At 67.6% G+C, this 55,037-nt stretch carries 58 protein-coding genes and 2 pseudogenes (1 of these 60 running past the window's edge); 33 read left to right on the forward strand and 27 right to left on the reverse strand.

The window, feature by feature from the left end:
- A pseudogene (locus tag CDO46_RS28165) lies at positions 1–202 on the reverse strand (hypothetical protein); the annotation flags it as partial.
- An 86-nt stretch (positions 203–288) separates the two neighbouring features.
- Here CDO46_RS28165 and CDO46_RS23250 point away from each other — a divergent pair.
- The 4 genes from CDO46_RS23250 to CDO46_RS23265 all read left to right on the forward strand — a co-directional run bounded on the left by CDO46_RS23250 (position 289) and on the right by CDO46_RS23265 (position 4,959).
- Positions 289–1,209, forward strand: a complete 921-nt coding sequence (locus tag CDO46_RS23250) for a histone deacetylase family protein (protein ID WP_087841048.1) — start codon at positions 289–291, stop codon at positions 1,207–1,209.
- Between the two features lie 164 nt (positions 1,210–1,373).
- The gene (locus CDO46_RS23255) at positions 1,374–2,123 is read left to right on the forward strand and encodes an electron transfer flavoprotein subunit beta/FixA family protein (protein WP_087840980.1); all 750 of its coding nucleotides are present in this window, start codon (positions 1,374–1,376) and stop codon (positions 2,121–2,123) included.
- Positions 2,124–2,125: 2 nt separating this feature from the next.
- Positions 2,126–3,055: an electron transfer flavoprotein subunit alpha/FixB family protein gene (locus CDO46_RS23260; RefSeq protein ID WP_087840981.1), complete on the forward strand. Its 930-nt coding sequence runs from the start codon at positions 2,126–2,128 to the stop codon at positions 3,053–3,055.
- A gap of 107 nt (positions 3,056–3,162) precedes the next feature.
- Positions 3,163–4,959: an acyl-CoA dehydrogenase gene (locus CDO46_RS23265; RefSeq protein WP_087840982.1), complete on the forward strand. Its 1,797-nt coding sequence runs from the start codon at positions 3,163–3,165 to the stop codon at positions 4,957–4,959.
- 21 nt (positions 4,960–4,980) lie between these two features.
- On the opposite strand, the gene CDO46_RS23270 is transcribed toward CDO46_RS23265, so the two are convergent.
- Positions 4,981–5,598, reverse strand: coding sequence for an alpha/beta hydrolase (locus tag CDO46_RS23270; protein WP_087840983.1), 618 nt, complete (start codon positions 5,596–5,598; stop codon positions 4,981–4,983).
- A 226-nt stretch (positions 5,599–5,824) separates the two neighbouring features.
- On the opposite strand from CDO46_RS23270, the gene CDO46_RS23275 reads away from it, so the two are divergent.
- A complete protein-coding gene (locus CDO46_RS23275) occupies positions 5,825–6,469 on the forward strand; it encodes a peroxiredoxin (protein ID WP_087840984.1) in 645 nt (214 codons plus the stop codon).
- Between the two features lie 77 nt (positions 6,470–6,546).
- Complete coding sequence (locus CDO46_RS23280; protein WP_087840985.1) at positions 6,547–6,954, forward strand: DoxX family protein; 408 nt, start codon at positions 6,547–6,549, stop codon at positions 6,952–6,954.
- Here the strand turns inward: CDO46_RS23280 and CDO46_RS23285 are convergent, their stop codons facing one another.
- Positions 6,955–7,914: a CysB family HTH-type transcriptional regulator gene (locus CDO46_RS23285; RefSeq protein WP_087840986.1), complete on the reverse strand. Its 960-nt coding sequence runs from the start codon at positions 7,912–7,914 to the stop codon at positions 6,955–6,957. It abuts the gene before it with no gap.
- A 292-nt stretch (positions 7,915–8,206) separates the two neighbouring features.
- On the opposite strand from CDO46_RS23285, the gene CDO46_RS23290 reads away from it, so the two are divergent.
- From CDO46_RS23290 to CDO46_RS23320, 7 genes are read left to right on the forward strand one after another with little or no spacing between them, the layout of a single operon-like run.
- Entirely contained in the window at positions 8,207–9,184 is a 978-nt protein-coding gene (locus CDO46_RS23290; protein WP_243724631.1) for a sulfate ABC transporter substrate-binding protein, read from the forward strand.
- Between the two features lie 23 nt (positions 9,185–9,207).
- Positions 9,208–10,071: a sulfate ABC transporter permease subunit CysT gene (cysT, locus tag CDO46_RS23295; protein ID WP_243724632.1), complete on the forward strand. Its 864-nt coding sequence runs from the start codon at positions 9,208–9,210 to the stop codon at positions 10,069–10,071.
- Entirely contained in the window at positions 10,068–10,967 is a 900-nt protein-coding gene (cysW, locus tag CDO46_RS23300; RefSeq protein ID WP_087840988.1) for a sulfate ABC transporter permease subunit CysW, read from the forward strand. Before cysT ends, cysW begins: the two co-directional genes overlap by 4 nt.
- Positions 10,968–10,989: 22 nt before the next feature.
- Entirely contained in the window at positions 10,990–12,048 is a 1,059-nt protein-coding gene (locus CDO46_RS23305) for a sulfate/molybdate ABC transporter ATP-binding protein (protein WP_087840989.1), read from the forward strand.
- Between the two features lie 12 nt (positions 12,049–12,060).
- The gene (locus tag CDO46_RS23310; RefSeq protein ID WP_243724623.1) at positions 12,061–12,798 is read left to right on the forward strand and encodes a phosphoadenylyl-sulfate reductase; all 738 of its coding nucleotides are present in this window, start codon (positions 12,061–12,063) and stop codon (positions 12,796–12,798) included.
- A 3-nt stretch (positions 12,799–12,801) separates the two neighbouring features.
- Complete coding sequence (gene cysD, locus CDO46_RS23315; RefSeq protein WP_087840991.1) at positions 12,802–13,716, forward strand: sulfate adenylyltransferase subunit CysD; 915 nt, start codon at positions 12,802–12,804, stop codon at positions 13,714–13,716.
- The gene (locus CDO46_RS23320) at positions 13,716–15,038 is read left to right on the forward strand and encodes a sulfate adenylyltransferase subunit 1 (RefSeq protein WP_087840992.1); all 1,323 of its coding nucleotides are present in this window, start codon (positions 13,716–13,718) and stop codon (positions 15,036–15,038) included. Before cysD ends, CDO46_RS23320 begins: the two co-directional genes overlap by 1 nt.
- A gap of 92 nt (positions 15,039–15,130) precedes the next feature.
- Here the strand turns inward: CDO46_RS23320 and CDO46_RS23325 are convergent, their stop codons facing one another.
- The 5 genes and pseudogenes from CDO46_RS23325 to CDO46_RS23340 all read right to left on the reverse strand — a co-directional run bounded on the left by CDO46_RS23325 (position 15,131) and on the right by CDO46_RS23340 (position 19,384).
- Complete coding sequence (locus CDO46_RS23325) at positions 15,131–15,520, reverse strand: YbaN family protein (protein WP_369597225.1); 390 nt, start codon at positions 15,518–15,520, stop codon at positions 15,131–15,133.
- Positions 15,517–17,661 (reverse strand): ATP-dependent helicase, encoded by a 2,145-nt coding sequence (locus CDO46_RS23330; protein ID WP_087840994.1) that lies wholly within the window; start codon positions 17,659–17,661, stop codon positions 15,517–15,519. Before CDO46_RS23330 ends, CDO46_RS23325 begins: the two co-directional genes overlap by 4 nt.
- A 30-nt stretch (positions 17,662–17,691) precedes the next feature.
- A complete protein-coding gene (locus CDO46_RS28840) occupies positions 17,692–17,796 on the reverse strand; it encodes a hypothetical protein (protein WP_132980422.1) in 105 nt (34 codons plus the stop codon).
- 53 nt (positions 17,797–17,849) lie between these two features.
- Positions 17,850–18,416 (reverse strand): annotated as a pseudogene (locus tag CDO46_RS23335) (SDR family NAD(P)-dependent oxidoreductase); the annotation flags it as partial.
- The gene (locus CDO46_RS23340) at positions 18,395–19,384 is read right to left on the reverse strand and encodes a tripartite tricarboxylate transporter substrate binding protein (protein WP_087840995.1); all 990 of its coding nucleotides are present in this window, start codon (positions 19,382–19,384) and stop codon (positions 18,395–18,397) included. The gene CDO46_RS23340 and the pseudogene CDO46_RS23335, both read right to left, overlap by 22 nt.
- Positions 19,385–19,585: 201 nt before the next feature.
- Here CDO46_RS23340 and CDO46_RS23345 point away from each other — a divergent pair, with 201 nt between their 5' ends.
- Positions 19,586–20,287: a GntR family transcriptional regulator gene (locus CDO46_RS23345; RefSeq protein ID WP_087840996.1), complete on the forward strand. Its 702-nt coding sequence runs from the start codon at positions 19,586–19,588 to the stop codon at positions 20,285–20,287.
- A gap of 39 nt (positions 20,288–20,326) precedes the next feature.
- On the opposite strand, the gene CDO46_RS23350 is transcribed toward CDO46_RS23345, so the two are convergent.
- Positions 20,327–21,193, reverse strand: coding sequence for an alpha/beta hydrolase (locus CDO46_RS23350; RefSeq protein WP_087840997.1), 867 nt, complete (start codon positions 21,191–21,193; stop codon positions 20,327–20,329).
- A gap of 121 nt (positions 21,194–21,314) precedes the next feature.
- Between CDO46_RS23350 and CDO46_RS23355 the strand changes: the two genes are divergently transcribed.
- Entirely contained in the window at positions 21,315–22,451 is a 1,137-nt protein-coding gene (locus tag CDO46_RS23355; protein ID WP_243724624.1) for a PA0069 family radical SAM protein, read from the forward strand.
- A 7-nt stretch (positions 22,452–22,458) separates the two neighbouring features.
- Here CDO46_RS23355 and CDO46_RS23360 read toward each other — a convergent pair whose 3' ends face one another.
- Entirely contained in the window at positions 22,459–22,905 is a 447-nt protein-coding gene (locus tag CDO46_RS23360) for a TM2 domain-containing protein (protein ID WP_243724625.1), read from the reverse strand.
- Positions 22,906–23,031: 126 nt separating this feature from the next.
- Here CDO46_RS23360 and rpsP point away from each other — a divergent pair, with 126 nt between their 5' ends.
- The 8 genes from rpsP to CDO46_RS23400 all read left to right on the forward strand — a co-directional run bounded on the left by rpsP (position 23,032) and on the right by CDO46_RS23400 (position 28,073).
- A complete protein-coding gene (gene rpsP / locus CDO46_RS23365; protein ID WP_087840999.1) occupies positions 23,032–23,292 on the forward strand; it encodes a 30S ribosomal protein S16 in 261 nt (86 codons plus the stop codon).
- A gap of 7 nt (positions 23,293–23,299) precedes the next feature.
- Positions 23,300–23,908 carry a ribosome maturation factor RimM gene (gene rimM, locus CDO46_RS23370; RefSeq protein WP_087841052.1) on the forward strand — a complete coding sequence of 203 codons (609 nt, stop codon included), beginning with the start codon at positions 23,300–23,302 and terminating at the stop codon, positions 23,906–23,908.
- Between the two features lie 48 nt (positions 23,909–23,956).
- Positions 23,957–24,730 (forward strand): tRNA (guanosine(37)-N1)-methyltransferase TrmD, encoded by a 774-nt coding sequence (trmD, locus tag CDO46_RS23375; protein WP_087841053.1) that lies wholly within the window; start codon positions 23,957–23,959, stop codon positions 24,728–24,730.
- Positions 24,731–24,852: 122 nt separating this feature from the next.
- Positions 24,853–25,236 carry a 50S ribosomal protein L19 gene (gene rplS, locus CDO46_RS23380; RefSeq protein ID WP_087841000.1) on the forward strand — a complete coding sequence of 128 codons (384 nt, stop codon included), beginning with the start codon at positions 24,853–24,855 and terminating at the stop codon, positions 25,234–25,236.
- A gap of 142 nt (positions 25,237–25,378) precedes the next feature.
- Complete coding sequence (locus tag CDO46_RS23385; protein ID WP_087841001.1) at positions 25,379–26,161, forward strand: CoA pyrophosphatase; 783 nt, start codon at positions 25,379–25,381, stop codon at positions 26,159–26,161.
- Between the two features lie 68 nt (positions 26,162–26,229).
- Complete coding sequence (locus CDO46_RS23390) at positions 26,230–27,225, forward strand: CobD/CbiB family protein (RefSeq protein ID WP_087841002.1); 996 nt, start codon at positions 26,230–26,232, stop codon at positions 27,223–27,225.
- A gap of 106 nt (positions 27,226–27,331) precedes the next feature.
- A complete protein-coding gene (locus tag CDO46_RS23395) occupies positions 27,332–27,583 on the forward strand; it encodes a hypothetical protein (protein ID WP_130359865.1) in 252 nt (83 codons plus the stop codon).
- A 109-nt stretch (positions 27,584–27,692) separates the two neighbouring features.
- Positions 27,693–28,073: a DUF3597 domain-containing protein gene (locus CDO46_RS23400; protein ID WP_087841004.1), complete on the forward strand. Its 381-nt coding sequence runs from the start codon at positions 27,693–27,695 to the stop codon at positions 28,071–28,073.
- Positions 28,074–28,148: 75 nt separating this feature from the next.
- Here the strand turns inward: CDO46_RS23400 and CDO46_RS23405 are convergent, their stop codons facing one another.
- The 4 genes from CDO46_RS23405 to CDO46_RS23420 form a co-directional block, all read right to left on the reverse strand.
- On the reverse strand, positions 28,149–29,132 hold the full coding sequence (locus CDO46_RS23405) for a tripartite tricarboxylate transporter substrate binding protein (RefSeq protein WP_176400834.1): 984 nt from the start codon (positions 29,130–29,132) through the stop codon (positions 28,149–28,151).
- A gap of 22 nt (positions 29,133–29,154) precedes the next feature.
- Positions 29,155–30,699, reverse strand: coding sequence for a bifunctional 3-(3-hydroxy-phenyl)propionate/3-hydroxycinnamic acid hydroxylase (locus tag CDO46_RS23410; protein WP_087841006.1), 1,545 nt, complete (start codon positions 30,697–30,699; stop codon positions 29,155–29,157).
- Between the two features lie 103 nt (positions 30,700–30,802).
- Positions 30,803–31,705 carry a VOC family protein gene (locus CDO46_RS23415; RefSeq protein ID WP_087841007.1) on the reverse strand — a complete coding sequence of 301 codons (903 nt, stop codon included), beginning with the start codon at positions 31,703–31,705 and terminating at the stop codon, positions 30,803–30,805.
- 29 nt (positions 31,706–31,734) lie between these two features.
- Positions 31,735–32,160 carry a heme-binding protein gene (locus CDO46_RS23420; protein WP_087841008.1) on the reverse strand — a complete coding sequence of 142 codons (426 nt, stop codon included), beginning with the start codon at positions 32,158–32,160 and terminating at the stop codon, positions 31,735–31,737.
- A gap of 91 nt (positions 32,161–32,251) precedes the next feature.
- On the opposite strand from CDO46_RS23420, the gene CDO46_RS23425 reads away from it, so the two are divergent.
- Positions 32,252–33,151, forward strand: a complete 900-nt coding sequence (locus tag CDO46_RS23425) for a LysR family transcriptional regulator (RefSeq protein ID WP_087841009.1) — start codon at positions 32,252–32,254, stop codon at positions 33,149–33,151.
- Between the two features lie 256 nt (positions 33,152–33,407).
- Here the strand turns inward: CDO46_RS23425 and CDO46_RS23430 are convergent, their stop codons facing one another.
- The 10 genes from CDO46_RS23430 to CDO46_RS23475 all read right to left on the reverse strand — a co-directional run bounded on the left by CDO46_RS23430 (position 33,408) and on the right by CDO46_RS23475 (position 41,218).
- Positions 33,408–33,818, reverse strand: coding sequence for a thioesterase family protein (locus tag CDO46_RS23430; protein ID WP_087841010.1), 411 nt, complete (start codon positions 33,816–33,818; stop codon positions 33,408–33,410).
- A gap of 20 nt (positions 33,819–33,838) precedes the next feature.
- Complete coding sequence (locus CDO46_RS23435; RefSeq protein WP_087841011.1) at positions 33,839–34,333, reverse strand: GNAT family N-acetyltransferase; 495 nt, start codon at positions 34,331–34,333, stop codon at positions 33,839–33,841.
- A 123-nt stretch (positions 34,334–34,456) separates the two neighbouring features.
- Positions 34,457–35,923: a ribonuclease G gene (gene rng, locus CDO46_RS23440; protein ID WP_087841012.1), complete on the reverse strand. Its 1,467-nt coding sequence runs from the start codon at positions 35,921–35,923 to the stop codon at positions 34,457–34,459.
- A gap of 67 nt (positions 35,924–35,990) precedes the next feature.
- The gene (locus CDO46_RS23445; RefSeq protein ID WP_087841013.1) at positions 35,991–36,587 is read right to left on the reverse strand and encodes a nucleoside triphosphate pyrophosphatase; all 597 of its coding nucleotides are present in this window, start codon (positions 36,585–36,587) and stop codon (positions 35,991–35,993) included.
- Between the two features lie 146 nt (positions 36,588–36,733).
- A complete protein-coding gene (gene rlmH / locus CDO46_RS23450) occupies positions 36,734–37,207 on the reverse strand; it encodes a 23S rRNA (pseudouridine(1915)-N(3))-methyltransferase RlmH (protein WP_087841014.1) in 474 nt (157 codons plus the stop codon).
- 91 nt (positions 37,208–37,298) lie between these two features.
- A complete protein-coding gene (gene rsfS / locus CDO46_RS23455; protein WP_087841015.1) occupies positions 37,299–37,658 on the reverse strand; it encodes a ribosome silencing factor in 360 nt (119 codons plus the stop codon).
- Positions 37,659–37,660: 2 nt separating this feature from the next.
- Positions 37,661–38,290 carry a nicotinate (nicotinamide) nucleotide adenylyltransferase gene (gene nadD / locus CDO46_RS23460; protein ID WP_254914665.1) on the reverse strand — a complete coding sequence of 210 codons (630 nt, stop codon included), beginning with the start codon at positions 38,288–38,290 and terminating at the stop codon, positions 37,661–37,663.
- A complete protein-coding gene (gene hemF / locus CDO46_RS23465; protein ID WP_087841017.1) occupies positions 38,287–39,195 on the reverse strand; it encodes an oxygen-dependent coproporphyrinogen oxidase in 909 nt (302 codons plus the stop codon). Before hemF ends, nadD begins: the two co-directional genes overlap by 4 nt.
- Complete coding sequence (purD, locus tag CDO46_RS23470; RefSeq protein ID WP_087841018.1) at positions 39,192–40,487, reverse strand: phosphoribosylamine--glycine ligase; 1,296 nt, start codon at positions 40,485–40,487, stop codon at positions 39,192–39,194. The genes hemF and purD overlap by 4 nt, the downstream gene beginning before the upstream one ends.
- Positions 40,484–41,218, reverse strand: coding sequence for a YebC/PmpR family DNA-binding transcriptional regulator (locus CDO46_RS23475; protein ID WP_087841019.1), 735 nt, complete (start codon positions 41,216–41,218; stop codon positions 40,484–40,486). Before CDO46_RS23475 ends, purD begins: the two co-directional genes overlap by 4 nt.
- A gap of 234 nt (positions 41,219–41,452) precedes the next feature.
- Here CDO46_RS23475 and CDO46_RS23480 point away from each other — a divergent pair, with 234 nt between their 5' ends.
- The 6 genes from CDO46_RS23480 (at position 41,453) to CDO46_RS23505 (ending at position 49,040) form a co-directional block, all read left to right on the forward strand.
- The gene (locus tag CDO46_RS23480; protein WP_087841020.1) at positions 41,453–42,973 is read left to right on the forward strand and encodes a helicase HerA-like domain-containing protein; all 1,521 of its coding nucleotides are present in this window, start codon (positions 41,453–41,455) and stop codon (positions 42,971–42,973) included.
- Between the two features lie 106 nt (positions 42,974–43,079).
- Positions 43,080–43,568, forward strand: a complete 489-nt coding sequence (locus tag CDO46_RS23485; RefSeq protein ID WP_087841021.1) for a MarR family winged helix-turn-helix transcriptional regulator — start codon at positions 43,080–43,082, stop codon at positions 43,566–43,568.
- A 94-nt stretch (positions 43,569–43,662) separates the two neighbouring features.
- Positions 43,663–45,087, forward strand: coding sequence for an efflux transporter outer membrane subunit (locus CDO46_RS23490; RefSeq protein WP_087841022.1), 1,425 nt, complete (start codon positions 43,663–43,665; stop codon positions 45,085–45,087).
- A gap of 57 nt (positions 45,088–45,144) precedes the next feature.
- Positions 45,145–46,455: an efflux RND transporter periplasmic adaptor subunit gene (locus CDO46_RS23495; RefSeq protein WP_087841023.1), complete on the forward strand. Its 1,311-nt coding sequence runs from the start codon at positions 45,145–45,147 to the stop codon at positions 46,453–46,455.
- Between the two features lie 25 nt (positions 46,456–46,480).
- Positions 46,481–48,094: a DHA2 family efflux MFS transporter permease subunit gene (locus CDO46_RS23500; protein ID WP_087841024.1), complete on the forward strand. Its 1,614-nt coding sequence runs from the start codon at positions 46,481–46,483 to the stop codon at positions 48,092–48,094.
- Between the two features lie 82 nt (positions 48,095–48,176).
- Positions 48,177–49,040 carry an N-acetylmuramoyl-L-alanine amidase gene (locus CDO46_RS23505; protein ID WP_303395847.1) on the forward strand — a complete coding sequence of 288 codons (864 nt, stop codon included), beginning with the start codon at positions 48,177–48,179 and terminating at the stop codon, positions 49,038–49,040.
- Between the two features lie 19 nt (positions 49,041–49,059).
- Here CDO46_RS23505 and upp read toward each other — a convergent pair whose 3' ends face one another.
- Positions 49,060–49,710 (reverse strand): uracil phosphoribosyltransferase, encoded by a 651-nt coding sequence (gene upp / locus CDO46_RS23510; protein WP_087841025.1) that lies wholly within the window; start codon positions 49,708–49,710, stop codon positions 49,060–49,062.
- A 109-nt stretch (positions 49,711–49,819) separates the two neighbouring features.
- Between upp and CDO46_RS23515 the strand changes: the two genes are divergently transcribed.
- Both CDO46_RS23515 and lpxO read left to right on the forward strand, forming a co-directional pair.
- Positions 49,820–50,794: a quinone oxidoreductase gene (locus tag CDO46_RS23515; protein ID WP_087841026.1), complete on the forward strand. Its 975-nt coding sequence runs from the start codon at positions 49,820–49,822 to the stop codon at positions 50,792–50,794.
- Positions 50,795–50,810: 16 nt separating this feature from the next.
- Positions 50,811–51,710, forward strand: coding sequence for a lipid A hydroxylase LpxO (lpxO, locus tag CDO46_RS23520; protein ID WP_087841027.1), 900 nt, complete (start codon positions 50,811–50,813; stop codon positions 51,708–51,710).
- 62 nt (positions 51,711–51,772) lie between these two features.
- Here the strand turns inward: lpxO and CDO46_RS23525 are convergent, their stop codons facing one another.
- Positions 51,773–52,975 carry a CynX/NimT family MFS transporter gene (locus CDO46_RS23525; RefSeq protein ID WP_087841028.1) on the reverse strand — a complete coding sequence of 401 codons (1,203 nt, stop codon included), beginning with the start codon at positions 52,973–52,975 and terminating at the stop codon, positions 51,773–51,775.
- A 3-nt stretch (positions 52,976–52,978) separates the two neighbouring features.
- Entirely contained in the window at positions 52,979–53,707 is a 729-nt protein-coding gene (locus tag CDO46_RS23530) for a GntR family transcriptional regulator (RefSeq protein ID WP_087841029.1), read from the reverse strand.
- A gap of 311 nt (positions 53,708–54,018) precedes the next feature.
- Here CDO46_RS23530 and CDO46_RS23535 point away from each other — a divergent pair, with 311 nt between their 5' ends.
- On the forward strand, positions 54,019–55,037 hold the 5' portion of the coding sequence (locus CDO46_RS23535; protein WP_087841030.1) for an aromatic ring-hydroxylating dioxygenase subunit alpha. It continues 286 nt past the right edge of the window; the window shows 1,019 of its 1,305 coding nt (coding positions 1–1,019); it begins with the start codon at positions 54,019–54,021; its stop codon lies off the right edge, out of view.

Here is a 55,037-nt window from a genome sequence, read left to right on the forward strand (position 1 = left end):
GCGCGGGGGGCGCGGGCGCCACGGGCTGCGGGGCCGGGCCGGAGCCCGGAGCGGCCTGCATGCCAGGGGAGGGCGGCACGCCCTGCATGGGGGCGGCGGCGGGGGGCGGGGGCGAGGCGCAGCCCCACAGGGCCAGCGCGGCAAGACCGGCGACGATCGGGCCGCTGCGCGACCCGGTCGGAAAGCGGGGTGTCGAATTCACGCGTAAGATTTCCGGAAAAGCGATATCGATAGCGTGATGCTGCCGGCTGTTCGGCCGCGATGCAAGTCGGGCGCATAATGGAGGCCATGGCTACGCTTTACTTCACGCATCCGGCGTGCCGGCAGCACGAGATGGGCGAAGGGCACCCCGAGTGCCCGGCGCGGCTGGACGCGATCTCCGACCAGTTGCTTGCCTCGGGCGTGGCGGTCCACCTGGTCGAGCGCGAGGCGCCGCAGGCCACGCAGGACGCGCTGCTGCGCGTGCATACCTCCGAGTACCTGGAATCACTGGTCGAGCGCTCGCCCGTGCACGGCTACGTCGAGCTCGACCCCGACACCTGCATGAACCCCCACACCTACGCGGCGGCGCTGCACGCGGCCGGCGCCGCGATCGCGGCCGTCGATGCCGTGCTGGCGGGAGAGGGCGAGTCGGCGTTCTGCGCGGTGCGGCCGCCCGGCCACCATGCGTGCCCCGACCAGGCCATGGGATTCTGCTTCCTGAGCAATGTGGCGATCGCCGCGCGCCATGCCATCGCGCGCCACGGTTTGACGCGCGTGGCGGTCGTGGATTTCGACGTGCATCACGGCAACGGCACCGAGGCGGCGCTGGCCGGCGACGAACGCGTGCTGATGTGCGGTTTCTTCCAGCATCCGTTCTATCCGTTCAGCGGTACCGCGCCCTGGGCCGACAACATGCTGAACGAACCCGTGCCCGCCTATACCGAAGGCGCGGCGATACGCGAACTGGTCGCGGCCCGGTGGCTGCCCAGGCTGGAGCGGTTCCGGCCCCAGCTCGTGCTGGTGTCGGCGGGCTTCGATGCGCACCGCGAGGACGATCTGGGCAGCATGGGGCTGGTCGAGTCGGATTTCGCCTGGATCACCGAGCAGCTGGTGGCGCTGGCCCAGCGCCACGGCGCGCGGGTCGTCAGTTGCCTGGAAGGCGGCTACAACCTGTCGGCGCTGGGGCGCAGCGCCACCGCCCACATACGCGCGCTGGCGGGGATCTGAGCCCCCATGCGCGCTCGTCGTCCGTATTTACCCGTATTCCAGGCCCGCGAGAGGGGCATGTCGATTACCTATAATCGACAGGTTTCCCTGTGGCGCGGCGACCGTGCCGTGTGCGTGCCCGTTACCCAGGCGTAGCCGGCTTATCTACAACGAGGTTGCAAACGATGAAGGTGTTAGTGCCAGTCAAGCGAGTGGTGGACTACAACGTGAAGGTCCGGGTGAAGTCGGACCAGACCGGCGTGGACATCGCGAACGTGAAGATGTCGATGAACCCGTTCGACGAAATCGCCGTGGAAGAGGCGACGCGCCTGAAGGAAAAGGGCGTGGCCAGCGAGATCCTGGCCGTGTCTTGCGGCGTCGCGCAGTGCCAGGAGACGCTGCGCACGGCGATGGCCATCGGCGCCGACCGCGCCATCCTGGTCGAGACGCAGCAGGAGCTGCAGCCGCTGGCCGTGGCCAAGCTGCTGAAGGCGCTGGTCGACAAGGAGCAGCCGCAGCTGGTCATCCTGGGCAAGCAGGCGATCGACGACGATGCGAATCAGACGGGCCAGATGCTGGCCGCGCTGCTGGATTGGCCGCAGGCGACCTTCGCGAGCAAGGTCGAGGTGGCCGACGGCAAGGCGACGGTGACGCGCGAAGTGGACGGCGGCCTGGAGACGGTGGCGCTGTCGCTGCCGGCCATCGTGACCACGGACCTGCGGTTGAACGAGCCGCGCTACGTGACGCTGCCCAACATCATGAAGGCCAAGAAGAAGCCGCTGGAGACCGTCAAGCCGGAAGACCTGGGCGTGGACGTGACGCCGCGCCTCAAGACGCTGAAGGTGGCCGAGCCGCCGGCGCGCAAGGCCGGGGTGAAGGTGGCGGACGTGGCCGAGCTGGTGGGCAAACTCAAGAATGAAGCGAAGGTGGTGTGAAGATGGCGATACTGGTCGTAGCGGAACATGACAATGCGCATCTGCGCGCGGCGACGCTGAACACGATCACGGCGGCGCAGCGCCTGGGTGGCGACGTGCACGTGCTGGTCGCGGGCGCGGGTGTGGGCGGAGCGGCGCAGGCGGCCTCGCAGGTGGCGGGCGTGGCCAAGGTGCTGTCGGCCGACGGCCCCGCGCTGGCCGATGGCCTGGCCGAGAACGTGGCGGCGCAGGTGCTGGCGGTGGCCCAGGGCTACAGCCACATCCTGTTCCCGGCCACGGCGTACGGCAAGAACGTGGCGCCGCGCGTGGCGGCCAAGCTGGACGTGGCGCAGATCTCCGACATCATCGGCATCGATTCGGCCGATACGTTCGAGCGTCCGATCTACGCGGGCAACGCGATCGCCACGGTGCAGTCGGCCGACGCCGTCAAGGTGATCACCGTGCGCACGACGGCCTTCGACGCGGCCGCGGCCACGGGCGGTTCGGCGCCGGTGGAAAGCCTGTCCGCGGTGGGCGACGGCGGCAAGTCCTCGTTCGTGGGGCGCGAGGTTGCCAAGAGTGACCGTCCCGAACTGACGGCGGCCAAGGCCGTGGTCTCGGGCGGACGCGGGATGGGCAGCGCCGAGAACTTCAAGCTGCTCGAACCGCTGGCGGACAAGCTGGGCGCGGCCATGGGCGCGTCGCGCGCCGCGGTCGACGCGGGCTATGCCCCCAACGACTGGCAGGTAGGCCAGACCGGCAAGATCGTCGCGCCGCAGTTGTACGTGGCGGTGGGCATCTCCGGCGCGATCCAGCACCTGGCCGGCATGAAGGATTCGAAGGTGATCGTGGCGATCAACAAGGACGCCGAGGCGCCGATCTTCGGCGTGGCCGACTACGGGCTGGTGGCGGATCTGTTCACCGCCGTGCCCGAGCTCACGAAAGCGCTGTAGGCGCGAACGCCGCCGCGCCCTTGGGCTGCGGCGGCGCACCCGAACAGGGCCGGGCCGCCGGTCTTGCCGCCGCGCGGCCCTCGGTGCCCAACTGACCGGAGGTTTGCATGGCTTACGTGGCTCCATTGCGGGATATCCGATTCGTGCTGAACGAATTGGCCGGCCTGGACAAGGTTCATCAATTACCCGGTGGCGAGGAAGCCGGCCAGGAAGTCGTCGATGCGATCCTGGACGAGAACGCGCGCCTGCTCCAGGACGCGATCGCGCCGCTCAACCGCGACGGCGATCTGCAGCCGCCCACCTGGCGCGACGGCGCCGTCACCGCATCGCCGGGGTTCGCCCAGGCATTCCGCAGTTTCGTCGAAGGGGGCTGGCAGGGCTTGCAGCATCCGGTGGACTTCGGCGGGCAAGGCCTGCCCAAGGTCGTCGCCACCCCCTGCATGGAAAACCTGAACGCCGCCTGCCTGTCCTTCGCGCTGTGCCCCTTGCTGACCGATGGCGCCATCGAGGTGCTGCTGACGGCCGGGACCGAGGAGCAGAAGCGGCGCTTCATTCCTTCGATGATCGACGGTTCCTGGACCGGAACCATGAACCTGACCGAGCCGCAGGCCGGATCGGACCTGTCGCTGGTGCGCACGCGCGCCGTCGCGCAGCCCGACGGCAGCTATCGGCTGCACGGGCAGAAGATCTTCATCACCTACGGCGAGCACGACATGGCACGCAACATCGTGCACATGGTGCTGGCCCGGCTGGCGGACGCGCCCGAGGGCGTCAAGGGCCTGTCGCTGTTCATCGTGCCCAAGTTCCTGGTGAACGATGACGGGTCGCTGGGCAAGCGCAACGACGTGTGGTGCGCCTCGATCGAACACAAGCTGGGCATCAAGGCCAGCCCCACGGCCGTGCTGCTGTATGGCGAGGACAAGGGCGAGGTCGGCCCGGGCGCCATCGGCTATCTGGTGGGCGAGCCCAACCGCGGCCTGGAAACCATGTTCATCATGATGAACGCCGCGCGTTTCGCCGTCGGCTTGCAGGGTATCGCGGTGGCCGAGCGCGCCAGCCAGCATGCCGTGGCCTATGCCAAGGACCGCGTGCAGAGCCGGGCGGTCGAGGGTTCGGCCGGGCCCGTGGCCATCGTCCATCATCCGGACGTGCGCCGGATGCTGTTGACCATGCGCACGCTGACCGAGGCCGCCCGCGCCGTGGCCTACGTGGCCGCCGGGGCGCACGATTTCGCGCACCGGCATCCCGATGCCCAGGTGCGCGCGCGCAACCAGGCCTTCTACGAATACATGGTGCCCATCGTCAAGGGTTTCTCGACCGAGATGGCGGTGGAGGTGGCGTCGCTGGGCATACAGGTGCATGGCGGCATGGGCTTCATCGAGGAGACGGGCGCTGCCCAGTACTACCGCGATGCCCGCATCCTGTCGATCTACGAAGGCACCACCGCGATCCAGGCCAACGACCTGGTGGGACGCAAGACCGCGCGCGACGGCGGCGCGGTGGCCGCCGCCATCATCGGCCACATGCGCGAGACGCTGGCCGAGCTGGACGGCGACCAGGAACTGTCGGCCTTGCGCGGACAACTGGCCGACGCCATCCAGGCCTACGAGGAAGTGGTCCGTTTCGTGGTCGAACGCTATCGCGACGACGTGCGCGAGGTCTACGCGGGCAGCGTGCCCTACCTGATGCTGGCCGGGCTCACGCACGGCGGGTGGCAGATGGCGCGCGCCGCGCTGGCCTGCCGGCGCCGTATCGGCAAGGGCGACGTCGACAGCTTCTATCCGGCCAAGCTGGCGGGAGCACGGTTCTATTGCGCTCACCTGCTGCCGCGGGTCGAGGCGCTGCGCCGCGAGATCCTGCAGGGGGGAGCGAGCACGCTGGCCATGCCGGTCGACGCGTTCTGAGGCCGGCCTGGCCGGCGCCGCTCAGGGGGATGGGCGGTGATGGCCGGGCGCCAGGGACGGCGGCAGCGGAGGCGTACGGCAGGGGGCGACCGGGATGCGCCAGTGCGACCTGCGCCGCAGGGCAGCCAGCAGTTTGAGCCCCTGGGGCCACGCGCCGTACCCCGATTCGGCATTGATGTGGCCGGCATCGTCGAGCTGCTCGAAGCGGCTGCCCCAGGCCTCGGCGAATTCGCGGGCCCGATCCAGCGAGCAATACGGATCGTTGGTGCTGGCGACCACCACGCTCTGGAAGGGCAGCGTCTGCATCGGCACCGGGCAGAACGAGCGCAGCCGCGCCGGGGCGTTCGGCCGCTCGACGTCGGCGGGCGCTACCAGCAGGGCGCCCGCCACTTTCTCGCGCACCCGCAGCGGCAGGTGGCATATCGTGATGCAGCCCAGGCTGTGGGCGATCAACAGCGGCGGGCGCTGCGCCGCTTCGATGGCGGCGGCCAGGGTCGCGGTCCAGTCATGCAGGTCGGGCGAGGCCCAGTCGGCCTGCTGCACGCGCACCGCGCGCGGCAGACAGGCCTCCCACAGGCTCTGCCAGTGGCCGGGCCCGGAGTTGTTCCAACCTGGGACGATCAAGGGTTGCAGTCGCATGAGCGCATGATGGCGTCCCCGTTCATTACTGGGAACGAAGAATTTTGCGTTTGTTAATTACCGCAGCTTCGTTGGCGGTACGCCGCGCCGGGTAACGCCCTTATATGAAAAAATAAGTATCCGGCTTTCCTTTATGGTGGAAAGCTATATGGTTATGTGCAAACATTTGTTCCCGCTTCCCCGGCGGAACGCCAGAATGCTTCATTTGAAAACGTAGGAGACCGACATGACCGCATTGCGTCTGGGCGACACCGCTCCCGATTTCGAACAGGATTCCTCCAAGGGACGTATTCATTTCTACGACTACCTCGGCGACAGCTGGGGCGTGCTGTTCTCGCACCCGGCGGACTTCACGCCGGTCTGCACGACCGAACTGGGCTATACCGCCAAGCTCGCGCAAGAGTTCGCCAAGCGCAATGTGAAGGTGCTGGCGCTGTCGGTCGATCCGGTCGATTCCCATCAGCAGTGGATCGGCGACATCAACGATACGCAGAACACCCGGGTGGATTTCCCCATCCTGGCCGATGCCGACCGCAAGGTGTCCACGCTCTACGACATGATCCACCCGAATGCCAGCGCCACCGCCACGGTGCGCTCGGTCTTCGTGATCGACCCGGCCAAGAAGGTCAGGCTCATCATCACCTATCCCGCCAGCACGGGGCGCAACTTCGACGAGATCCTGCGCGTGATCGACTCGCTGCAGCTTACCGACAACTACAGCGTCGCGACGCCGGTGAACTGGAAGGACGGCGAAGACGTCATCATCGTGCCCTCGCTGCAGGATCCCGAGGTACTCAAGCAGAAGTTTCCCAAGGGCTACAAGGTGGTGCGGCCCTACCTGCGCACCACGCCCCAGCCCAACAAGGAGTAAGTCCGCGGCGGAAGAAGTGCCCGTGTCACGCACATGTGCTGTAATGCGGGCCTTCGTTTCCTTTCGACAGGACTCCCATGCTCCAGACCGCCGACGATCTCGGAAAACTCCTGCTGCGCGTGGTCGTAGGGGTGCTCATGCTCATGCATGGCATTCCGAAGGTCATCGGCGGCATCGGCTTCGTGAAGGGGCTCGTCGCCTCGCACGGGTTGCCCGCCTTCCTCGCCTATTTCGTCTACGTGGGCGAGATCGTCGCGCCCATCCTGCTGCTCGTGGGCCTGTACAGCCGGCTCGGCGGCCTGCTGGTCGCCATCAACATGGTCGTGGCCATCGCGCTCGCCCACTCCAACCAGGTATTCACCGTGGCCAAGAACGGGGCCTGGACGCTGGAGCTCCAGGGACTCTACCTTTGCGGCGGCCTGGTCATCGCGCTGATCGGCGCCGGCCGCTTCAGCGCCGGCGGCAAGGGCGGCACCTTGAACTGATCAGGCTCCGGCCGGTTCAGGCTGGCGGGCCGCCGCCGTGTCCTCGTCCTGCTGCGCGGTGATCGTGTCGCGATCCAGGTGCGGCGCGAACATCTCGATGAAGGCGATCGCGAAATTGCGAAGATAGGCGCCGCGGCGCACGGCCAGGCGCGTCATGTTCGAGGCGAACAGATGGTCGGCCGCCAGCGACCGCAGCTTGGTGTCTTCCTCGCTGTCGTAGGCCATGGCGGCGATGATGCCTATGCCCAGGCCCGCCGATACATAGGTCTTGATCACGTCGGCGTCCATCGCCGTCAGCACGATGTCCGGCACGATCGAGGCGCGCGAGAAGGCCTCGTCGATGTGCGAGCGGCCGGTCAGGCCCGTGTCGTAGGTGATCAGAGGATGCCGGGCCAGTTCCTCGACCGTGGGCCGCTCGCGCGCCAGGATGGGATGCCCTGGCGGCGCGACGATGACGTGGTTCCACCGGTAGCCGGCGAAGGTCGACAACCTGCCGTCGGCCTGCAGCCCTTCGGTGGCGATGCCGATGTCGGCCTGGCCGCTGGCCACCCATTCGGCGATGTGCAGGGGCGAGCCCTGCTGCAGGTTCAGGTGGACCTGGGGAAAATTGCGCCGGAACGCCTGCACGACCACCGGCAGCGCGTAGCGGGCCTGCGTATGGGTCGTTGCGATGGTCAGCCGGCCCTGGTCGCGGGCGCTGAATTCCTGGGCCGCGCGCTTGAGGTTCTCCTGTTCGAGCAGCAGGCGTTCGATGATCGTGACGATTTCCTTGCCCGGCTCGGTCAGCCCGGTCAGGCGCTTGCCGGCGCGCTCGAAGATCGTCGTACCCAGTTCATCCTCCAGCTCGCGTATCTGGCGGCTGACGCCCGGCTGCGAGGTGTACAGGGTGTTGGCAACCTCGGTCAGGTTGAAATTGCGGCGCAGGGCTTCGCGGACGGAGCGCAGTTGCTGGAAATTCAAGGTGGTTCTCCTGCTCGGGCCGGCGCGACGGAGGCCGGCGGCGATCAGCCATGTTGCGTCGCAAACAAAAAAATCAGAACGAAAATTTGAAAATGATCTAATGCGCGTCCGGGCATAACGGCGTATTTGTTCTGTGCCGGGGCGGGTTTATACCGGTCGGAAATAAGTAACCATCCAAGATGTCGTTCCCAAGCATGGGGCTTGTGACCGACCATGCATTCCTCGAAAAGATGGAATGGAGCCTCGGATGGCCGGATTGCTGGGAAGGACCCTGGGTGTCGCCGTGCTGGCCATGGCGGCCGCCGTGTCGCCTGTTGCGGCACAGCAGAAGCAGACCCTGCTGAACGTTTCCTATGATCCGACGCGCGAGCTGTACAAGGATCTGGACAAGGCGTTCGCGGCCGAATACAAGAAAAAGGCCGGCGTGGACCTGACCATCCGCCAGTCGCATGGCGGTTCCGGTGCGCAGGCGCGCTCGGTCATCGACGGCCTGGACGCCGACGTGGTCACGCTGGCCCTGGCTTATGACATCGATGCCCTGCACGCGCGCGGCAACCTGCTGCCCGCCGATTGGCAGAAGCGGCTGCCGCAGAACAGCTCGCCGTATACCTCGACCATCGTGTTCCTGGTGCGCAAAGGCAACCCGAAGGGCATCAAGGACTGGGGCGACCTGATCAAGCCCGGCGTCTCGGTCATCACGCCCAATCCCAAGACCTCGGGCGGCGCGCGCTGGAACTACCTGGCGGCCTGGGCCTATGCCCTGAAGCAGCCGGGCGGCAGCGAGGCCAAGGCGCGCGAGTTCATCGCCGAGCTGTTCAAGCACGTGCCGGTGCTCGACAGCGGCGCGCGCGGCGCCACCACGACCTTCGTCGAACGCGGCCAGGGCGACGTGCTGCTGGCCTGGGAGAACGAGGCGCTGTTGTCGCTGAAGGAACTGGGGCCGGACAAGTTCGACATCGTCGCGCCCTCGCTGTCCATCCTGTGCGAGCCGCCCGTGGCCGTGGTCGACAAGAACGTCGACAAGAAAGGCACGCGCCAGGCCGCGCAGGCCTACCTGGAGTACCTGTACACCAAGGACGCGCAGGAGATCATCGCCAGGAACTACTACCGTCCCCGCAATCCCGAGGTGGCCGCCAAGTACGCCTCGGCGTTCCCCAAGGTCAACCTGATCACGATCGATGACGTCTTCGGCGGCTGGCAGAAGGCCCAGAAGACCCACTTCGAGGATGGCGGCACGTTCGATCAGCTCTACCAGCCGGGCAAGCGTTGAAGGCCTCCATTTCCACTCTCGGCATCCTGCACCCGCCGCTGGCCAGGCCCGGGCGGGCGCGGCGCTTCGGCGTGCTGCCCGGGTTCGGGCTGAGCATGGGCTTCACCGTGTTCTACCTGAGCCTGATCGTGCTGATCCCGCTGTCCACGCTGTTCTTCAAGAGCGCGACCCTGGACTGGGAGACGTTCTGGACGGCGGTAACCGCGCCCCGCGTGCTGGCATCGTACCGGCTGACTTTCGGCGCCGCGCTGCTGGCGGCGCTGGTCAACCTGGTGGCCGGGCTGGCCGTGGCCTGGACGCTGGTGCGCTACGAGTTCCCGGGCAAGAAGATCGTCGACGCGCTGGTGGACCTGCCGTTCGCGCTGCCGACCGCGGTGGCGGGCATCGCCCTGACCGCGCTGTATGCCTCGAACGGATGGATGGGCCGCTGGCTGGAGCCGCTGGGCATCAAGGTGGCCTATACGCCGCTGGGCGTGGTCGTGGCGCTGATCTTCATCGGTCTGCCGTTCGTGGTCCGGACGGTGCAGCCGGTGCTGGAGGACGCCGAGCGCGAACTGGAGGAGGCCGCGGCCAGCCTGGGCGCCAGCCGCCTGCAGACCTTCCTGAAGGTCCTCCTGCCCACGATCCTGCCGGCCTTGCTGACCGGCTTCGCGCTGGCCTTCGCGCGGGCCGTGGGCGAGTACGGCTCGGTGGTCTTCATCGCCGGCAACATGCCCATGGTGTCCGAGATCACGCCGCTGCTCATCATCACCAAGCTCGAACAGTACGACTATGCCGGCGCGGCCTCGATCGCCCTGGTCATGTTGCTGCTGTCCTTCGTGCTGCTGCTGTTCATCAACCTGCTGCAATGGTGGCAGGCGCGGCGCGGCCTGGGGAAGAACCTATGAGCAACTCCATCCGGCCCGTCCACCTCGATGAACCCGCCTGGGTGCGGCGCCTGCTGCTCGTGGTGTCGCTGGGCTTTCTCGCGCTGTTCCTGCTGCTGCCGCTGGCGGTGGTGTTCTCCGAGGCGCTGAAGAAGGGCTGGGAGCTGTATGCGCAATCCCTGGTCGAGCCCGACGCGCTGGCCGCGATCCGGCTGACGCTGCTGGTGGCGGCCATCGCCGTGCCGCTGAACCTGGCGCTGGGCGTGGCGGCGGCCTGGGCCATCACCAAGTTCCAGTTCCGCGGCAAGCAGGCGCTGGTCACGCTGATCGACCTGCCGTTCTCGGTCTCGCCGGTGGTCGCGGGATTGATCTATGTGCTGCTGTTCGGCTCGCACGGCTGGCTGGGACCGCTGCTCAAGGCCTACGACCTGAAGGTGGTCTACGCCGTTCCCGGCGTGGTGCTGGCCACGCTGTTCGTGACTTTCCCGTTCGTCGCCCGCGAGCTGATTCCGCTCATGCAGGCCCAGGGCAGCGAGGAAGAACAGGCGGCGCTTACCCTGGGCGCCTCCGGCTGGCAGATGTTCCGCCGCGTGACGCTGCCCAACATCAAATGGGGCCTCTTGTACGGGGTGATTCTGTGTAACGCCCGGGCCATGGGAGAATTCGGCGCGGTATCGGTGGTGTCGGGCCATGTCCGCGGCCTGACCAACACCATTCCGTTGCACGTGGAAATCCTCTACAACGAATATGCCTATCAAGCCTCGTTCGCGGTTGCCTCGGTGCTCGCGCTGCTGGCCCTGGTCACGCTGGTCCTCAAGAGCGTGGTCGAGTGGCGCGGCGGCCGGCAACTCAAGGACCAGGCGCTCCCCTCCGAATTTCCAGGCGCCGCGCCGTTGCAACTGAAGGTGGCCGGCTGACCGTCCCGGGAAGGTAAAAGACATGAGTATCGAAGTTCGTCATCTCTCCAAGCGTTTCGGAAACTTCCATGCCCTCAAGGATGTGTCCCTGCACATCGAGTCGGGCGAGCTGGTCGCGCTGCTCGGGCCGTCGGGCTGCGGCAAGACGACCCTGCTGCGCATCATCGCCGGGCTCGAGACGCCCGACGAGGGCAGCGTCTATTTCTCGGGTGAAGACGCCACCGACGTGCACGTGCGCGAACGCCAGGTCGGCTTCGTGTTCCAGCACTACGCGCTGTTCCGCCACATGACCGTGTTCGAGAACGTCGCCTTCGGCCTGCGCGTCAAGCCGCGCGGGCAACGCCCGTCCGAGGCGCAGATCAAGGACAAGGTCCACCAGTTGCTGAACCTGGTCCAGCTGGACTGGCTGGCCGACCGCTATCCCTCGCAGCTGTCGGGCGGGCAGCGCCAGCGTATCGCGCTGGCGCGGGCGCTGGCCGTCGAGCCGCGGGTGCTGCTGCTGGACGAGCCGTTCGGCGCGCTGGACGCCAAGGTGCGCAAGGAACTGCGCCGCTGGCTGCGACGCCTGCACGATGAACTGCACGTGGCCAGCGTGTTCGTCACCCACGACCAGGAAGAGGCGCTGGAGGTGGCCGACCGGGTGGTCCTGATGAACGCGGGCCGCATCGAGCAGGTGGGCACGCCCACCGAGGTCTGGGAACGGCCCGCCACGCCTTTCGTCTATGGTTTCCTGGGGGACGTCAACCAGTTCCACGGGCAGGCCCATGCCGGCGTGCTGCACGCGGACGGGCTGACCATTCCCACGCCGGACCTGGCCGACGCCCAGCATGCCAAGGCCACGGCCTACATCCGGCCGCACGAATTCGACGTGCAGCGCTACAGCGATGGCGACATCGGCCTGGTCACCACGTTCAACCGCGCCTACCTGTCGGGGCCCAGCGCCTACCTGGAACTCACCCGCCAGGGGTCGGACCAGCCGGTCGAGGTGGAACTGCCCGCCGAGGTCTTCCGCCAGCTCGACCTGAAGGGCGGCGAGGCGCTGGTCGTCAAGCCGCGCAACGCGCAAGTCTTTCTTACCTGAGCCATGGCCGCCGTGACCACTTCTTCCTTCCCGTCGCAACGCTGGTCCGAACTGGTCGACCGGCTGGGCGGCATCGCCCGCGCGCATGCCGACGTGGCGCTGGCCTCGTCGCTGGCCGCCGAGGACATGCTGTTGACCCATGCCATCCTGGATGGCGGGTTGGCCATCGAGATCTTCACGCTGGACACCGGCAGGCTCAACGCCGAGACCGTCGCGATGGTCGACCGCATCGCGGGGCGCTACGGCCGCGGCATCGGTGTCGTGCGGCCCGATCCGGCCGCCGTCGAGCGCTACGTTTCCACCCATGGCCTGAACGCCTTCTACGAAAGCGTCGAGCTGCGCAAGGCCTGCTGCGAGATCCGCAAGGTCGAGCCGCTGCGGCGCGTGCTGGCGGGCCGCAGCGCCTGGATCACGGGGCAGCGGCGCGAACAGGCGGTGACCCGCGGTGAACTGCCGCTGGACGAACCCGATCCCGTGTTCGGGCTGCACAAGTACAACCCGCTCGCGCTGTGGACCCAGGAGGAAGTCTGGGCCGCCATCCGCGCGCTGGACATTCCCTACAACCCGCTGCACGACCGGGGTTATCCCTCGATCGGCTGCGAACCCTGTACCCGCGCCATCCGGCCCGGCGAGGACCTGCGCGCGGGTCGCTGGTGGTGGGAATCGTCCGACTCCAAGGAGTGCGGACTGCACGCCGGCAACCTGTCGGCCATCCCGGTCTCCGTCGTCACAACCAAGCAATCAGGCTGAATCATGCCCGCTATCCTGAACACCACGCGCAGCCATCTCGACTGGCTGGAATCCGAAGCCATCTTCATCATGCGCGAAGTCGCGGCCGAGTGCGCCCGGCCCGTGCTGCTGTTTTCCGGCGGCAAGGATTCATGCGTGCTGCTCAGGCTGGCGGAGAAGGCCTTCCGGCCCGGCAAGTTCCCGTTCCCGCTGATGCACATCGATACCGGCCACAACTTCGACGAGGTCATCGCCTTTCGCGATGCCCGCGCCGCCGAGCTGGGCGAGCAACTGATCGTGCGCAGCGTCGAGGATTCCATCGCGCGCGGTTCGGTCGTGCTGCGCAAGGAGACCGATTCGCGCAACGCCGCGCAGGCCGTCACGCTGCTGGAGGCGATCGAGGAATTCGGCTTCGACGCCTGCATAGGCGGCGCCCGCCGGGACGAGGAAAAGGCGCGCGCCAAGGAACGCATCTTCTCGTTCCGCGACGAGTTCGGCCAATGGAATCCCAAGGCCCAGCGCCCCGAGGTCTGGAACCTGTACAACACGCGGGTCCACGCCGGCGAGAACATGCGCGTGTTTCCCATTTCGAACTGGACCGAGCTGGACGTGTGGCAGTACATCGCGCGCGAGAACCTCGCGCTGCCGTCGATCTACTACGCGCACCAGCGGGACGTGGTGCGGCGCAAGGGCCTGCTGGTGCCGGTGACGCCGCTCACGCCGCCACAAGAGGGCGAATCGGTCGAGAACCTGACGGTGCGTTTTCGTACGGTGGGCGACATTTCGTGCACCTGCCCGGTGGCCTCCGAGGCCGCGGATCCGCTGGCCATCATCGCCGAGACGGCGGTGACGGACATCACCGAGCGCGGCGCCACCCGCATGGACGACCAGACCTCGGAAGCCTCGATGGAGCGCCGCAAGAAGGAAGGATATTTCTGATGAACGCCATGACCGATTCCGCATTCTTTTCCGCCGCCGACAAGGGCGTGCTGCGCCTGATCACCGCCGGTTCGGTGGACGATGGGAAGTCGACGCTGATCGGCCGGCTGCTGTACGACAGCAAGGGCATCTTCGCCGACCAGCTCGACGCGATCTCGCGCGCCAAGTACAAGCGCACGGTGGGCGACACCATCGACCTGTCGCTGCTGACCGACGGCCTGGAAGCCGAGCGCGAGCAGGGCATCACGATCGACGTGGCGTACCGCTATTTCTCGACGCCGGTGCGCAAGTTCATCATCGCCGACGCCCCCGGGCACGAGCAGTACACGCGCAACATGGTGACCGGCGCATCCACGGCAGACGTCGCGATCATCCTGATCGACGCGACCCGGGCGGCGGATGGCCAACTGCTGACGCAGACCAAGCGCCACAGTACCCTGGCGCACTTGCTGGGCATCCGCCACATCGTGGTGGCGGTCAACAAGATGGACCTGGTCGAGTGGAGCCGCGAGGTGTTCGAGCGCATCCGCGAGGCCTATGCGGCGCTGGCCGCGAAGCTGGGCATCGCCGGCTTCCACGTCCTGCCGCTGTCGGCCCTGACCGGCGACAACGTCGTCGGCAAGTCCGGACGTACGCCCTGGTACCAGGGGCCGGCGCTGCTCGAACTGCTCGAGGCGCTGGATGTGCGCACGGACGCTTCCGGCAAGGCCCTGCGCTTCCCGGTGCAACTGGTCGCGCGCCATGGCGGCGACCGGGCCGACGATTTCCGTGGCTACATGGGACAGGTCGCCAGCGGCACGCTGGCCGTGGGCGACCGCGTGCTGGTCCAGCCCTCGGGCGTGGCGGCGACGGTGAAGTCGCTGGTCGTCCACGGCGGGGAGGTGGAGGCCGCCGTCGCCGGCGATTCCGTCACCGTCGTGCTGGACGAGGACGTGGACGTGTCGCGTGGCGATGTGCTGGTGCATGCGTCGGCGCCGGCGGCCGTGGCGCGGCAGTTCCAGGCCGAGATCTGCTGGCTGGATACCCAGGCCCTGAATCCCGCGCGCAAATACCTGCTCAAGCACGGTACTCGCCTGACCTCGGCCAAGATCAAGTCGGTGCTGGCGCGGCGCGACATCCACGAGCTTGGCGAGGTCCCGGCGGCCGACACGCCGTTCGCGATGAACGACATCGGCCGCGTGGAAATCGCCACCCGCGATGCGCTGGCGCTGGACGCCTACGACGACATCGCGGCCACCGGGGCATTCATCCTGATCGACGAAGCCACGCACCAGACGGCCGCGGCCGGCTTGATCCGGCTGACATCTCTCTCCGCGCACTGATTGGTATCCCAGGGCGCCGCGGATCCGGCTCTGCCGGTCCGCCAGCGCCGCCCCCTTGAGGGGGCGCCCGAAGGGCGTAGGGGGTGGGTTCCCTAGCAGTGTGGCTCGGGTCTCATCCATAGCCATATGGCCACCGTCAGCATGATGGCGGTGGACAGTCCGGCGGCCCAGCGCGGCACGGGGGCGATGAAGAGGATGGCGGCGCACAGGGCCATGGTGATGGTGGCGCTCCATTTGGCCCGGCGGCTGACGGAGCGGTCCGTGCGCCAGTTGCGGATCATGGCGCCGAAGATCGGGTGGCGTTCCAGCCAGGCCAGCAGGCGGGGCGATCCACGGGCCGCGAACCAGGCCGCCAGCAGGACGAAGACCGTGGTCGGCAGGCCCGGCACGAAGATGCCGACGATGCCCAGGGCCAGGCAGAGCAGCGCCGCCAGCAGCATCAGGCCGCGGACGACGATGCCCGAATCGGAACAGGGTTTCACGGCCGGCCCTGGCCGTCGTCGGCGCTCAGCCATTTGGCGAAGAGCCGGCGAGGCATGGCCGGCGAGATCCACCATTTCCGCTGCACGTTGTCCCACTGCGCGCCCAGTTGCTTGGCCGCATCCTTTTCTCCGTAAGGAACGTCCAGGTAGACGCGGGGCGGCGTGGCCGGTGCGGCGGCAGCGGCAGGCCGGGTGCGCGCGGCCGCGCGGGCCGCGGGCAGGTCGAGCGCGCGTATGAAATGACTGTCGTGGCCTTGCGGGGTGTACAGGAACAGCTTTTCGCTGGTCCGCGTCATGGCGACGTAGAACAGCCGGCGTTCCTCGGCCGGGTCGGCGTGCGCCTGCGGGAACTCGCCGTCGGCGATGAAGGGCATGTGCACGAAGCGCCATTCCTTGCCCTTGGCGGCGCGGGCGGTGGTCAGGACCAGCGGCTGCCGGTTCTTCTTGAGCGCGCCGCTGCGGCGCTGGGCCTGGTGCAAGTGCTCCAGCAGGCCGGTGGCATCCAGCCCCGTGGCGTCTGCATAGGAAATGAAGCCGTCGATGGAGCGGGCGACGGCCTGGGCGTCCAGCCTGTGCACGAACAGGCGGCGCGTGACGTCGGCCAGTTGCAGTTCCGCCGCCGCGTGGGTCAGCAATTCGCCGGCCGACAGCGAGGGCGCCCGGGCGATGAGATGGTCGCAGACTTCGGCGAAACGGGCGCGCCAGCGGCGAGTGGCGGGATCCACCGTTTCCTGCGCGTCCGCGGTACGGCTGAGCCGGCCGCTGTAGAAATAGCGGATGGTCTCGGGGTCGGTGGCGATGGTGCGCTCGGCATCCGCCCATTCGCTTTCCGTGTAGTCCAGGCCGGCGAACAGGCCCAGCGCACGCAGGATGGCCTTGACTTCACCACGGTCGCGCACCGGCGCCATCGACAGCCGCGCGATGTGCAGGATGCCGCGCAGCATCAGGATCTCGATGCGATCGAAATAGCTTTGGCAGCCGTCCGTGGCATAGGGCAGGTCACGCGCGATCAGCGCGTTCTCCAGGGCAATGCTCTGGTGCGCGTCGCGCAGCACCACGGCGCAATCGCCCAGGCTGCGCGCGGCGCCCGATTCGAGCAGGGCAGCGAGCGCATCCGCCACCCGGCTGCAGCAATCGTCTTCCGGTCCCGTGCCGTAGCGCACGATGTCGACTTCGGTGTCTTCGGATCGTCCGGACTGGAAGACCTGGGCCGTCAGGGCCTGCGCGCAGGCGCCCAGCGTCGGGCCGCAGCGGAACGAGCTGGTCAGCGGCAGGCGCCGCGTGCCGGGAAAGAGATGCTCGAAGGCCTCGCCCATGTAGCGGGGGTCGGCGCCGTTCCACGAATGGACGACCTGCTCCTTGTCTCCGGCGGCGATGATGCGGGTGCGAGGGCCGGTCAGCTTGCGCAGCAGGCTGATCTGGGCCGCGTTGGCGTCGTGCCATTCGTCCGCCACGACCAGCGCGGGGCAGGGCAGGGACACGATCTCGCCCAACTCGTCGGCAATGGCCAGCACGTCGGTGACGAGATCGTGTTCGCTCTGGAAGGCGAAATGACCGGCGTCGATCCGGCGCAGCCGTTCGTAGGTGCGGCAGATGGACAGCAGTCCGCGCGGCAGGTCGAGTTCTTCGGCCAGTTCCGCGTCCGATGCGTCCGCGAAGCGGGCAAAGGCCAGCGTGCCCTTGAGCCGGGACAACTGGTTGATGATGACCTCGGCGTGCAGGTTGTTCAGGTCATAGCCGTATTCCCGGTCCGCCTGCGGGTCGGCCGCCGCTTCCTCGATGGCCTCGAATACGCAGGGCCGCATGGCTTCGGCATCGGGAAGGTAATCCTCGGCGCCGTCGATCAGGCCTTGCGCCTGCCAATCGGCCAGCAGCCCCCGCGCGAACTCCGCATAGGTGGCGACCCGGATCGAGCGCGACGCACCGGCCTGCGCCAGGCGCTGGAGAAAGACCTGCCGGGCGGCCTCGGTGAACACCAGCGCCAGGATGCCGTCGGCCGGCGTGCCCTGGCGCTCGCGATGGGCCACGCATTGGGCCAGGGTCGTGGTCTTGCCCGAGCCGGCCACGGCGTCGATCAGCAGGAACTGGCCGGCTTGAGAGACGATCTGCCGCTGTTCCGGCGTCAGCAATAGGGAACTCATGGCGGGAAGTGTAAACCGCCGGCCCGGATATCAGATGCCCAGGCCACCCAGCGATTTGCCGCCGTCCACGAACAGGGTCTGACCGGTGATGAACTTCGTCGCGGGCGAGGCGAAGAACTCGATGGCGACGGCGATGTCGTCCGGCGTCGCCGGTGCCCGCCGGGCTCCAGCGCGACGGCCTTCGCGTACTGGTCGGGCGGCATGGTGCGGGTCATCGGGGTATCGGTGAAACCGGGCGCGATCGAGTTGACCGCGATGCGGCGCGGACGCAGTTCCAGCGCCATGGCCCGGGTCAGGCCGATCACCCCGGCCTTGGATGCGACGTAGTCGGCGAAGCCGTAGCCGCCCAGCGCGCCCCGCGACGACACCGTCACGATGCGGCCGCCGGGCCGCATGCGGCGCGCGCCTTCCTGCGCGGGCACGAACACGCCCAGCAGGTTGACATCGACGGTGCGCCGGAAGTCCTCGTCGGAGATTTCGTCGAACTGGCGGGGGGTGTAGACGCCCGCCGCGCAGACGACCACGTCGACCCGGCCTTCGCCGTCCATGATGCCGGCCAAGGCCTCGCGGTCGCGCACGTCGGCCACGTAGCCTTGCGCGTCCAGCCCGAGCGCCGACAGTTCTCCTGCCGCCGCCTGGACCCGGTGTAGCCGATGCCCGAGGCGCCGCCGGTGACGTAGGCGATTTCCTTGCCGGCGGGAGGTGCGTCGTGCATGTTCTGTTCCTTCATCGCTCAGTTGGCCTGGATGCCGAATTCCTTGATGATGCGGGCGTAGCGCGTGTCGTCGGCGGCGATGCGCCGGGCCAGCGCATCGGGCGTGCCGCCCGTGGGCGTGAGCCCCATCACCGCCGCCCGGGAAACGATGTCCGGCATCTTGATGATCTCGTTCACCGCCGCGTTCAGCTTCTGCACGACCTCGGCCGGCAGCCCCCGCGGCCCCAGCATGGCCTGCCAGGCGCCGACCTCGACGTTCTTGTAGCCCAGTTCGGCGAAGGTGGGGACGTCGGGCGCGAAGGGCGAGCGCTGCGGGTCCGCCACGGCCAGCAGGTGCAGCTTGCCGTTGGCGACATACGAGGTAATGGGGCCGAGGGTGGTGTACATCAGCGGAACCTGTCCGCCCACCAGGTCGACGATGGCCGGAGCGCTGCCGCGATACGGGATCTGGTTGATCCGGGTACCCGCCGCCTTGTCGAACAGCTCGGCCAGTATGTGCATGGGCGACCCCGCGCCGGGGCTGGCATAGCTTTGCAGCGTGCCCGCCTTCACTCCCGCCACCACGTCCTTGACCGACTTCACGCCGGATTGCTGGGAACTCGCCAGGAACAGCGACTGCGTGCCGATCTCGGCGATGGGCGTGAAGTCGGCCTGGACGCTGTAGTCGGCGCCGGTACCGGGCTTGAGGACATGGGGCACGATGGCCAGCGTGTTGGGCGCCAGCAGCAGCGTGTAGCCGTCGGCGGCGGACCGGGCGACGTAGGCGCTGCCTATCGAGCCGGCCGCGCCGCTGCGGTTCTCGACCACGACGGGGTGGCCCCATCTGGCGCTGAGCTTTTCGCCTATCCAGCGGGCCAGCACGTCGGTGTCGCCGCCCGCGGGGTAGGCGACGATGATTTTCACCGGCTTGTCGGGATAGCCGGCCGCCGCGGCGGGGGCGGACAGCGCCGCCAGGGAAACCGCCGCGGCGAAGGCGGCGAGCGTGGTGCGTCTTGCGAGATCGGTCATGGCTTTCCCTGTAGGTTCCGCGGAAATTTATACTAAGTTAGTAAAATATATTAATTTAAAAAAAAATAAATTATTTTTTCTCGTATGAATTTAAGGATAAACCCTGGCATTGGATGAGCCACCAATGAAACAAGCTCATCGGCTAAAATTTATGAATAACGGATTTTGTATATATTCAACCGTCGTCGGAGCGCTACCCTCATGCGATCAGCGGAAACGCCCGCCCCCAAGGCGGCTTCGGAAACCATGTCCGAGCGGGCGTACCAGCACCTGCGCGCCGACGTGATCGCCGGCGCGCTGGCTCCCGGCCAGAAGCTCAGACTGCAGGCCTTGCAGCAGCGCTACGAGCTGGGCATCAGCCCCATACGCGAAGCCCTCATGCAGTTGTCCGGCGAAGGCCTGGTCAGCAATGACGGCCAGCGCGGCTTCAGCGTATCGCCCTTGTCCAGGGACGACATGATCGACCTGATGCACGCGCGCACCTCGATCGAGACGCTGCTGCTTCAGGATGCGATCGAACACGGCGACGACGACTGGGGGGCCGGCATCACGGCCGCCTACTACAAGCTGACGCGGGCGCGCCTGCCCCAGGATCCCAACGATCTCGTGGCGGTGGAACTGTGGGAAGCTGCCCATCGCGGGTTCCACGCCGCGCTGCTGGCCGCGGCGCGGTCGAGGTGGCTGATGCGCATCGACGAGCAATTGATCGATCATTCCGAGCGTTATCGCCGGATCCGGCTGGCCTACACATCCTCGGCGCAACAGCTCGAGGACGACGTGATGAGTGAACACGCGCAATTGATGGAAGCGGCCCTGGCCCGCAACGCCGGCCTGGCCTGCGAGCTGCTGCGCAGCCATCTGATGCGTACGGCGCAGGTGCTGGGCGAGCGCTTCGCCGAGTAGCCTGGGGCCTGCGCGAGGCGCCTTTTGGCGTGAACGATCCTAGCGGCTGGTCCGCGCCACCAGGGCCTCCAGGTGTCCATACCAGGCATGGCCAGGGTCGGCCAGCATCAGATGTGTGTCGAAGTGATCGAGGCCTTCCCAGGCGTGCAGCCCGGCGTCGGCCGGCTGGTGCTTCAGCAGTTCGTACATGCGCGTATTGGCGCCGATCACGCGTGCGCTGTCCCGCTCCCCATAACTGGCCTTCATCGGCACGAGATTGCCGGCGGTCCAGCTGATGGCGCTCATGAGCGCGTCCTCGCACGGCTGTTCCAGCAGGGTGGTATACACCCGCTCCTCCAGGCTGTCGGGTTCGGGGCAGGGATGGTGCAGGTCCATGACGCCGCTGATGGGCAGGCAGCCGCGGATGTCGCCGGGCGGCACGCCCGCTCGCTCCAGGGCCCGCTTGCGCAGGGCGGCCATCGCGGCGGTGCCGCCGCCGGCCGAGTGCCCCGACAGGTAGAGATTCCGGCCATCGCCTCCCCACCGGCCCACGGTCCGCCGCAGTTCGCCCAGCAGCAGGGCCGCGTCGTCGAACGCGGCGGGCAGGCGGTGCCGGGGCGCCAGCCGGTAGGTGGGCGCGACGAACACCAGTCCCCGCCGGACCACCGCCTCGGCCATGAAGTGCACATACTCCTTGTAGCCGTTGGTCCAGCCACCGCCGTGCCAGAACACCAGCACCGGCGCGCCGCGCATGCCGGCGGCGGCGAACACGTCGTAGCGTTGCTGCGGATCGGGTCCATAGGCCAGGTCACGGGCGCGCAAGATGCCCGCATCCAGGTCGCGGGCCCATTCCAGCACCGTGTCTTCGTAGCGCTGCGCGGCGGGAAAGGGCAGGGGAGGTTGAGCGAAGAGCGGGGTGTGGTCCATGGGGTGTCCCGAGAATTTCTAATTAATTATAGAAATTATATATTTTTATGGAAAATATTTTTTGCTGAAAGACCAGGGGGGCCAATTGTGCGCAATACTGTATGGATATACAGTATTGCGTGTGGAACACGATGACTCGCCGCAAGACGGCTATCCCCAGGCGCCTCCCGTCCCGCAGCGCGGGCGCGGTGCCGTGCTCAACGTCAGGCACCGGTTCGAGGGCGACCGGCGCGACGCCGTGGACGACGGCTGGGCCGCTCCGGAAGAAGAGCCGCCCCCGCTGCGGACCGAGGTCGCCATCGAGCGCGCGCGCAAGATCCTGTCCCGCAACGACTCTCCGGACATCCCCTTCGACCGCGCCATCAATCCCTATCGCGGCTGCGAGCACGGCTGCGTGTATTGCTTCGCGCGGCCCACGCATGCCTACCTGGGATGGTCGCCCGGCCTGGACTTCGAAACCCGGCTCGTCGCCAAGGCCAACGCGGTCGAGGCGCTCCGGGCCGAACTGGGCCGCCCGGGCTACCGGGTGGACGTCATCAACATCGGCTCGGCCACCGACGCCTACCAGCCCATCGAGCGCCAGTGGAAACTGACCCGGGGGCTGCTGGAACTGCTGCTGGAAACCCGGCATCCCGTGTCACTGGTCACCAAGGGGGGACTGGTTGCGCGCGACGTCGATCTGCTGGCCAGGCTGGCGGAACTGAAGCTGGTCGCCGTCTACGTATCGATCGGTACGCTGGACGGACACGTGGCCCGGACGCTGGAGCCGCGCGCGGCGGCGCCATGGAAGCGGCTGGAAGCCGTGCGGACGCTGGCCGGTGCCGGCGTGCCGGTCGGCGTGTCGCTGGCGCCCGTCATTCCCTTCATTACCGACGACCACATCGAGCATGTGCTGGAAGCGGCCAAGGAAGCCGGTGCGCGGGCGGCTTTCTACACCATGCTGCGCCTGCCCTGGGAGGTCAAGGACGTGTTCTCGGACTGGCTCGAAGCGCACTTTCCCGACCGCAAGGCCCGCGTGTTGCACTGCCTGGAGGACTTGCGCGGCGGCAAGCTCAACGACGCGCGCTTCGGCAGCCGCATGCGCGGCCAGGGCATCTGGGCCGACCTGGTCGCGCAGCGCTTCGGGCGTGCCGCGCGCCGGCACGGGCTGGCGGACCGGCGCATCGAGCTGGAGACAGGGCTGTTCAGGCCGCCGCCCCGCTCGCCGCGTGGCAAGGAACCGCCCGCCGACACCGGCCAGATGCCGCTGTTCGGCTAGGGCCCGTTCAGGCGGGAATGCCCTCGAACAGGCTCTGGAACAGCAGCACGATGCCCAGCATCAGGATGGCGGTACCCACGGCCAGCGTGATGCCGGCCACCAATACCGGCCCCCAGCCGGTACGCGTCTGCCGTGCCTGTCCCGGGTTGTATTTGGCGTCGAACTTGGCGTCGGGAGTCAGGCACAGGACGATGGCTTCGATGAAGCCGGCGACGGCCGGGACGAGGAACAGGAAGAAGGCGGGATGGAAATACCACGCTTCGCTGCGCAGCGCCGTGCCTATCATGATCAGCGAGAACAGCAGCACGATCCAGCCGTGCCGGCGGCCCAGGTACCACCAATGCGCACCGGCCCAGCCCAGCACGGCGGCCAGCAGTCCCGCCACGGTCTTGTGGCGGAAACTCCGGGTCGGCGGAAGGATATGGGATTTATCGTCGGCGGAAGATGTGGACATGTGGTGGGAATCCATCGTAGAAGACCTTGATTTTGAAGGACTTTACCGCATCCTTGCTTGCTAGGCCCAGCAGGCCGGGCTATACTTTAGGGCTTTTCTTAGTCAACTTTTTCCAAGGAATTACCTATGGTGGTGATTCGTATGTCCCGCGGCGGCTCGAAGAAGCGCCCCTTCTACAACCTCGTTGCTGCCGATTCGCGCAATCGCCGCGATGGCCGCTTCATCGAGCGCGTGGGTTTCTACAACCCCGTCGCTTCCGAGGGTGAAGAAGGCCTGCGCATCGCGCTCGACCGCGTCGAGCACTGGACCAAGAACGGCGCCCAGCTGTCGCCGGCCGTGGCCCGTCTCGTCAAGGAATACGGCGCCAAGGTCGCGCCGGCTGCCTGATTTCGTGGTGTCCGCCGCGTCCACGGGGTCCGTTAGCGATCCCGCTCTGCCCGCCGATCTCGTCGAGGTCGGGCATGTGGCGGAGGCCTTCGGCGTGCGCGGCGGCCTGAAGGTCCAGCCGTATTCGGCCCAGTCCGAGGCCTTGTTGGGCAGTCGTACATGGTGGCTGCGCAAGGGCGCGGAAGTGCGCCGTGTCGAAGTGGCCGACGCCAAGCGCCATGGCGCGGTGGTGACGGCCACCTTCCCCGGCGTGTCCGACCGGGACCAGGCCCTGGCCTGGAAGGGTTGGACGGTGCTGGTGCCGCGCAGCCAGTTCCCCCGGCTTGCCGAAGGCGAGTTCTATTGGGTGGACCTGATCGGCTGCGAATTGACGGGCAAGGATGCCTCGGACCGGGAGGTCGTCCTGGGCTCGGTGACGGAAGTCAGTGACAACGGGGTGCATGCCATCCTGCACGTGGCCTGCGTCGAACCCGTGGCTCCAGGCCAGCCGACGCAGCCGCTGCTGGATGCGCGCGGCAGGCGGCGCGAGACCCTGGTGCCTTTCGTCGACGCGTATATCCGTGGTGTCGATCTCGACGCCCGGCGCATAGACAGCGATTGGCCCGAGGGTTTCTGACCCGTCGGGCGTGAACAAAGGGCTTGGGCCCGGGCCATGGACGAGATGTTGCGGTTCGACGTGATCACGCTGTTCGGCCCGATGTTCGAGGCCATCAGCCAGCAGGGCGTAACCGGCCGGGCGCATGCGCAGGGCCGGTGGCAGTTGCAGGCCTGGAATCCGCGCGACTTCACGGTGGACGTGCATCGCACCGTGGATGACAGGCCCTATGGCGGCGGACCCGGCATGGTGATGCGGGTCGAGCCTCTGGAGCAAGCCGTGTGCGCGGCGCGCGACCAGCGTGCGCAGGCCGGCTTGCCCGAGGCGCCGGTGGTGTTGCTGTCGCCGCAGGGGCGTCGTTTCGACCAGGCCCAGGCTTGCGAACTGGCCGGCGGAACGGGGGCCATCCTGGTGTGCGGGCGCTACGAAGGCATCGACCAGCGGTTCATCGACCGCTGGGTGACGCAGGAAGTGTCGCTGGGGGACTTCGTGCTGTCCGGCGGAGAAATCGCCGCGATGGCGATGATGGATGCCGCGGTCAGGCTGTTGCCCGGCGTTCTGAACGACGACGAATCCGCCGTGCAGGATTCGTTCAACGAGCGGTTGTCCGGCTTGCTGGACTGTCCGCACTATACTCGGCCGGAAGTCTATGACGGCCAGCCGGTGCCCGACGTGCTGTTGTCCGGGCATCATGCCAACATCGAGCGTTGGCGGCGCCGCCAGTCGCTGGAAGCGACGAGCAGGAAGCGCCCCGACCTGATCGAGGCGGCACGCGAGCGCGGGTGGTTGAGCCGCGACGACGAGAAGTTTCTGTCCGACCTGCAAAGGGAAGACAAGCGCTGACCGCCCTGGCGGCCGGCGTTGCAGCAAGCCTGCCGGGCATGAGTCCGGTGGGAGTTCCCATCCTCTGGTAGCGGTGCCATCAAAAGCAGAACCGCCACGTATGATGGTCATTGGAGATAGAAATGGACCTGATCCAAGTCCTCGAGCAAGAAGAGCTGGCCCGCTTGACGGCCAACAAGACCATTCCCGAATTCGCCCCCGGCGATACCGTGGTGGTCAACGTCAACGTGGTTGAAGGCAACCGCAAGCGCGTCCAGGCATACGAAGGCGTGGTCATCGCCAAGCGCAATCGTGGCCTGAACTCGTCGTTCATTGTCCGCAAGATTTCGTCGGGTGAAGGCGTCGAGCGTACGTTCCAACTGTACGCGCCGACCATCGCGTCGATCGAAGTCAAGCGTCGCGGTGACGTGCGCCGCGCGAAGCTGTACTACCTGCGTTCCCGTTCGGGCAAGTCGGCCCGGATCAAGGAAAAGCTGGTTCGCAACGCGCCTGCTGCCAAGGCTTGATTCCCGCGGTACTGCAAAATGAGCGCCCCCGTGTGGGGCGCTTTTTTTTGCCGCCGGGCCGCCCCAAGGCAAAAGCGCCCCCTCGGGAGTATGCTCTAGCCATGCCGATAACGACGGCGTTTCCGCCGGATTTCCGTTTCACATGTCATCATCCATTCCGACCGACCAACATAGCGACGCTCCGGCAGACGAGATCGACGATACGCCGGAGGAAATCCAGCCCGACTCCCTCGCTCCGCCTGCCCGGCGTCCGCCGCAGCGCCCGGCCTTCGATCCGGTCGCGCAGCCCTGGGTCGCCAACCCGGGCGGACTGGTCGCCGTGCCCGAGACGCGCCTGACGCCGATGGCGCTGCGCGACCGTTTCGCCGCGCCGCCCGCCTGGACGCCGGATGCGCAGGACATCAATCCGGCCCGCGCCGCGGACCGGTCCCTGCGGCTGGCGTCGGTGCTGGTTCCGATGATGCTGCGGCCCGACGGCATCCAGGTCATGCTGACGCAGCGCACCGCGCATCTTCATGACCACGCCGGCCAGGTCAGTTTTCCTGGCGGACGGGTGGAACCCAGCGATTCGTCGGTGACCGACGCCGCGCTGCGCGAGACCGAGGAAGAGACCGGGTTGCCGCGCGGATTGGTGGAGGTCATCGGCCAGTTGCCGGATTACTTCACCGGCACGGGATTCCGCGTGGTGCCGCTGGTGGGGCTGGTGCGCCCGGATTTCACGCCGCGTCCCGATCCCTTCGAGGTGGCCGAAGTATTCGAGGTGCCGCTGCGCTTTCTGATGGACCCGGCCAATCATCGGCTGCACAGCGCCACGCTGCCGGCAGGCGGCTTGCGCTCTTACTACTCGATGCCGTGGAAGCAGTTCTTCATCTGGGGGGCAACGGCGGGCATGCTGCGCAATCTCTATCAATTCCTGCGCGCATGATCCCCGTGTCCACCTCGCGCACGCGAGGGATGATGCAAAACCATGGCTATGCAATCTAGAATGCGCTCATGAGCTTCTTCGCACTCCTTCTTGCCTTTCTTGCCGAACAAGTCCGGCCTCTGCCGCGTTCCAACGCCGTCCATGAAGCCGCCCGTGCCGCCTGCCGCTGGGCGGGCCATGCGCTGGACGCCGGCAGCCGTGGCTATGCCGTGCTGGGCTGGCTGCTGGTGGTGGTCGTCCCCACCCTGGCGATATGGCTGATCGGGTCGCTGGCATGGTCGGTGCATCCCGTTTTCTCGCTGGTGTTCCATGTCGTCGTCCTGTGGTTCACGCTGGGGTTCCGGCAGTTCAGCCACCACTTCACCGAGATCCAGTTCGCGCTGGCCCGTGGCGACGTCACGCTGGCGCGCAGCCACCTGCAGGAGTGGCTGCGGGCTTCCGGCGGCAACGTGTCCGTCGAGACCATGACCGTGCCGGAGATCTGCCGCACCGCGATCGAGGAAGGCGTGGTGGCCTCGCACCGGAACGTCTATGGGGTCCTGTTCTGGTATGCGCTGCTGCCCGGTCCGTCCGGCGCCGTGCTGTACAAGCTGGCGGGCATTGCCCGCCAGGAGTGGGGCGATCGCACCGATGCCTTTGGCGAAGTGGCCCGCCGGGCCTTCCACCTGCTGGACTGGATTCCCGCCCGGATGACCGCGGTCGGTTTCGCCATCGTCGGCAATTTCGAGGATGCCTTGTACGGGTGGCGCCAGCGCGCCTCCAGCTGGGACGACCCCCAGCGCGGAGTGGTGGTGGAAAGCGCCGCGGGCGCGCTGGGCGTACGCCTGGCGCCGGTGTCGGGCAAGTGGCAGCCGCCGGTCGAGCCGGTCGATCCCGATCTGGTGGGGCCGGTCCAGCCGGCCTCCGCGGCCAGCGAGTTCACCGCCGCCGCCGAGGCGCCCGACGAGCCGGCGCGCCTGCCGGACCCGGCCACGCTTCACGCGGCGGTCGGGCTGCTGTGGCGGGCAGTGGTGCTCTGGATGGCGCTGCTATTGCTGCTGTCGCTGGTGTCCTGGGCCTCCTGAGGCCGGGCGTGACGGGCATGGCCGGCGCCATGCTGCACTGCATGAGGCCAGGCGAGGTTTCCGGCGCTATAGTGGCCCGGTCGAACTGACCGGAGCGGGGCCAGCCATGTTCTCTTTCCAATATTGCCCGAATCGCACTTCCCGTGTGCTGGAAGTGGAGATAGACCCGCTGCAGCGTGGCCCGGGCACCTGGGACGTCAACTGCAAGATCTACGAACAGAGCGAGGGCAGGCGACTGCTGCTCGGGCCGACCCTGGCCCTGCGCGACATTCCCGCGCAATCCGAGCAGGAATGCCTGGACGAGGCCGAGATCCGCATCGCCGACGAGATCGAGAACGATCGCTGGTTCAAGCTGTAGGGCCGGGTTTCTCAGTTATTGCATCCCGTTACATCCCTGGGCTTGGCGGTGGACGGCGATCTATACAATCGGCGCAGGCATGTGCCATTCACGACGATTAGGGGAAGATATGAGCATTTTCAAGGCCATACTCGACAAGATTTTCCCATCCAGCCATCCTGCCGTAGCCAAGGAGGCGCCTCCTGCGGCCGCGCCCGCGCCCGGTGGCGTCCCGGCGCCGGCCGCGATGCCGGCGGTGGACGTGGAGTCCATCCTGAACGCGATGGCGGCCAAGAATCCCGAGAAGCTCAACTGGAAGACGTCCATCGTCGACCTGATGAAGCTGCTGGGGCTGGACAGCAGCCTGGCGGCCCGCAAGCAGCTCGCGACCGAACTGCATTACAGCGGCGATACCAACGATTCGGCTTCGATGAACATCTGGCTGCACAAACAGGTGATGCAGAAGCTGGCCGACAACGGCGGCAAGGTTCCCGACGACCTGAAGAAGTGATCGGAAAAAGGGCCCCCGTGCTTGCCGGCGCGCAGCGGCAAGCACGGGGGCCCTTGTTTCACGATCGCTCTTGTTTCACTCCGGCAGGATGTTGATTTCCTTGGTGATCTGCGCCCATCGTGCGTGCTCGTGCCTGAGGAAATCGCCGGTCTGCGCGGGGCTGTAGCCCGGCGCGGCGATCGGCCCGATGGCGGCGATGCGTCCTGCGATTTCTTCATCGGCCAGCAGCGCATTGACGTCGCGGTTGACCCGCTCGATCGCCGCCGCTGGCGTGCCGGCGGGGGCGACGATGGCGAACCAGCCCACCATGTCGAAGTCGGGCAGCAGTTCGGACACCGCGGGCACCTGCGGCCAGTCGGCCAGGCGCTTGTCCGAGGTCACCGCCAGCAGCCGCAGGCGCCCTTGCCTGGCGAGCTGCGCGGTCGAGGCCACGTCGGCAACGATCGCATCCACGTGCCCGCCCATCAGGTTTTGTGCGGAAACGCCCACCGACACGTAGGGCACCAGGTTGGCCTGGGCGCCGGAGCGGGCATTGAACAGGCGGGCGATCATCCCGCCGAAGGTGCGCGGCCCCTCGTTGCCCAGCGTGAAGGTGCCCGGGGCGGCCTTGGACTTGGCGATCAGCTCCTCGACGCTGCGGATGGGCGAATCGGCCTTGACCAGGATGCCGAACGGACTGCGGGCGACGAAGGCCACCGGCACGAAATCCTTGGCGGGGTCATAGGGCAACTGCTTGAACAGGAAGGCGTTGGTGACCAGCGCCGCGGTCGTCGCGAAATAAAAGTTGTAGCCGTCGGCGGGCGACCGGGCGGCAGCCTGCGCGCCCACCGTGTTCTGGCCCCCCGGCTTGTTCTCGATCACGACGGCCTGGCCCCAGCGGGGATACAGCCGCTCGGACAACAGCCGGGCGATGTTGTCCGGACCGGATCCGGGAGGCTGCGACAGCAGCAGCCGTACCGGTTTGTCGGGCCAGGCCTGCGCCAGCGCCGACCGCATGGGGGAAAGCGCCGGGACGGCGGCCAGGGTGGCCAGGGTCCGGATGGCGTGTCTTCTGTTCATCGTTGTCTCCTCGCGTAATGGGTCAATGCAGCGCGCTGCGTAGTTCGTCCAGCAAGGCGTCCAGTTCGCGCGCATCGGCCGCGACGCCGTAGACATAGCGGTCGGGACGCACCACGGCCGCCGTGCAGCGGTAACGCTCGAACCACGCCTGGCACACGCCTTCGGTCTCGGCCAGGGCACCCAGGTCCAGGGTGGTCATGCCCCACGCCGGCGGAAGGGGCGGCACGGTTCCCGCATGGCGGGCGTCCAGCACCAGCCACCAGCCGTCTCCCGCCGCGTGGTCCAGGCGGACGGTGGCACCCGCCTGCCTGATCCAGGGTTGGGGGAACAGCGTGCCGCGGGCGGGAGTGCCGGCTCGGGCCAACAGTCCTTGCTCCAGCGGCGGAATGACTTCCTGGCGCGGCATGTCGCGTACCGTGCCGCCGCATTCGTCCAGCAGGCGCGCGTCGCGGGCGCGGGCCCGGGCCTCGTCGCGTTCGCAGATCACCGCGCCGATGGCCTTGATGCGCCCGGTCAGGCTGCGCACGTGCTGCTTGCGCTCGATGCCGTAGCTGTCGAGCAGCGCGTCGGCCTGGGCGCCCGTGACCGTCCGCCGCAGCACGGCCGCCAGTTTCCAGTTCAGGTTGGCGACGTCGCGTATGCCCTGGCACATGCCCTGGCCCAGGAAGGGGGGCTGCTGGTGGGCGGCGTCGCCGGCGACGAACACGCGTCCGCGGCGCCAGTCGCGCGCCACCAGCGCGTGGAAACGGTAGCTTGCCTGGCGCCAGAGCTCGCCGTCCTCCGGTGTCAGCCAGCGCGAGAGCAGTTTCCAGGTTGCTTCGGGCTGGGTGACGGTACGGGGATCTTCGTCCGGCTTGAGGGAGATTTCCCAGCGCCGGTGGTTGCCTGGACCGATCACCAGCGTGCACGGCCGGTCGGGCTCGCAATACTGCACGCTGGTGCGGGGCAGCTTGGCCAGTCCGCGTTCGTTGGCCAGGACGTCCACCACCAGCCAGGGTTCGTCGAATTCCAGGTCTTCCAGTTCGATGCCCGCCAGCTCCCGCACCGTGCTGGAGGCGCCATCGCAGCCGATGACGTACTTCGCGCGCAGGCTGGCGCGGCTGCCGTTCGCGTGGGCCACGTCCAGCCTGGCGCCCGAGGCGTCCTGTTCCAGGCCGAGCAGGGTGGTGTCCAGTTCGACGCGCACGTTCGGCAGTTGCTGGACGTGGTCGCGCAGGATGCGTTCCACCGGAGGCTGGGTGAAGACGTTCGAGGGCGTGTAGCCCAGAGGGTAGGGCGGCTCGACCATCGTGAGCCGCTTGATCAGCTGGCCATCCACGCCGAAGTACTCCGATGGCGTGAAGGGTTCCACGTACCGGGAGATGGAATCGACCAGTCCCAGCTGCTGGAAGACCCGCATGATCTCGTGATCGACCGCGATCGCGCGCGGCTTGTCGTAGACGTCGTGCTGCCGGTCGCAGACGTAGACCTTGAATCCCTGGTTGCCCAGCAGTCCGGCGGCGACCGCCCCCGAAGGGCCGAAGCCGACGATGGCGACGTCGTACAGGGGATGCGTGGAGGCGTTCATGCCCGGCCTCCGGATGCGGGGTGTTTCTTCGGGGCGAGACGGGCCATGCCCGCCAGCCGGGCGTGAGGGTGTCGCATGATGGATCCGTGAGTCGGGAAAAGGGTCAGGCCGACGAAGGTACGAAGAACACTTCGCTTTGCGCGGTCTTCAGGCGCGCCGATGGCGGCGGCGAGATGCCCCACTGGTCCACGCGGCCCGGCGGCCATTTCCAGTCATCGGGGCCGCCCGCGACGTAGCCGTCGTCGATCTGTTCCACCTCCGCCGTGTATTCGATCACCTCGCCGAAGGGGCCGATGAAATAGTTGAAGGCGTTGTCGCCGGGGCCGTGGCGGCCCGGGCCCCATTCGATCGCGTAGCCGGCGTCCTTCATCCGGCCCCCGCCGCGCATGACCGACTCCAGGTCCGGCATGACGAAGGCGATGTGGTTCAGCGCGTTGTTGTCGGTGATGCCCACCGCGATCGTGTGATGGTCGGCATTGCAATTCATGAAGGCCATGATGCGGGTGAGATCGGCCAGCCGGAAGTCCAGCGCCTGCTCGAAGAACCGCCGGGTGGCGGCGACGTCGGCGCTGTTCAGGACAGCATGGGCGAGACGCACGGGGCGGTCCGGCACGTCGGCTGCCTGGGCGTGCCGGGCATCGCCGGTCACGACCTGGATCAGCCGGCCATCGGGATCGCGCAGCAGCAGCCCCAGGCCGCCCGCTGGATCGGCCACGGGGCCGATGGGGGTTGCCAGCGTTCCGCCCGCTTCGATGCCGGCGCGCGCGACCGCGCGCAAGGCGTCCTCGTCGTGCGCCCGCAGCGTGACGTGGCGGATGGCCGTTCGCGGGCCGCGGTGCAGCGCCAGCAGATGGTGGTCCTGGCCGGTGCCGCGGAAATACAGAGCGTCCGGCTCGCGGGCCACGACGTCCAGGTGCCAGATGCGGGTATAGAAGTCTTCCGCCTTGTCGAGGTCGGGGACTTCCAGGGCCACGCTACGCAGCCCTTGTATGGTGGAAGATGCCATGGGGTGATTGCTCCGTGATGCGTGCCGCGTCAGCCCGCCTGCAAGCCGGCCGCCGTGACGCCGGCGATGCAGATTTCCTCGTCCTCGTCGCCCGTGCCGCCGCTGGCGCCGGCCGCGCCCAGGATGGCGCCCGCGGCATCGCGGATCAGGATGGCGCCGGTCTGCGGCAGGAAGCGTCCTTGCGCGGTGGCCGCCAGCGTGACGAAGAAGTTCGGGTTGTCCTTGGCGCGCTGCGCCAGCGTGCGGCTGGAGGCGTCCATGCCCACCGCGGCCCAGGCCTTGCCGGTGGCAACGTCCACGCGGAACATGCTGGCGCCGTCCTGGCGCTGGGCCGACTTCAGATGGCCGGCGGCGTCCAGCACCACCACGGCCATGGGCTTGTAGCCCTTGCCCGCGGCATGCGCCAGCGCGCCCGCGATGATGGCATTCGCCTGTTCCAGGGTCAGGCCGGGCATGGGAGTCTCCGTTCGTATGAGTGATGCGGGCAGTCTACGGGCCGGAGAAATATCTATCCAGACGATTGGGTGAATAGTTAAAATCCACCCCATGGATATTCGTCATGTGGACCTGAACCTGTTGCGCGTGTTCGACGCCATGCTGGAGCATCGCAGCGTGTCGCGCGCGGCCGAGGCCATCGGCCTGAGCCAGCCGGCCATGAGCGCCGCCGTGGCCCGCCTGCGCACGCTGTTCAACGATGCGCTGTTCGTGCGGACCGGGGCGCAGATGCAGCCCACGCCGCGCGCGCTGGCGCTGGCTCCGGCGGTGCGCCGCGTCATGGAGACGGTCAAGAGCGAGATCCTGCAGGCCCACACCTTCGACCCGGCCACCAGCGAGCGCACCTTCACGCTGATCACGCCCGACATCGGCGAGATCAACTTCGTGCCCAAACTGCTGGCGCGTTTCGTCCAGGCCGGCCCGGGGCTGAACCTGCGCACCCTGGCCATGCCGCGCCACGCCGCGGCCGAGGCGCTGGAGTCGGGCGAGGCCGAACTGGCCATCGGCTATTTTCCCGACCTGCACAAGGCGGGCATGTTCCAGCAGCTGCTGTTCCGCAATCCCTACGTCTGCATCGTGCGCCGCGGCCATCCCGACGTGGGCGATGCGCTCACGCTCAAGCAATACCTGGCCTTGCCGCATGCGGCGGTCAGGCCGGGGCGGGAACACCTGTTCGAGGAATATCTCCAGCGCAAGGGACTGCGGCGCAGGATCCTGCTTGAGACCTCGCATTTCACGAGCCTGCTGCCCATCATCGAAAGCTCGGACCTGATCGCTACCGTGCCGCACGACATGGCCACCGTCTGCGTGCAGCATGCCGACATCCGCATGGTGGACGTGCCGCTGAAGGTCCCCACCATCGAAGTCCACCAGTTCTGGCCGCGCCGCTTCCACAAGGACGCCGGCAACATGTGGCTGCGAGCGCAGGTGCACGAATTGTTCAGAGGGTAGGGCCCCCCCCTACGCGCTTACGCGCGCCCCCCAGGGGGCGAAACCGGCGGACTGGCAAAGCCAGATCCGCGGTTTCCTGGGTCTAGTTCCTTTATCTTGGGTTGGAGCACCTGTGCTTCGCTGGCTGCCAGCGGTAGCAACGGTGTGACATACCAAGATAAAGGAACTAGACCCAGGATGCGGTGGATCCGGCTCCGCCGGTCCACCCGCATCGCCCCCTGGGGGGCGCCCGAAGGGCGTAGGGGGGGGCACCCCTCTACCCTATTGCAGTTCGCAGGTCGTCGGGCAGGGCGATCGATTTGTGCGTGTCCAGCGAGGTGGTGACCAGGGTTTGGACCGCCGACATCCGTACGACGTCGTCCGTGCCCACGCAGCGCCAGGCCAGCGTGAGCGAGCGGTTGCCTACGCGCGTGACCTCCAGTTCCAGCCACACCTGCTCGCCGAAGCGGCTGATTGCGCGGAAGTCCGATTCGATGTGCACGGTCGGCATGCCCACCCGCCGCTCGCCCACCAGGCCGTGGTAGCCGCCGGGCAGGATCGCGTCTATCCAGCTCTCGACCAGGTCGTTGAACAGGATGAAGTACTGCGGATAGAAGATGATGCCGGCCGGGTCGCAGCGCGAGAAGTGGATCTTGTAGGGGAGCCGGAAGGTGTGCGCGGTTTGCATGGAGAGACGGGCTGGGTTCGTCAGGAAAGGGCGGGCGCGATGGGCTTGTGGAAGCACACGCGATGCTGGCCTGGGCCGGCATGGTCGAGATGGACGGGGACGCCGTCGACGACACCGGTTCCGGGCGCCAGCTCGAAGCCCATGCGCCGGTGGAAGGCGATCGAGCCCCTATTGGCGGGCGAGGTGATGCTGCGCACTTCGCGGCAGCCGCGGGCCCGCACGGTATCGAAGAATCGCTCGTACAGCACCCGCCCCAGGCCCGCGGCGCGCAGCGTGGGGTCGACGCCGACGAAATGGATGTAGGCCACGCCCGCTTCCGATTGCGAGACGAAGCCGATCAGGAAGGCGCGCACTTCCCCGGGCTGGCCGGCGACGAAGCTGGTATCGCGGAAGTGCTCGAAGAACAGGCGCTGCAACAGGCCGCGCATGGGACGGCCACCCCACCAGTCGTCGACCACCGAGGCGATGGGTTCGTAGTCGTCGATGGAGAGGGGGCGCAGGGATGGGAGTGTCATGGATGGCTGCAAAGGGATATGCCGATTGTCAGGAGCGCCTCGTGAACACGATACACGAATTCAAGCCCGGCCCATGCCTAGGCCGTGGTTGCGTGCGCATGCCGTTTGATCCAGACATCCGCATCACATCAAAATTATGTCGTACTGCTCCTGGCTATAAATACCCTCGACCTGCAGCGAGATCGGCTTGCCGATGAAATCGCCCAGCGCCGCCAGGTTCTGGCTTTCCTCTTCCAGGAACAGGTCCACCACTGCCTGGGCGGCCAGGATGCGGAATTCCTTGGGGTTGAACTGCCGCGCCTCGCGCAGGATCTCGCGCAGGATCTCGTAGCACAGCGTGCGCGCGGTCTTGACCTGGCCCCGGCCCTGGCAGGTGGGGCAGGATTCGCACAGCACGTGGCTGAGCGATTCGCGCGTGCGCTTGCGCGTCATCTCGACCAGTCCCAGCTGGGTGAAGCCGTTGAGCGTGATGCGCGTGCGGTCGCGCGCCAGCGCCTTGCGCAGTTCGCCCAGCACCGCCTCGCGGTGTTCCAGGTTCTCCATGTCGATGAAGTCGAGGATGACGATGCCGCCCAGGTTGCGCAGCCGCAACTGGCGCGCGATGGCCTGCGCCGCCTCGAGATTGGTCTTGAAGATGGTGTCGTCGAAGTTGCGTCCGCCGACGAAACCGCCCGTGTTGACGTCGATGGTGGTCAGCGCCTCGGTCTGGTCGATGATGAGGTAGCCGCCCGATTTCAGCTCGACCCGGCGCGACAGGCCCCGGTTGATTTCCTCGTCGACGTTGTAGAGGTCGAACAGCGGGCGTTCGCCGGTGTAGTGCATGACCTTGTCGATGACCGAGGGCGTGAACTCCCGCGCCCAGGCCAGCAGCCGGGTGAAGCTGCTGCGCGAATCGATCTGGATGGAGGCCGTCTCGGTGCTGACCACGTCGCGCAGCACCCGCTGCGCGAGGTTGAGGTCTTCGTGCAGCAGCCACGGCGCCCCCTTGGTGCGGGCCTGCTGCTGCATGATGGCCCACAGCTTGCCCAGGTAGGCGATGTCGGCCGCGAGTTCCTCGTCGGAAGCATCCTCGGCCTGGGTGCGCACGATGTAGCCGCCTTTCTCCTCGGCCGGCACCAGGCGCTGGACCCGGTCGCGCAACTGGTTGCGCTCGGCCTCGGATTCGATGCGCTGGGAGATGCCGATGTGGGGATCGTAGGGCAGGTAGACCAGCATGCGGCCGGCCACGCTGATCTGCGTGGACAGGCGGGCGCCCTTGGTGCCGATGGGGTCCTTGATGACCTGCACCATCAGGGTCTGGCCCTCGAACAGCAGTTTCTCGATGGGCGTGGCGGGGTGGCCGCCGTGGGCGCGCTCCTGGCGGCTTTCGCGGATGTCGGCGATGTGCAGGAAGGCGGCGCGGCCCAGGCCGATGTCGATGAAGGCGCTTTGCATGCCCGGCAGCACGCGCGCGACGCGGCCGAGGTAGATGTTGCCGACGTAGCCCTTTTGCGAGGTGCGCTCGATGTGGAGTTCCTGGACGGCTCCCTGCTGGATGACGGCGACCCGGGTTTCGTAGGGGGATACGTTGATGAGAATGTCTTCGGTCATGGAATGTGCCGGTGGCGTGCGCGACTATCCGCAGCTTACCGCGAGTCGGGTGCCGGCGGGGCCGGGATCAGGGCAGGACGATGCCGGCCAGCCCCAGCAGGCGCGCCGTCTCGTACAGCGGCAGGCCCATCACGCCGGTGAAGCTGCCGGCGATGTGCTGCACGAATACGCCGCCCAGGCCTTGTATGCCGTAGGCGCCGGCCTTGTCGTAGGGTTCGCCGGTGTCGCAATAGCGCGCGATGTCGCGCGGCGTCAGTTCGCGAAAGCGCACGCGGGTGATCGAGACGTCTTCGTGCAGCGCGCCGCGATGGACCAGCGCGAGGGCCGTGTGCACCTCGTGCTCGGACCCCGACAGCCGGGCCAGGATGCGCTGGGCATCGTCCCGGTCGACCGGCTTGCCCAGCACCTCGCCGTCCAGGATGACGGTCGTGTCCGCCGCCAGGATGGGGCGCTCGGCCAGCTTGCGCTGCTTCAGCAGTTCGGCGCCGGTCAGCGCTTTTTCGCGGGCCGTGCGGCGCACGTAGTCGGCGGCGGGTTCGCCCGGTAGCTGCGGCTCGTCGGGACCGTCCGAGGGCGGCGGCAGCAGCAATTCGTGCTCGACGCCCAGTTGCGCCAGGAGTTCCCGGCGGCGCGGGCTGCGCGAGGCGAGGTAGATGGAGGGCATGTCAGCGCCCCATGGCGCGATGCGCCTTTCGTGACGGATGAAGCGGGTGCTGGTTGATCCAGGACGCCGCGGATCCGGCTTTGCCGGTCCGCCAGCGTCGCCCCCTTGAGGGGGCCCGCGTAAGCGCGTAGGGGGTGGGTTTCATCCTAGCCGCCTCGATGATAGGGGTGGTTGGCCAGGATGGACCAGGCCCGGTACAGTTGCTCGGCCAGCAGCACGCGCACCATGCCGTGCGGCAGCGTCAGGCTGGACAGCCGCAGCATGCCGTGGCAGCGGCGCTTCAGGTCGGGGTCGAGCCCGTCGGGCCCGCCTATCAGCAGGGCGACGTCCTGGCCGTCGTCGCGCCATTGCTGCATCTGTTTGGACAGGTCCATCGTGGTCAGGTCGCGGCCCCGCTCGTCCAGGGCCAGCCAGCGTCCGCCGGCGGGCAGGGCGGCTTCGATGCGCCGGGCTTCCAGCGCCTGCATCTGCGCGGCGGTCTTGCCCGTGGTGCGCGGCTCCGGCCGCACCTCGCGCAGTTCGATCGGCAGGTCGGGCGGCATGCGCTTGGCATAGTCCGCATAGGCCTCGTCCACCCAGCCCGGCATGCGATGCCCCACGGCGATGATGATGAGCTTCATGCCCCAAGCCTCGTTAGTCAGATGTCCAGACCCAGGATGCGGTGGATCCGGCTTTGCCGGTCCACTCGCATCGCCCCCTGGGGGGCGCGCGTCAGCGCGTAGGGGGGGGACTCAACTTCACCCGGACGGGCTTGCCGCCCCAGACCTCTTCCAGGTTGTAGTACTGGCGGATGGCCGGCTGCATGATATGGACGACGATGTCGCCCAGGTCCACCAGCACCCACTCGCCGGTTTCCTCGCCTTCGGTGGCGATGACCTCGCCGCCCAGGGCCTTGATCTTCTCGCTCACGCTGGAAGCCAGGGCCCGGGTCTGCCGGTTCGAGGTGCCGCTCGCGATGACGACGCGGTCGAACAGGCTGGTCAGGTGGGTGGTGTTCAGCACCGTGATGTTCTGCGCCTTGACGTCCTCGAGGGCATCGACGACGGCGCGTTGTAGTTTGCGTATGTCCATATTCAGGCCTGATACAGGCGATGCTGGGTGATGTACCGAAGTACGGCGGGGGGAACGAGGCCGTCGACCGATTCGCCGCGGGCCAGCCGTTGCCGGATGCCGGAGCTGGATATCGCCATCTCGGGCATGGGCAGCCGGTGCAGGGTGCGCCCGTGCCGCGCCAGTTCCGCGTGTAGCGCAGCGGGCGGCTCGGGCTCGTTGCCAGGGCGGCCGGCCACCGCGAGATCGGCCAGCGCGACGATGCCCTGCCATTCATTCCAGGTACAGAAATTCGCCAATTGGTCCGCGCCCAGGATCCAGACGTAGCGAGCGTCTCCAGCAACCGGCGTGCCCGTGCCGCCCGCCAGGGCGCGCAGGGTATCGATGGTGTAGCTGGGACCGCCGCGATCGATCTCGATCCGGTTCAGGGCCAGACCGGGCTGGCCGGCGATGGCCAGCGCGACCATCTGCGCGCGCTGTTCGGCCGTGGCGGCCAGGGGCTGGCGCTGCCACGGCGCGGCCGCGGGTATGAGCTGGACCGAGGCTGCGCCCAGGTGGGCGAGCGCCGTGCGGGCCAGCGTCAGGTGCGCTTCGTGGATGGGGTCGAAGCTGCCCCCCAGAAGACCGATGCGAGGTGTCGTGGAGGCGCTCAAACCCAGTCCCGGGGGGGCAGCAGTTCGTAGAGGCGGGCCTCGGGCGAACCGGGTTCGGGGTGCCAGTCGTAGCGCCATTGCGCCAGCGGCGGCATGGACATCAGGATGGACTCCGTGCGCCCGCCCGATTGCAGGCCGAACAGCGTGCCGCGGTCGAAGACCAGGTTGAACTCGACGTAGCGTCCGCGGCGGTAGGCCTGGAAGTCGCGTTCGCGTTCGCCGTAGGGCAGGGCCAGGCGCCGGCGCACGATGGGCAGGTAGGCATCCAGGAAGGCATCGCCCACCGAACGGGTGGCGGCGAAGGCATGGTCGAAGCCGCCTTCGTTGAAGTCGTCGAAGAAGATGCCGCCCAGGCCCCGGGCTTCCTTGCGGTGCTTGAGGTAGAAGTACTCGTCGCACCACTTCTTGAAGCGCGGATGGAGATCGGCGCCGCTGGGGTCGAGCGCGGCCTTGCACGCGCGGTGGAAATGGACCGCGTCTTCCTCGAAGGGGTAGTACGGGGTCAGGTCCATGCCGCCGCCGAACCAGAACACGTCATCGTCGTCCGATGCATGGACGGACTTGGCAATGAACACCCGCACGTTCATGTGCACCGTGGGCACGTAGGGATTGCGCGGGTGGATCACCAGCGAGACGCCCATGGCTTCCCAGGGGCGTCCGGCCAGCTCGGGGCGGTGGGCGCTGGCCGAGGGCGGCAGCGTGGCGCCGGTCACGTGGCTGAACAGCACGCCGCCGCGTTCGAACACCCGGCCTCCCTCGATCAGCCGGGAGACGCCGCCCCCGCCTTCGGCCCGCTCCCAGGCGTCCGAACGGAAGGGGCCGCCTTCGATTTCCTCCAGGGCCTGGACGATGCGGGACTGCAGGCCGGTGAAATAGGCGCGGGTCAGCGCGGTGTCTATCTTCATGCCGTGCCGGGCTCCGCGGGGGCGTTGCGGCGCGTGATGGCCCGCCAGCCGATGTCGCGGCGGTACTGCGCGCCATCGAAATGGATGGACTGCAGCACGTCGTAGGCGCGCTGCTGGGCCAGCCGGGCGGAGTCGCCCAGGGCCGTGACGCACAGCACCCGGCCGCCGCTGGTCCGGACCTCGCCGCCGCTTTCGGTGGTGCCGGCATGGAAAACCATGCTGTCGGGCGTCTCGGCGGGCAGGCCGCGGATGACGTCGCCCGTGCGCGGGGTGTCGGGATAGTTGTGGGCGGCCATGACCACGCCCAGCGCGGTGCGGCGGTCCCAGTCGATGTTGGCCTGGTCCAGCGTGCCGGCCACCGCGTGCTCGAAGACTTCCAGCAGGTCGCTCTTGACGCGCATCATGATGGGCTGCGTTTCGGGATCGCCCATGCGGCAGTTGAATTCCAGCACCTTGATGCCGTTCGGGCCGATCATCAGGCCGGCGTACAGGAAGCCGGTGAACGGAATGCCGTCCTTGGCCATGCCCTGGATGGTGGGCCAGATGACCTCGCGCATGATGCGGCCATGCAGCTCGGGCGTGACCACGGGGGCGGGCGAGTAGGCGCCCATGCCGCCGGTGTTGGGGCCTTCGTCGTTGTCCTTGAGGCGCTTGTGGTCCTGGCTGGTGGCCAGCGGCAGCACGTGCTTGCCGTCGCACAGCACGATGAAGCTGGCTTCCTCGCCCTCGAGGCATTCCTCGATCACCACGCGGGCGCCCGCCTGGCCCAGCTTGCCGTCGCCCAGCATGGCGTCGACCGCGGCGTGGGCTTCCTGGACCGAGGCGGCGACCACCACGCCCTTGCCGGCGGCCAGGCCGTCGGCCTTGATGACGATGGGCGCGCCTTCCTGGTCGATGTAGGCGTGCGCCTGCGCCGGGTCGGTGAAGGTCTGGTACCTGGCGGTGGGAATGCCGTGCCGGACCATGAAGGCCTTGGCGAAGTCCTTGGAGCTTTCCAGCTGCGCGGCGGCCTTGGTGGGACCGAAGATCTTCAGGCCGCGCGCGCGGAAGATGTCCACCACGCCGGCCGCGAGCGGGGCCTCGGGACCGACAACGGTCAGGCCTATGCCTTCCTTTTCGACGAAGTCGGCCAGTTGCGTCGGGTCGGTGATGGGAATGTTCTGCAAGTGCGAGGTCAGGGCCGTGCCGCCGTTGCCGGGGGAGACGAACACCTTCTGTGTCTTGGCGGCCTTGGCCAGTTGCCAGGCCAGGGCGTGTTCGCGGCCGCCGGAGCCGATGACGAGAAGCTTCATGTGGGTGACTCGTCCATGACCGCCGTGGTGTAGACCTCCTGGACGTCGTCCAGGGATTCCAGCACGTCCAGCAATTTCTGCATTTTCTCGGCATCCTCGCCGGACAGGGCCGTTTCGTTGAGCGCCTTCATCACGATGCCGTCCATCTCGGCCTTCATGCCGGCGCCGTCGAAGGCCTGCTTGACGGCGACGTAGTCGGTGGGGGCACAGATGACCTCGATCACGCCTTCGTCGTCGGTGATGACGTCCTCGGCGCCGGCATCGAGCGCGAGTTCCATGATCTTGTCCTCGGGCGTGCCGGGGGCGAACAGGAACTGGCCGCAGTGCTTGAACATGAAGGCGACCGAGCCTTCCTGACCCAGGTTGCCGCCGTGCTTGGCGAAGGCGTGGCGGACCTCGGCCACGGTGCGCGTGCGGTTGTCGGTCATGCAGTCGACGATGACGGCCGCTCCGCCGATGCCATAGCCTTCGTAGCGGACTTCCTCGTAGTTGTCGCCGTCGGCTCCGCCGGCCCCGCGCGCGATGGCCCGCTGGATGGTGTCCTTGGGCATGTTGGCGTCGGTCGCCTTGTCCCACGCCAGGCGCAGGCGGGGGTTGGTGTCGGGGTCGGCGCCGCCGGCGCGGGCGGCCACGGTGACTTCACGTATCAGTTTGGTCCACAGCTTGCCGCGCTTGGCGTCTTGGCGCCCTTTGCGGTGCTGGATATTGGCCCATTTGCTATGTCCGGCCATGGAAATCGCTTGTATCGTAACGATGAAAGGGGCATTTTAGCTTGACCGGCAGGTGGCGGCTCCCGGAGGAATGTCCACTTGCTGCCAATACCACAGACTGCGTACCGTCCCAGCCCTGCGAAAGCTGCCGGCGCGGGGCGAAGAACCAGGACTGGCGCGGCTTTTGACAAGAGCGGGGCCTTGCGCACAGAATCCCCGCAACCCCCGACGCCCAGTTTGCCCAACGGAACCATCATGGCCGCTCCCATTCTCCTCGCCAAGAACGCCAACACCGAGCTTTTCCTGCTGCCCGGCATGGCCAACCGCCACGGCTGCATCACCGGCGCGACCGGCACCGGCAAGACGGTCACCCTGCAGGTCATGGCCGAAGCCTTCTCGCGCCAGGGCGTGCCGGTATTCATGGCCGACGTCAAGGGCGACCTGACCGGAATTTCCCAGGCCGGCGTGGCCACGCCCAAGCTGCAGGAGCGGCTCAAGTCGCTGGGGCTGGACGAACCGGCCTGGGGCGCGAGCCCGGCCACGCTGTGGGACGTATTCGGCGAGCAGGGGCATCCGGTGCGGGCCACGGTTTCCGACATGGGGCCGCTGCTCCTGGGCCGCATGCTGAACCTGAACGACACCCAGGCCGGCGTGCTGACCATGGTGTTCCGCATCGCCGACGACAACGGCCTGCTGCTGCTGGACCTGAAGGACCTGCGGGCCATGCTGCAATACGTGGGCGACAACGCCGCCCAGTTCAAGACGCGCTACGGCAACGTCTCGGCCGCCTCGGTGGGGGCGATCCAGCGCGGGCTGCTGGCGCTCGAGGCGCAGGGCGGCGACCGCTTCTTCGGCGAGCCCATGCTGAACATCGACGACCTGATGCAGACGGACGCCCAGGGGCGCGGCGTGGTCAACATCCTGGCCGCCGACAAGCTGATGCAGTCGCCCACGCTGTACGCGACCTTCCTGTTGTGGATGCTGTCCACGCTGTTCGAGCACCTGCCCGAGGCCGGCGACACCGACAAGCCGAAGTTCGTGTTCTTCTTCGACGAGGCGCACCTGTTGTTCAACGACGCGCCCAAGGCGCTGCTGGACAAGATCGAGCAGGTGGTCCGGCTGATCCGTTCCAAGGCCGTGGGCGTCTATTTCTGCACCCAGAACCCGCTGGACATCCCCGAGACGGTGCTGGGCCAGCTCGGCAACCGCGTGCAGCACGCGCTGCGGGCCTTCACGCCGCGCGACCAGAAGGCGGTGAAGTCGGCGGCCGACACCATGCGGCCCAATCCGGGCCTGGACATCGCCGCCGCCATCACCGAGCTGGGCGTGGGCGAGGCGCTGGTCTCGCTGCTGGACGAAAAGGGCCGGCCGGGACCGACCGAGCGCGCCTACGTGGTCGCGCCGGGCAGCCGGATCGGCCCGGCCACCGACGCCGAGCGGCAGGCGCTGCGCCAGTCGTCGCTGGTGGCGGGGATCTATGAAAAGGCCGTCGACCGGGAATCGGCCTATGAAATCCTGGTTGCCCGCGCGGGGGGCGGCACGGCCGCCTCAGGCGGCGCCGCGGCCCCGGCCCAGCCTGGCCAGCAGCCGGCGTCCGAGGGCGGCCTGGCCGATGGCCTGCGCGACATCCTGTTCGGTTCCACCGGCCCCCGGGGCGGCCGCCGCGAAGGCGTGCTGGAGTCGGCCGCCCGCAGCGCCGTGCGCTCGATGGGCACCCAGCTCGCGCGCGACCTGACCCGCGGGCTGCTCGGTTCGCTGCTGGGCAAGCGGCGCTGATACCGGCCGCGCATGGCGCGGCCATGAAGTCCCTGTCGCCAGCAGGGACTATAAGTGGGTCTATTACTGCATTGACAACCATTGCCTATGCAGCAATAATGCCGGCATGGCAGATTCCACCTCGTCCCCCCGCATTTCTCCGGAGCTGGCCGACCTGATTCGGCGCTACGACCCGGAAGAAAGCGTGGGCTACCTGATCAAGCAGGCCCATTTGTCGCTGCAGCGCGCCGTCGATGCCGAAATGACGGCGCTCGACCTGACGGCCATGCAATGGGGTCCGCTGATGTTGCTCGCCATGGGGCGGGGGGAAACGGCGGCCGAACTCGCGCGCAGCGCCTGTTCGGACACCGGCGCCATGACGCGCATGCTCGACCGCCTCGAATCCAAGGGATTGATACGGCGGGTGCGCAGCGCGGAAGACCGCCGGGTCATCAAGCTGGAGCTGACGGAAGAGGGCGTGCGCGCCACCGAGCAGGTTCCGCAGCGCCTGCACGACGCGGTCGATCTGCACACCCGCGATTTTTCCGAACAGGAAGTCCAGCAATTGAAGTCCTTGCTGCGCCGCATGGCGGCCAACGGCGCCCAGCGCGGCTGAGGCCGGGCCATCGGGGCGCGGCCCTTGTTTCGTTTTTATGACTGCCTAAGCAGTAATAGGCAAGGCAACTAAATTCAGCGGATCGTAAGCTTCCATGAAAAAAATCTTGCTAGTGCCCCTGGTCGCCGCCCTGGCCGCGTGCGCCGGCATGGACCGGGACGGCGCCTCGCACGCCCGCCTGGTCGATGCGCCCACGCTGGGCATGGCGCAGGCCGACGTCAGGTGGCCGGTGCAGCAGTGGTGGCATCGCTACGGCGATGCGCAACTGGACGGCCTGGTCGATGAGGCCATCGCGGGCAGCCCGTCCATCGTCATCGCCCAGGCCCGCCTGGCGCGCGCCGAGGCAGCCGTGGGCAACGCCCGCGCGAACGGCCTGCCCCAGGTCGACGGTACCTTCACCGCCACCCGCCAGCGCTATACCGAGCATGGCGCCATCCCGGCGCCGCTGGCCGGCGGCGTGCGCACCGATTCGCGGCTGGCGCTGAACGTGAGTTATGAACTGGACTTCTGGAACAAGAACGGCTCGCTGCTGAAGGCCGCGGTGTCCGAAAGCCGGGCGGCGCAGGCGGAGAACCAGGCGGCGGTGGGCATCCTGGCCAGCGCGGTGGGATCGGCCTACTTCAACCTGCAGCGTCTGTTCGCTCAGCGCGATGTGCTCCTGGCCGCCATCGGGCAGCGCGAGGGCGTGGCCGACCTGACCCGCCAGCGCTATGCCTCGGGGCTGGATACGCAGGTGGAGGTCAAGCAGGCCGACTCGGCGCTGGCCGAAGCCCGTACGCAACTGGCGCAGGTCGACGAGAGCATCGCCCTGCAGCGCAACGAACTGGCCGCGCTGGCGGGGGCCGGCCCGGAGCGCGGCGCGGCCATCCGGCCGGTGCCGCTGGTGTCGCCCGGCACCGAGGTGCCGGCCAGCATACCGCTGTCGCTGCTGGGCCGGCGCGCCGACATCGTCGCTGCCCGGTGGCGGGTCGAGTCCGCCCAGCGCAACGTCGACGCGGCCAAGGCCATGTTCTATCCCGACGTCAACCTGGCCGGCTTCGTCGGCACGTCGGCACTGGGGCTGTCCAATCTGTTCAAGTCCGGCAGCCAGATCATCGGCGTCGGCCCGGCCATCACCCTGCCGATCTTCGAGGGCGGGCGGCTCAATGCCAACCTGAAGGGCCGGGCGGCGGACACCGATCTGGCCATCGCGTCCTACAACCAGACCGTGCTGCATGCCGTCAACGAAGTGGCCGACACGCTGGCGTCGATCCGCGCGCTGGACCGCGAGAGCGGCGAGCAGCGCAAGGCCCGCGAGGCCATCGAGCAGGCCTACGAGCTGGCGGTCAAGCGCTATCGCGCCGGCCTGGGCAACTACCTGAGCGTGCTGACCGCGCAGAGCGCGGTGCTGACGCAGACCCGGCTGGATACCGATCTGAAGGCCCGCGCCCTGACGCTGGACGTCGCGCTGGCCAAGGCGCTGGGCGGCGGCGCGGAACTGCCCGCCGGCCCGGCCGAGCCGGTCGCCGCCGCGCGCTAGCCGAACGAGTCGAACACCTGTTCATGCCGCGCGCAGCGCGGCGCAAGGGAAAAAGAGATGGAAACCGCACAACAAGCTTCCAAGAACCCCCGCAAGAAACTGCTGCTGGGCGCCGCAGGCGTGTTCGCCGTGGCCGCCGTCGCCTACGGCGCCTGGTGGGCGCTGGTGGCCCGCCATTACGAAGGCACCGACGACGCCTACGTGCAGGGCAACCTGGTGCAGATCACGCCCCAGATCGCCAGCACGGTCGTCGCCATCCAGGCCGATGACACCGACTACGTGAAGTCCGGCGATCCGCTGATCCTGCTGGACAAGGCCGACGCACAGGTGGCGCTGGACCAGGCCCAGGCCGCGCTGGCCCAGACCGTGCGCCAGGTGCGCACGCTGTACGCCAACAACGGCGCGCTGACCGCCAACATCGCGGTGCGCCAGGCCGACATCGAGCGCGCGAAAGCCGATCTTGCCAAGGCCCAGAACGATGCCAAGCGCCGGCAGGAGCTCGCCTCGTCCGGCGCGGTCAGCGGCGAAGAACTGCTGCACGCCGAAACCGCGGTCAGCAACGCCAAGTCGGCGCTGGCCTCGGCGCAGGCGGCCCTGGTGGCCGCGCGCGAGCAGCTCGCCACCAATACCGCGCTTACCGACGGCACCAGCGTCGAGCAGCATCCCAACGTCCTGGGCGCCGCGGCCAAGGTCCGCGAGGCCTACATCAACCTGTCGCGCACCACGCTGCCCGCGCCCGTGACCGGCTACGTGGCCAAGCGCAGCGCGCAGGTGGGGCAGCGCGTGGCCCCCGGCGCCTCGCTGATGACTATCGTGCCGCTGGACCAGGTGTGGGTGGATGCCAACTTCAAGGAAGTGCAACTGGGCCGCATGCGCATCGGCCAGCCCGTCACGCTGGAAGCGGACGTCTACGGCTCGAAGGTCGAATACCACGGCAAGGTCGCCGGCCTGGGCGCCGGCACCGGCAGTGCGTTCGCCCTGCTGCCTGCCCAGAACGCCACCGGCAACTGGATCAAGGTGGTGCAGCGCGTGCCGGTGCGCATTGCCCTGGATCCCAAGGAAATCGAGGCGCATCCGCTGCGCGTGGGCTTGTCCATGAACGTCTCGGTGGACGTGTCGTCCACCGACGGCCCCGCGCTGGCCGAGGCGACGCGCACCGAGCCCGCCTACTCGACCACGGTCATGGACCACGCCCGCGAGGATGCCGATGCCCTGGTGGCCGCCACCATCGCCCAGAACCTGGGCGGCCGCGCGGCCGAAGCCAAGCCCGCGATGGCCAAGACCTCGCCGCTGCACATCTCGACGCCCGTCCGTGCCGAGCTGGGCGGCGCGACGACGGTCGCTCGCCACGGCGCGGGCGTGATGTAAAGCCGCGCCGGCCACGGATGCTTCCATGACGACCAACGCTTCTTCCCCGGCGGCGGCCGACGAGCCCGCCGCGAACCCCGCGCCCGGCAGTCCGGCGGCGGCCCATCCGCCGCTGCAGGGCGGCCAGCGCCTGCTGGGCACGGTCGCCCTGTCGGCGGCGGTGTTCATGAACGTGCTCGACACGTCCATCGCCAACGTGTCGCTGCCGGCCATCTCGGGCGACCTGGGGGTCAGCACCAGCCAGGGTACCTGGGTGATCACCTCGTTCGCGGTGGCCAATGCCATCTCGCTGCCGCTGACGGGATGGCTGACCATGCGCTTCGGGCAGGTGCGGCTGTTCATCGCCTCGGTGCTGCTGTTCATCGTCGCGTCGTGGCTGTGCGGTCTCGCCCCCAACCTGGAATCGCTGATCGCGTTCCGCGTGCTGCAGGGCCTGGTGGCCGGCCCGATGATTCCGCTGTCGCAGACCCTGATGCTGGGCAGCTACCCCCGCGAGAAATCCGGCATGGCGCTGGCGCTGTGGGCCATGACTACCCTGGTGGCTCCCGTGGCCGGCCCCTTGCTGGGCGGCTGGATCTCCGACAACTATTCGTGGCCGTGGATCTTCTACATCAACATCCCCGTCGGCCTGGTGGCGGCATGGGTGAGCTGGAGCATCTACCACAAGCGCGAATCGCCCATCCGCAAGCTGCCCATCGACACCATGGGGCTGGTGCTGCTGGTAGTCTGGATCGCGGCGCTGCAGATCATGCTGGACAAGGGCAAGGAGCTCGACTGGTTCGCCAGCGGCACCATCGTGACGCTGGCCGTCATCGCCGTGGTCGGCTTCGTGTTCTTCATCATCTGGGAACTGACCGACCGGCATCCCGTCGTCGACCTGCGGCTGTTCGCGGGGCGCAATTTCACCGTCGGCGCGCTGACGCTGTCGATCGCCTACGCGGTGTTCTTCGGCAACGTGGTGCTCTTGCCGCTGTGGCTGCAGACGCAGATGGGCTACACCGCTACCGACGCCGGCATGGTGACCGCGCCCATCGGGTTGCTCGCCATCGTGTTCACGCCCATCGTCGGCCGCATGCTGGCGCGCACGGATCCCCGCATCCTGGTGACCGTCGCCTTCGGCGTGTTCGCCGCGGTCAGCTTCATGCGTTCGAACTTCACGCCGCAGGCCGACATCGTGACCCTGCTCGAGCCCACGGTGATCCAGGGTGCGGGGATGGCGGCGTTTTTCGTGCCCCTGGTGTCGCTGACCCTGGCCGGATTGCCGCCTGACAAGATCGCCAGCGCCTCGGGCCTGTCGAACTTCCTGCGGATCACCGCGGGGGCGTTCGGCACTTCCATCTCGACGACGATGTGGGAGGACCGGGCGGCCATGCATCATGCCCACCTGACCGAGCACATCGCCGCCGGCAGTGGCGCCACGTCGCAGGCGCTCTCGAGCATGCAGGGCGCGGGCATGTCGCCGGACCAGGCGCTGGCGTCGGTCAACAACCTGATCAACGGGCAGGCGCTGACGATGTCCGTGGTCGACATCTTCTACGGTTCGGCCATCATCTTCCTGGTGCTGACCGCTATGGTCTGGCTGGCCAAGCCGGGCAAGCGCGGCGCGGGCGCCCCGGTCGATGCGGGCGGCGCGCACTGAAGGGCGGGGCGGCGGCCGTGAAATTTACGGCGGCCTCGCGAACGACTATATTCCATCGGATTTCCCCGGCAGCAGCAATCCGATGACCCGGTCTTACCTTTCCCGGCCCCTGGCCATGCTCGGGCTTGCCGGCCTGCTGGTGCTCCAGGGGTGTGCCCCGATGGCGCCAGGCAAGGCCGGCCTGGACATCGACACGTCCGTCAGCGCACGCAGCCAGGGCAGCCGCGTGCGGTTCATCGTGCTCCACTACACGGTGTCCGAGTCGCCGCGGGCGCTGGGCATACTCAGCCAGGGCGAGGTCAGCAGCCATTACCTGATCACCGACGACGAGCCGCCGCGCATCTACCGGCTGGTGGACGAGAGCCGCGCCGCCTGGCATGCCGGCCAGAGCGAGTGGGGCGGCTATACCTGGCTCAATCGCAGTTCGATAGGCATAGAGATCGTCAATCGCGGCCCGGTCGGGACCGCCGCCGACGGTACGCCGGCCTGGCAGCCGTACCGGCCGTCGCAGATCCGGGCCGTGAAGGCGCTGGTGCGAGACATTGCCGAGCGCCACGGCGTCGCGCCCGAGAACATCGTCGGCCACAGCGACATCGCGCCGCTGCGCAAGCAGGACCCCGGGCCGCTGTTTCCGTGGCGCGAACTGGCGCGCGAGGGCGTGGGGCGATGGTATGACGAATCGGTGGCCCAGGCGCTGGGGGCGCGCTTCGCTGCCCAGGGGCTGCCCGACATGGCTTCGGTCCGGCAGCAACTGGCCCGGGTGGGCTATGCGGTGCCGCCCCTCGAGGCGCCCGAGCGCGAGATGCGGGCGGTCGTCGCGGCGTTCCAGATGCACTACCGGCCCGCGCGCTACGACGGCGTGCTGGATGCCGAGACCGCCGGCGTGCTGGCGGCGCTGGTGGCAGCGTCGGGGCCGGCGGGCGCGGGCGATGCGTCGGCCTGGTAGGAGCCCGGGGGACGCCGGCCTAGTTCTTGGTCCCGAAGAGGCGGTCGCCGGCGTCGCCCAGCCCCGGCACGATGTAGGCGTTCTCGTCCAGGTAGTCGTCCAGCGACGCCAGGTACATGGGAACGTCGGGGTGGTGGTCGCAATAGACCTGCATGCCCTCGGGCGAGGCCACCAGCGCGACGAAGATGATGTTCGAGGCCGGCACGCCGCGCTTTTTCAACGCCTCCACGGCGTGGGCGGCCGAATAGCCCGTGCCTATCATCGGATCGCACAGGATGAAGGTGCGGCCTTCCAGCTCCGGCAGGCGCACGAGGTATTCCACCGGCCGGTGCTGATCGTCGCGATACAGGCCGATATGGCCGACGCGGGCCGAGGGCACCAGGTCCAGCAGTCCGTCCGCCATGCCGCTGCCCGCGCGCAGCACCGGCACCACGGCGAGCTTCTTGCCGGCGATCACCGGCGCGTCCATCGGCGTCATGGGCGTCTCGATGGGGCGCAGCGCCAGCGGCAGGTTGCGGGTGACCTCGTAGCCCATCAGTTGCGAGATTTCGCGCAGCAACTGGCGGAACGTCCGCGTCGACGTGTTCTTGTCGCGCATGTGGGTCAGCTTGTGCTGGATCAGCGGGTGATCGAGGATGAACAGGTTGGGAAAGCGCGGATCGGTCTTCACATGCGTACCTTGAGGATGGGCGGACGGCGCCTCGGCGCGGCCGATATTCTCCGCGATTGTATGCGCGATTAGAATGCGGCATGACCATTGCCCATCAAGGAGATTCCAGATGTCCAAGGCGATACGCATCGAGCAGCATGGCGGCCCCGAAGTGCTCAAGCTGGTTGACGTCGACGTGCCCGCCCCCGGTCCCGGCGAAGTCCGGATCCGGCAGCACGCGGTCGGCCTGAATTTCATCGACATCTATTTCCGCACCGGCCTGTATCCTGCCCGGCTGCCCGCCGTGCTGGGGTTCGAGGCGGCGGGCGTGGTCGACGCTGTGGGGCCCAAGGTCCGGCACCTGAAGGTGGGCGACCGCGTGGCCTATGGGCAGAGCCCGCTGGGCGCCTATGCGGAAGTGCGCAACCTGCCCGCCTTCCAGGTGGTCCGCATCCCGGACGGCGTCGGTTTCGACCAGGCCGCGGCCATCATGCTCAAGGGGCTGACGGTGCAGTACCTGTTCCGCCAGACCTACCGCCTGCAGGGCAACGAGACCATCCTGTTCCACGCCGCGGCCGGCGGCGTCGGCCTGATCGCATGCCAGTGGGCGAAGGCTTTGGGCGTAAAATTGATCGGTACGGTGTCCTCGCCGGAAAAGGCGGCGCTGGCCAAGGCCAACGGCGCGTGGCAGGTCATCGACTACAGCCGCGAGAACGTGGCCGAGCGCGTGCTCGAGCTGACCAAGGGCAAGAAAGTGCCGGTGGTCTACGACGGCGTGGGCAAGGACACCTGGGAAACGTCGCTCGACTGCCTGCAGCAGCGGGGCCTGATGGTCAGCTTCGGCAACGCGTCGGGCGCGGTCACCGGGGTCAACCTGGGCATCCTGGCGCAGAAGGGATCGCTGTTCGTGACGCGGCCCACCGTGGCGCATCACGTGGATACCCTGGAAAAAATGCAGGCCGCGGCGGCCGACCTGTTCGAGCTGGTCGTCGCGGGCAAGATCAAGCCGCGCATCGAGCAGCGCTTCAAGCTCGAGGACATCGCCCAGGCCCACGAGTCGCTGGCCGCCCGCAAGACCACCGGCTCCACCGTACTAGAGGTGTAGGGGGATAGGACTGAACATGAAATGGATCATCGTCGCGCTGTACCTGGGCGCCATCGGCTACGTGCACTTCCGGGGCAAGGTCCGGCTGCGCTTCTTCAGGCAGTTGTTCGACCATTCCTCGATCGTGGCACCCGTCAACGCGTTCATGTACCTGTTTTCCCGGGTGCCCGCCGTGCCGTACATCCCGGTGCGGCAATTGCCGGCGCTGCAGGCGCTGGACGACAACTGGGAGGTCATCCGCGACGAGGCGGTGAAACTGCGCGACGCGCAGCGCATCCGCGCGGCGGAAAAGAACAACGACGCGGGTTTCAACTCCTTCTTCAAGTCGGGCTGGAAACGGTTCTACCTGAAGTGGTACGAGGCTCAGCATCCGTCCGCGCACGAGTACTGCCCCCGCACGGTCGAGATCCTGCGCGGCATTCCCGAGGTCAAGGCCGCCATGTTCGCCGAACTGCCGCCCGGGGCGAAGCTCAATCCCCACCGCGATCCGTTCGCCGGCTCGCTGCGCTACCACCTGGGGCTGGAGACGCCGAACGACGACCGCTGCTTCATCGAGGTGGACGGCGAGCGCTACAGCTGGCGCGACGGGCAGAGCGTGGTGTTCGACGAGACCTTCATCCACTGGGCCGAGAACGGGACGGACCGCGACCGCATCATCCTGTTCTGCGACGTCGAGCGTCCGCTGCGCTACCGCTGGGCGCAGGCCTTCAACAAGTGGATGGGGCGCAAGGTCATGACCGCCGCCAGTTCGCCCAACGAAGAGGGCGACAAGACGGGCCTGATCAACAAGCTGTTCTATGTCGTCTGGGTGGCCGGGCAGTATCGCCGCAGGCTCAAGAACTGGAACCGCACGGTCTACCGGCTGACCAAGGCAGCCCTGATCATTGGCGTGGTCGCGCTGATCATCTACATCTGAGCCAGAGGCGCGGCCGCAGGGCAGCAGGCAACGGCCATGGCGGCGAGCGCCATGGCCGTTTTTCATAGTCCCCGCGAGCGGGCGAACGTTCCCAGGGCCAGGCCGGTCGTGGCGCACAGCGCCATCAGCGGCAGGGCATGGGACCAGTCCGGCACCGGGCCGGACAGCGTGACGGCCCAGGTCACCAGCGGGGCGGCCGCGAACTGGCCCAGGTTGGAGCCCTGCAGGAACAGCCCCTGGAGGCTGGCGATCTGGTCCGGACTCTTGGCCAGGCGCGGCGATGCCGACAAGGTGGCCGCCGGCAGGGTGCCGCCGATCAGGTTCAGGCTCAGGCAGGCCATGAAGCGGACGGCATCCGGCAGCCAATCCGAGAAGATCGCGCAGGCCGACAGGCCGACGACGACATGGGCCGTCATGATCAGCGAGCTGCCGCGCAGGCCGCGCTGCAACAGCGAGGCGCCGAGCACCGAGCCGCCGGCGTTGAAGAAGATCACGACGGCGGTCAGCAGGGAGGCGGTGCGCAGCGACAGCCCGCGTTCCTGGATGGCCCAGGTCGGCAGGAAGGTCATCACCGTGAAGAACTGGATGGCGTAGAACGTGAACGAAAGCCCCAGCACCCAGGGCACGAGCTGGCGCAGCCCGCCCGTCAGCTTGCGCCAGTCCAGCGAGCGCGCAGCCGGCCTGGCATGGACATAGCGCTTGCGCCAGAGTCCCATCCAGACCGCGCACACGGCCGTCACGCCGGCGATCAGCGTCCATAGCAGGCGCCAGTGGCCGTCCTCGAGCAGCAACGGTGCCGTCAGCAGCGCGAAGCTGATGCCCAGCGGCATGTAGGCCGACCAAAGGGCCAGCACCAGGCGGGTCTGGTGCGGCGCGCTGAGCGCCGTCAGCAGGGTGGGTACCGACACGACGATCGCGATCTGCCCGGTGCCTTCCAGGATGCGGCTGGCCAGCAGCATGGCATAGCTGTCGGATACCGCGCCCAGCAGCCCCCCGGCCATCAGCGCGCACAGGCCGGCGAGGGTGAAGCGCCAGGCGCCGACGCGGCCGGAGACGAGTCCCATGCCTGCCGCGCACAGGGTGGCAATGGTGCTGAACAAGGAAACGACCCAGCCTACCTCGCGCAGGCTCAAGCCCAGGTCCTGCTGCAGCAGCGGCAGCGCGGGGGGCATCTTGCCCACGCACAGGGCGACCAGGATGCCGCAGGCCACGCCCAGGCCGACACCGGGCCAATCGGTGCGTTGGGAACCTCTGTCGAGGGCCATGCGTCAGGCCTTGCCCAGGACGATCTTCATGGCGGGCAGCAACTGGGCCGCCGTTTCCGGGCGCTCGAGCGCGTATTCCAGGTTCATTTGCGCGACATCCACGTGTTCCTCGGCCAGCGCCTGCGCACGGGCACCTTCGCCTTTCTCCATGGCCTGGACCAGCCGGTGATGCTGCAAGTGGGCGTAGACCATCCACTTCTGCCGTTCGTCCCCGGTGTTCTGCATCGGCAGCATGGTGCTGGGCGAGGCGAAGGGCAGGCGATTGTTCATTTCTATGGCGCGCGCCAGGGCGAAGTTGCCGGCGGCATCGATGATCAGCTTATGGAAGCGATCGTTCATTTCCCCGTACAGGGCATAGTCGTCATAGGTCATCTCGGCCTTGTTGACCGCGCGGTCGCCGTCCTGCAGGCAGGCCCGCAGGTCCAGCGACAACTGGCGCGAGACGCCATGCTCGGCCACCAGACGGGCGGCCATGCCTTCCAGGTGGCCGCGCACCGCGATCGCATCGTGGATCTCGCGCGGCGTGAAGCGCCGCATCATGTAGCCGTTGGTGGGCGAGGGCTCGATCAGCCCTTCCTGTTCCAGGGCGGCCAGCGCCAGGCGAATGGGCGTGCGCGACACGCCCAGCTTCTCGGCCAGCGGAATCTCGGCCAGACGTTCGCCGGGCGTGAATTCCCCTTTGAGTATCAGGTCCCGCAGTTGCACCAATACGCGCGTCTGTTGCGATTCCAATGTCGCTCTCCTTTGCGGGTGCGGCGCGTGCCCCTCGAGGCGCGGCGCGATCACCGGCGCTCATTGTATCCAATTGATTGGCTGGATCCAGTTTTATGATTCTGGGGCATTCTTCAGCTATGGAGGCCCCCGTTCAAGGTCAGGCTAGGGAAAACGATGTGGTTGTTTAAGTTTTTGAAAAATAAAGATAATTAATGATTCATGGCATTCTTCGCAATAATGCGTGATCAAGATCGGCATGGCATGGGTTTACATCGTTGGATCCATAGAATAGTATCTTGCATACATCGCATCGTCCCATTGGAGTTCGTATGTCCCCTGAACAGAATCAACGCATCACCCGCGTGGGGGTGGGTACGCCGGCCGGCAACCTGCTGCGCCGGTACTGGCAGCCCGTTGCCCTGGTCGACGAACTGGAGGGCGATCGCCCGGTCCGCCCGGTCAAGCTCATGGGGCAGGACTTCGTCTTGTTCCGCGACGAGCAGGGACGCTACGGCCTGCTCGATCGGGACTGTCCGCACCGCGGCGCCGACCTGGCCTTCGGGCGCCTGGAGGATGGCGGACTGCGCTGCCTGTTCCATGGCTGGCTGTTCGACGTCGATGGCGCCTGTCTGGAAACGCCGGCCGAGCCGGAAGGCAGCAAGCTGCCCCAGCGCATCAGGCAGAAGTCCTATCCCGTGGTCGAGAAGAGCGGCCTCCTGTTCGCCTACATCGGCGAAGGCGAGCCTCCGGCGTTTCCCCACTTCGACTGCTTCGTCGCCCCGAACGAATACACCTTCGCCTTCAAGGGCTATCTCGACTGCAACTGGCTGCAGGCGCTGGAGGTCGGCATCGACCCCGCCCACGCTTCGTACCTGCACCGCTTCTTCGAGGACGGCGATACCGAGGCCAGCTACGGCAAGCAGTTCCGCGGCGCGTCGGCCGACTCCAACCTGCCCATCACCAAGGTGCTGCGCGAGTACGACCGCCCCGAGATCAAGGTCGATCCGGCCAACTACGGGCTGCGCCTGACCGCGCTGCGCCGGCTGGGCGGCGAGCAGACCCACGTGCGCGTGACCAATCTCGTCTTCCCCCAGGCCTTCATCATTCCCATGAGCTCCGAGATGACGATCGCCCAATGGCATGTGCCCATCGATGACGAAAGCTGCTACTGGTACGCCATCTTCACCAGCTTCGGCCAGCCGGTGAACAAGCAGCAGATGCGCGAGCAGCGCCTGGCGCTGTACGAGCTGCCGGACTACATGCCGCGCGTGGGCCGTTTCAACAACTACGGATACAACGCCAAGGAGCAGGCGACGCAGACCTACACCGGGATGGGGCACGACATCAA

This window comes from Pigmentiphaga sp. NML030171 (genome assembly GCF_002188635.1).
Taxonomy (GTDB): Bacteria; Pseudomonadota; Gammaproteobacteria; order Burkholderiales; family Burkholderiaceae_B; genus Pigmentiphaga; species Pigmentiphaga daeguensis.

Bases quoted from the DNA above. Each gene is read 5' to 3' on its own strand.
- CDO46_RS23415 (WP_087841007.1), bottom strand. From the start codon at position 31,705: ATGGCATCTTCCACCATACAAGGGCTGCGTAGCGTGGCCCTGGAAGTC.
- CDO46_RS23485 (WP_087841021.1), top strand. From the start codon at position 43,080: ATGGCAGATTCCACCTCGTCCCCCCGCATTTCTCCGGAGCTGGCCGAC.
- CDO46_RS23420 (WP_087841008.1), bottom strand. From the start codon at position 32,160: ATGCCCGGCCTGACCCTGGAACAGGCGAATGCCATCATCGCGGGCGCG.
- CDO46_RS23430 (WP_087841010.1), bottom strand. From the start codon at position 33,818: ATGCAAACCGCGCACACCTTCCGGCTCCCCTACAAGATCCACTTCTCG.
- purD (WP_087841018.1), bottom strand. From the start codon at position 40,487: ATGAAGCTTCTCGTCATCGGCTCCGGCGGCCGCGAACACGCCCTGGCC.
- CDO46_RS23250 (WP_087841048.1), top strand. From the start codon at position 289: ATGGCTACGCTTTACTTCACGCATCCGGCGTGCCGGCAGCACGAGATG.
- CDO46_RS23505 (WP_303395847.1), top strand. From the start codon at position 48,177: ATGACCCGGTCTTACCTTTCCCGGCCCCTGGCCATGCTCGGGCTTGCC.
- CDO46_RS23475 (WP_087841019.1), bottom strand. From the start codon at position 41,218: ATGGCCGGACATAGCAAATGGGCCAATATCCAGCACCGCAAAGGGCGC.
- CDO46_RS23405 (WP_176400834.1), bottom strand. From the start codon at position 29,132: ATGAACAGAAGACACGCCATCCGGACCCTGGCCACCCTGGCCGCCGTC.
- CDO46_RS23330 (WP_087840994.1), bottom strand. From the start codon at position 17,661: ATGAGTTCCCTATTGCTGACGCCGGAACAGCGGCAGATCGTCTCTCAA.
- CDO46_RS23445 (WP_087841013.1), bottom strand. From the start codon at position 36,587: ATGCCCTCCATCTACCTCGCCTCGCGCAGCCCGCGCCGCCGGGAACTC.
- CDO46_RS23400 (WP_087841004.1), top strand. From the start codon at position 27,693: ATGAGCATTTTCAAGGCCATACTCGACAAGATTTTCCCATCCAGCCAT.
- CDO46_RS23480 (WP_087841020.1), top strand. From the start codon at position 41,453: ATGGCCGCTCCCATTCTCCTCGCCAAGAACGCCAACACCGAGCTTTTC.
- rpsP (WP_087840999.1), top strand. From the start codon at position 23,032: ATGGTGGTGATTCGTATGTCCCGCGGCGGCTCGAAGAAGCGCCCCTTC.
- hemF (WP_087841017.1), bottom strand. From the start codon at position 39,195: ATGAAGATAGACACCGCGCTGACCCGCGCCTATTTCACCGGCCTGCAG.
- CDO46_RS23500 (WP_087841024.1), top strand. From the start codon at position 46,481: ATGACGACCAACGCTTCTTCCCCGGCGGCGGCCGACGAGCCCGCCGCG.
- CDO46_RS23260 (WP_087840981.1), top strand. From the start codon at position 2,126: ATGGCGATACTGGTCGTAGCGGAACATGACAATGCGCATCTGCGCGCG.
- CDO46_RS23515 (WP_087841026.1), top strand. From the start codon at position 49,820: ATGTCCAAGGCGATACGCATCGAGCAGCATGGCGGCCCCGAAGTGCTC.
- CDO46_RS23395 (WP_130359865.1), top strand. From the start codon at position 27,332: ATGTTCTCTTTCCAATATTGCCCGAATCGCACTTCCCGTGTGCTGGAA.
- CDO46_RS23390 (WP_087841002.1), top strand. From the start codon at position 26,230: ATGAGCTTCTTCGCACTCCTTCTTGCCTTTCTTGCCGAACAAGTCCGG.
- rplS (WP_087841000.1), top strand. From the start codon at position 24,853: ATGGACCTGATCCAAGTCCTCGAGCAAGAAGAGCTGGCCCGCTTGACG.
- CDO46_RS23525 (WP_087841028.1), bottom strand. From the start codon at position 52,975: ATGGCCCTCGACAGAGGTTCCCAACGCACCGATTGGCCCGGTGTCGGC.
- CDO46_RS23410 (WP_087841006.1), bottom strand. From the start codon at position 30,699: ATGAACGCCTCCACGCATCCCCTGTACGACGTCGCCATCGTCGGCTTC.
- CDO46_RS23495 (WP_087841023.1), top strand. From the start codon at position 45,145: ATGGAAACCGCACAACAAGCTTCCAAGAACCCCCGCAAGAAACTGCTG.
- CDO46_RS23320 (WP_087840992.1), top strand. From the start codon at position 13,716: ATGAACGCCATGACCGATTCCGCATTCTTTTCCGCCGCCGACAAGGGC.
- lpxO (WP_087841027.1), top strand. From the start codon at position 50,811: ATGAAATGGATCATCGTCGCGCTGTACCTGGGCGCCATCGGCTACGTG.
- rng (WP_087841012.1), bottom strand. From the start codon at position 35,923: ATGACCGAAGACATTCTCATCAACGTATCCCCCTACGAAACCCGGGTC.
- CDO46_RS23275 (WP_087840984.1), top strand. From the start codon at position 5,825: ATGACCGCATTGCGTCTGGGCGACACCGCTCCCGATTTCGAACAGGAT.
- CDO46_RS23280 (WP_087840985.1), top strand. From the start codon at position 6,547: ATGCTCCAGACCGCCGACGATCTCGGAAAACTCCTGCTGCGCGTGGTC.
- rsfS (WP_087841015.1), bottom strand. From the start codon at position 37,658: ATGGACATACGCAAACTACAACGCGCCGTCGTCGATGCCCTCGAGGAC.
- cysD (WP_087840991.1), top strand. From the start codon at position 12,802: ATGCCCGCTATCCTGAACACCACGCGCAGCCATCTCGACTGGCTGGAA.
- CDO46_RS23340 (WP_087840995.1), bottom strand. From the start codon at position 19,384: ATGACCGATCTCGCAAGACGCACCACGCTCGCCGCCTTCGCCGCGGCG.
- cysW (WP_087840988.1), top strand. From the start codon at position 10,068: ATGAGCAACTCCATCCGGCCCGTCCACCTCGATGAACCCGCCTGGGTG.
- CDO46_RS23255 (WP_087840980.1), top strand. From the start codon at position 1,374: ATGAAGGTGTTAGTGCCAGTCAAGCGAGTGGTGGACTACAACGTGAAG.
- CDO46_RS23305 (WP_087840989.1), top strand. From the start codon at position 10,990: ATGAGTATCGAAGTTCGTCATCTCTCCAAGCGTTTCGGAAACTTCCAT.
- CDO46_RS23345 (WP_087840996.1), top strand. From the start codon at position 19,586: ATGCGATCAGCGGAAACGCCCGCCCCCAAGGCGGCTTCGGAAACCATG.
- CDO46_RS23270 (WP_087840983.1), bottom strand. From the start codon at position 5,598: ATGCGACTGCAACCCTTGATCGTCCCAGGTTGGAACAACTCCGGGCCC.
- CDO46_RS23385 (WP_087841001.1), top strand. From the start codon at position 25,379: ATGTCATCATCCATTCCGACCGACCAACATAGCGACGCTCCGGCAGAC.
- CDO46_RS23425 (WP_087841009.1), top strand. From the start codon at position 32,252: ATGGATATTCGTCATGTGGACCTGAACCTGTTGCGCGTGTTCGACGCC.
- CDO46_RS23350 (WP_087840997.1), bottom strand. From the start codon at position 21,193: ATGGACCACACCCCGCTCTTCGCTCAACCTCCCCTGCCCTTTCCCGCC.
- CDO46_RS23360 (WP_243724625.1), bottom strand. From the start codon at position 22,905: ATGTCCACATCTTCCGCCGACGATAAATCCCATATCCTTCCGCCGACC.
- rlmH (WP_087841014.1), bottom strand. From the start codon at position 37,207: ATGAAGCTCATCATCATCGCCGTGGGGCATCGCATGCCGGGCTGGGTG.
- CDO46_RS23265 (WP_087840982.1), top strand. From the start codon at position 3,163: ATGGCTTACGTGGCTCCATTGCGGGATATCCGATTCGTGCTGAACGAA.
- CDO46_RS23435 (WP_087841011.1), bottom strand. From the start codon at position 34,333: ATGACACTCCCATCCCTGCGCCCCCTCTCCATCGACGACTACGAACCC.
- CDO46_RS23490 (WP_087841022.1), top strand. From the start codon at position 43,663: ATGAAAAAAATCTTGCTAGTGCCCCTGGTCGCCGCCCTGGCCGCGTGC.
- CDO46_RS23290 (WP_243724631.1), top strand. From the start codon at position 8,207: ATGGCGGCCGCCGTGTCGCCTGTTGCGGCACAGCAGAAGCAGACCCTG.